Here is a 57,671-nt window from a genome sequence, read left to right on the forward strand (position 1 = left end):
CCGACGGCGAAGACGCGTTGGATCACGTGGTCGTGCAGGTCCCGCGCGATCCGATCGCGGTCGGCGAGCACATCGAGTTCGCGGGTCCTGCGCTGCGCGTCGGCGAGCTGCATGGCCAGCGCGGCCTGATCGGTGAACGCCGCGGTGAGCGCGACGAGTTCAGCGGAGTACGGCGCGGCCGCGGGAGCGCGCACGACGATGAGCACGCCGAGCACCACGCCCGCCGTCTGCAGCGGCAGGATCAGCGCGGGACCGGCCGCACCGAGCGTGGCGCCGAGGTCGATGTCACCCGCGTCGGCCAGGTTTACCGTCGCGCGCTCCGCGAAGGCCTTGCCCGCGGCGGTGCCGGTGAGCCGCACGGTGTGCCCGTCCACCGGTGCGGCCGCCCGCGACCAGTGCGCCACAGCGAGTTCGGTGGCCTCCTCGGGCGGGATACCAGGTTCGACCACCGCGAGGATCGCCTGCGCCGACTCGGTCAGCACCCGCGCGTTCTCGACCACCTGCGCGAGCACCCGATGCGGTTCGGTGCCGGCCAGGAACTCGGTGGCGATGTCCCTGGTCGCCTCGATCCACGCCTGCCGAGTCCGGGCCCATTCGTGCAGCCTGGCGTTCTCGACGGCGATGCGGGCGGCGAAGTCCACCACGATGCGCAACGTGTCGAGCACGGCGTGCGGGACGGCGGCCGGCATCCGGTTCAGCGCTCGCCGAGCTTGCTGGCCAGCACCGCGGCCTGGGTGCGCCGCTCCATACCGAGCTTGGCAAGCAACCTCGACACGTAGTTCTTCACCGTCTTCTCGGCCAGGAACATTCGGGCCGCTATCTGCCGATTGGTGAGTCCCTCGCCGAGCAGGGCGAGCAGTCTGCGTTCCTGTTCGGTGAGTCCGGCCAGCGGGCCGTCGTCGTCGGGAGTGCTGTCGCGCAGCCGCGCCCGCAACGCGGCGGCGGCCCGGTTGTCCAGGAGGGAGCGGCCCGCGCCGACCGCCTTGATCGCGGCGGCCAGCTCCATGCCCTTGATGTTTTTCACGACATAACCGCTGGCACCAGCCAGAATCGCGTCGAGCATCGCCTGCTCGTCGGTGTAGGAGGTGAGGATCAGGCAGCGCAGTCCGTCGACCTCGGCGAGCAGGTCGCGGCACAACTCGATGCCGTTGCCGTCGGGCAGCCGGACATCGAGCACCGCGACATCGGGACGCAGCACCGGAATCCGGGCCATCGCCTGCGCCACGTCACCGGCCTCGCCGATCACCGTCAGCTCGGGATCGCCCTCCAGCAAATCGATCAGACCGCGCCGGACGATTTCGTGGTCGTCGACGAGAAATACCTCGAGCACGGCCGCCTCCCTGTCTTCGTTTGTCCGGTCGAAAGTAGCTCCCGCGAATCCCACGAGTAGACAACGAGGTTCCGGGTAAGCTTGCAATGAAGTCAACCAGAGGGGGCCTGGGCATCGGAGCCATAAGGCTCACGTATGTGTGGGAACTCGAGCGATGACATATTCAGCGACATTAGATTTCAGCACGATCTTCGGACCGCCGCGTGCGTGTCCCGGATGCGGATCGAGCGCCGTCAGTACTTTCGAAGAACTTCCGGATGTCCTTTTGCGTTGCGCGGGCTGCGGAGCGCACTGGGGTTCCGCCGAGAAAGGGCGGGGCGTCGAAGAACGCAGGCTGCCATGAGAATCGGACAGATAGTTCCGCCATGGGTACCGGTCCCACCGCCGGCCTACGGGGGCACGGAAGCCGTTGTCGGCAATTTGGCGGTCGGTCTCGACATGCTCGGCCACGACGTGCATCTGTTCACGGTGGGTGAATCCACCTGCCCGGTGCGGCGATACTCCTTGTACGAGCATCCGACCGCGCAGATCGGGATCGGCGAGGCCGAGCTGATGCACGTGCTCGCCGCCTACGAGACGCTGGCCGACATGGACATCATCCACGACCACACCTCGCTCGGCCCGTTCGTCGGCGCCATCCAGGACGGGCCACCGGTGGTGGTCACCAACCACGGCCCTTTTTCGGCCATGCGCCAGGAACTGTTCCGTTCGATGGCGCGCCACGCACACATCGTCGCGATTTCCGAGGCGCAGCGGCGGATGGCGGGCAGCGTGCCGATCGCCGAGGTGATCCACCACGGAATCGACCTCAACGCTTACCGATACGGTCCGGGCGGTGGCGGATACGTGGTGTTCGTCGGCCGGATGAACGCCGAGAAGGGTGTGCACCGGGCCGTGCAGATAGCCCGGCTCGCCCGACGCAAGCTGCTCATGATCACCAAGATGCGCGAACCGGAGGAGCGGCGCTACTACACTGAGCGGGTGCGTCCACTGATGGGGCCCGACGATCCCGAACCGCGCGAGGAACCGATGTCGCGCCGGGTGGAACTGGTGCGCCACGCCGACGCGTTGATCAATCCGATCGAGTGGCCGGAACCCTTCGGACTCGTGATGGCGGAGTCGTTGGCCTGCGGCACACCGGTTCTCGCGTTCCCCAACGGTGCGGCCCCGGAAATCGTCGACCACGGCAAGACCGGATTCCTGTGCCGCGACGTCGAAGAGATGGTGGACGCCCTGGAAAAGGTGCACACCATCGATCGACGGGCCTGCCGCACGGCGGCCGAGCAGCGGTTCGGCCGGCTGCGCATGGCGCGCGATCACGAGCGGCTGTATCGCCGCATCCTGGCAGGCGAGCGGGCAACCCGGGCGATGGTGCCCGCGCCGGTGGCGTGACCCGGGCGACCGCGCGGGCGCGCTCGTGACCCATCCGTGGGGCGACGGACCCGATACGGGCACGCCGCGGGCGATCAGCGCCGGCGTCACCCTGGTGGAAGGCTCGACCTTCTGCATCGGTGAAACCGGCGGGCGGATCAGCTCGAATCGCGCGGAGGGCTTGTTCGTTCGCGATACGAGGGTGTTGTCGTACTGGCGGCTGACCGTCGACGGTCTGGAACCGCAGCCACTCACCGTGCGCTACGACGAACCGTATAGCGCGACGTTGCTGGCCCGCACCGCGCCGCGAGCGGGCACCGCCGACAGCACCGCGCTGGTAATGATCAGTCGCCATGTCGGCGACGGCATGCGCGAGGACCTGGTCGTGCGCAACCTGTCCGGTCAACCGCTGGACTGTGCGATCGTGCTGGAAGTGGACGCCGACTTCGCCGACCTGTTCGAGGTGAAGGAGGGCCGCACCGGGCGCGACGTGGTCACCGCGGCGCGCGCGATGAACGGCGCCGTCCAGATCAGCCGTCCCGAACTGGCCATGTCGGTGACCGTCATCGGTAGCGGAGCCGCCACCACCGACCGCGAATTGCGCTGGGAGGTAAGCCTTCCCGGGCGCGGCGAATGGTCCGCGTGCATCGAGTACCTGCCCGCGCTCGGCACCGACGCCGTGCCACCGCGCTATCCGTGCGGCACTCCGGTGAACCGCAGCGCCCCCGCGCAACGGCTGCGTGAGTGGTACGCGAACTCGCCGACCGTGCACACCGAGGACAAGACCCTCGCCTCGGTGCTGCAACGGACCCTCACCGATCTCGGTGCGCTGCGCATCTTCGACCCCAACCACCCGGAGCGCTCGGTGGTGGCCGCGGGCGCGCCGTGGTTCATGGCGCTGTTCGGCCGGGACTCGCTGCTCACCTCGTGGATGGTGCTGCCGCTGGACCGCAGGCTCGCCGTCGGCACGCTGCAGAGCCTCGCCGACCTCCAGGGCGCCGAGGTGCGGACGGCGACCGAAGAGCAGCCGGGCCGGATCCCGCACGAGGTGCGATTCGGGCGGGCGGCCACATTGCTGCTCGGCGGTGGTACCGCCTATTACGGAACCGCCGACGCCACTCCGCTTTTCGTGATGCTGCTCGGCGAACTGCACCGCTGGGGACTGGACACGCGGATCCGCGACGACCTGCTGCCGCACGCGGATCGTGCGCTGGAGTGGATCGAGCGCTACGGCGACGCCGATGGCGACGGTTTCGTCGAATACCAGTGCGCCGCCGAGCACGGCCTGGCCAACCAGGGCTGGAAGGACTCCTGGGACGGCGTGAACTTCGCCGACGGATCGTTGCCCGCGGCGCCGATCGCCCTGGCCGAGGTGCAGGGCTACGTCTACGCGGCGTATCTGGCCCGCGCCACACTTGCCGCCGGGGTCGGCGATCACCCGACCGCGGAGCGCTGGCGAGCCAAGGCCGCACAGTTGAAAACCGCGTTCAACCAGGCGTTCTGGCTACCGGACCTGGGCTGGTACGCGATCGGCCTGGACCGGGACAAGCGGCCGATCGACGCGCTCACCTCCAATATCGGCCACTGCCTGTGGACCGGGATCATCGACGACGACAAGGCCGCGCGGGTCGCCGACCACCTGCTCTCGCCGGAGATGTTCAGCGGCTGGGGGATTCGCACCCTGGCCACCTCGATGGGCGCCTACAACCCGGTCAGCTATCACAACGGTTCGGTCTGGCCGCACGACAACGCGATCTGTGCCGCGGGCCTGATGCGCTACGGCTTCACCGACCACGCCAATCGCGTCGTCGCGGCGGTGCTCGACGCCTCGACCCGATTCGGCTACCGGTTGCCCGAGCTCTACTGCGGCTTCGATCGCGACGAATTCGACATCCCGGTGCCCTACCCGACCTCCTGTTCCCCGCAGGCGTGGGCCGCTGCCGCGCCATTGCTGTTTCTGCGTACGCTGTTGAGACTGGAACCGAGCGTTCCGGAGGGGGTGCTGTCGGTCGCACCGGTGGTTCCCGCCCGCTATCTGCCGCTTCGAGTCGGTGGGCTGCGCGTGGGCTCGGATGTGCTGACGGTCACCGTCGACGCGGATGGCTGGCAGGTCCGCGGTCTATCCGGTGACCTGCGGAGAACGAACTACTGACCTCGGCAGGTGTCCGCTCGGAAAAACTTGTCGGTGGGCGCGCCTAGCATGGCGGCGGGATACGTCTGAACGTCGTCTCTCGGCTGACGACGCCGTCGTTTGCTGATGCTGTTGGTCGATGCCGAACACGATCGAGAAGGGACTCACCTGGTGGCGGAACGCCTCACTGTGCGCGGAGCTCGGGAGCACAACCTGAAGGGGGTCGACCTCGATCTTCCCCGCGACAGTCTCATCGTGTTCACCGGGCTTTCCGGCTCCGGCAAGTCGAGCCTGGCGTTCGACACCATCTTCGCCGAGGGGCAGCGCCGGTATGTGGAGTCGTTGTCGGCGTACGCCCGGCAATTCCTCGGGCAGATGGACAAGCCGGACGTCGATTTCATCGAGGGCCTCTCGCCCGCGGTCTCGATCGACCAGAAGTCGACCAATCGGAACCCGCGCTCGACCGTCGGCACGATCACCGAGGTCTACGACTACCTACGGCTGCTGTACGCGCGGGCCGGTACCCCGCACTGCCCGGTCTGTGGCGAGCTGATCGCCAAGCAGACGCCGCAGCAGATCGTCGACCAGGTGCTCGCCATGGAGGAGGGCATCAAGTTCCAGGTGCTCGCGCCGGTGGTGCGCACCCGCAAGGGCGAGTTCGTCGACCTGTTCGACCAGCTGAACACCCAGGGCTACTCCCGCGTGCGGGTCGACGGCGTGGTGTATCCGCTGACCGACCCGCCGAAGCTGAAGAAGCAGGAAAAGCACGACGTCGAGGTCGTGGTGGACCGCTTGGCCGTCAAGCCCGCTTCCAAACAGCGCCTCACCGATTCGATCGAGACCGCGCTGCGGCTGGCCGACGGCATCGTGGTGCTCGACTTCGTGGATCGCGACGAGCACGCGCACGACCGGGAGCGCCGTTTCTCCGAACGGCTGGCCTGCCCGAACGGGCATCCACTCGATATCGAGGACCTGGAACCGCGGTCGTTCTCGTTCAACTCGCCCTACGGCGCCTGCCCGGACTGCACCGGTCTCGGTATTCGCAAAGAGGTCGACCCGGAACTGGTGGTGCCCGATCCGGCGCTGAGTTTGAACGAAGGCGCCATCGCTCCCTGGTCGCGCGGGCAGACCGCGGAGTACTTCACCAGGCTGCTGTCCGGTCTCGCCTCGTCCGTCGGATTCTCGATGGACACGCCGTGGGAGGACCTGCCGCTCAAGGCGCGCAAGGCGGTGCTGGAGGGCAGCTCCGACCAGGTGCACGTCTCCTACACCAACCGTTACGGCCGGAAACGTTCGTACTACGCCGATTTCGAAGGCGTGATGCCGTTCCTGCAGCGGCGGATGGAGAGCACCGAATCCGAGCAGATGAAGGAGCACTACGACGGCTACATGCGCGACGTACCGTGCCCGGTCTGCAACGGCGCGCGGCTGCGTCCGGAGATCCTCGCGGTCACCATCAACGCGGGTGGGGACAACAAGTCGATCGCCGATGTCAGCGACCTGTCCATCGGCGACTGCTCGAAGTTCCTGAACTCGCTCACCCTGGGGGAGCGCGAGGCCGCGATCGCCGGGCAGGTGCTCAAAGAGGTGCAGGCGCGCCTCGGCTTCCTGCTCGATGTCGGCCTGGAGTACCTGTCGCTCTCACGGGCCGCGGCCACGCTGTCCGGCGGTGAGGCACAGCGCATCCGGCTCGCCACCCAGATCGGCTCCGGACTGGTCGGCGTGCTGTACGTGCTCGACGAACCGTCCATCGGCCTGCACCAGCGGGACAACCGGCGGCTCATCGAAACGCTCACGCGGCTGCGAAATCTCGGCAACACGCTGATCGTCGTCGAACACGACGAGGACACCATCCGCGCCTCGGACTGGGTGGTCGACATCGGCCCGCTGGCCGGTGAGCACGGCGGCCGCGTCGTGCACAGCGGCCCGTACCAGGAGCTGCTCACCGATCCCGAATCGCTCACCGGCGCTTACCTTTCCGGCCGTGAGCGGATCGAGGTGCCGATGGTGCGGCGGCCGATCAGCAAGAAGCGCCAGCTCACCGTGGTCGGCGCGACCGAGCACAACCTGCGCGGCATCGACGTCAGCTTCCCGCTCGGTGTGCTCACCGCGGTCACCGGCGTTTCCGGTTCCGGCAAATCCACCCTGGTCAACGACATCCTGGCGACCGTGCTCGCGAACAAGCTCAACGGCGCGCGGCAGGTGCCCGGCAGGCACACCAGGATCAACGGGCTGGACAACCTGGACAAGCTCGTCCAGGTGGACCAGTCGCCGATCGGCCGTACGCCGCGCTCCAACCCGGCCACCTACACCGGTGTGTTCGACAAGATCCGCACCCTGTTCGCATCGACCACCGAGGCGAAGGTGCGCGGTTACCAGCCGGGCCGTTTCTCCTTCAACGTCAAGGGCGGTCGCTGCGAGGCGTGCTCGGGTGACGGCACGCTGAAGATCGAGATGAACTTCCTGCCGGACGTGTACGTCCCGTGCGAGGTCTGCCACGGTGCCCGCTACAACCGGGAAACCCTCGAGGTGCACTACAAGGGCAAGACCATCGCCGAGGTCCTCGACATGTCCATCGAGGAGGGCGCGGAGTTCTTCGAGCCGATCAGCTCGATCCACCGTTACCTGAAAACCCTCGTCGACGTCGGCCTCGGCTACGTGCGCCTCGGCCAGAGCGCACCCACCCTCTCCGGCGGTGAGGCACAGCGCGTCAAACTGTCCGCCGAACTGCAGAAGCGCTCCACCGGCCGCACCGTCTACATCCTCGACGAACCCACCACCGGCCTGCACTTCGAAGACATCCGCAAGCTCCTCAAGGTGATCAACGGCCTGGTCGACAAGGGCAACACGGTCATCGTCATCGAACACAACCTGGACGTCATCAAGACCTCCGACTGGGTGATCGACATGGGCCCCGAAGGTGGCTCCGGCGGCGGCATGGTCGTCGCCGAGGGCACCCCGGAAGATGTTGCGGCCGTTGCGGAAAGCTACACCGGGCAGTTCCTCCGGGAGGCGCTGAACCAGCCACCCGCATCGAACCCCGCCAAGAAGACGGCGGGGAAGAAGGCGTCGGCAACGAAGGCGGCCGCCAAGAAGGCTCCGGCGAAGAAGGCCGCGAAGGCAGTCGATAAGCCGACAGACGCGCAAGCGGCGGCGAAGACCGCCACCAAGCGGCTTGCCCGCAAGGCTGCCGCTCTGCGCTGACCACCCGCGAGGGGAGTGGCAGGGCCGGGAGCGGGACCCCGGCTCGGTCAGGGGCGGTTGGCGACCGTGTGGATCAGGTCGGCGAGTTCGGTGGGCTTGGACCACATGGGCCAGTGGCCGGTGGGGAGGTCGATGTACTCGGCGTCGATGCGGGTCAGTTCGGCGAAGGCGGGGACTTCCCCTTCGTCCCGGAACTTTTTGGCCAGCTCCGAGGGGAGGCTGTTGCAGATGATGGTGGTCGGGATCGACAGGCGGGCGGGGGAGTCGCTGAGCTCGAGCGGGGTGGACGTGATGGTGGTCGGCTCGCCGACGGCGCGCTCGCGGAAGCGGGCCAGGGCGGCCTCGTCCAAGCCCTCGATGCTGTTGCCGGTGGCTTCCAATTCCGGCCAGTCCGGTAGCAGCCATTCGGGTCCGGCCGCCGCGAGGTCGGGGACGATGACGAAGCCGTCAGGTACCGGGGCGGCGTCGACGTAGATCGCGCGTTGGAACAGTTGCGGCGCACGGTCGGTGGCGAGATAGGCGGGGGACGCGCCGCCGGAATGCGTGACCAGCACGGCTGTTTCGCCCGCCGGGACGGCGTCGATGATCGCCTGTGCCTGGGTCTCCATGGTCGCCGAAAGGCGGTCGGGATCGGCGGGATCCAGTCCGGGCAGGGTCAGCGCTTGTACTTCGTTGCCGCGCTCCCGCAGGGCGGTCGCGACCTCATCCCAGGCCCATGCGCCGAGCCAGAATCCGGGAACCAAAACGATCTGTGTAGCCATGGCGCCTACTTTGCCCTATCGGGCCGACATCTTCATCCGCACCGGCAACGGTGCCCGATGGATACTTGATTACCTTAAACTTCCCTATTGTGCGGGACGATAGGGAAGTTTAGAGTAGTTCAGTGACTGATCGCCTCTACTCCGTGGAGCAGGTAGCCGAACGCCTCGGACTGCACGTCCGCACCATCCGCAACTACGTGCGGGACGGGCGGCTCACCGCGGTCCGCATCGGCAAGCAGTACCGGATCGCGCACGAGGATCTGGAGGCGTTCACCGGGCGTTCGGTGCCCGAGCCGGTTCGTGACACGGTTCGTCGGCAGCGGCACGCCGAGGTGTCGAGCATCGTGCAGGTCGACGCGGTCAACCGGGAGACGGCCGACCGTCTGAGCACGCTGCTGATGGCCGCCGCCAATACCCGGTCGGGCGACGCCGATCCGCTGCGGATCGAAACGGTCTACGACGCGGAGCGGGCGCGCATGAAAGTCATTGTCCTTGGCAGTCTTTCGGACACGGCACGGTTGTTCGACTACATGGAAGGAGTGCTCGCGTCATGAGTGAGCGATTCGTCGATCAACCGCCCTCGTGGGGTGAGCACCAGCGAGGCGGCGGCATGAGCACCATCTACAAATCGGAGAACGGCGCAAGCGCGATCCGGCAGCGCTACCAAGACCTACTGAGCAGTTGGCCGGTTCCCGCTGAACACGTGCGGGTGCCGACCCGAGAGGGCGAGACATTCGTCGTCATCTCCGGACCGCAGGACGCACCACCGGTGCTGCTGTTGCACGGCTCGGGCGCGAACACGACGATGTGGCGCGGCGACATCGCCTCCTGGGCAACGCGTTTCCGCACGTACTCGGTCGACATGATCGGCGAGCCCGGAGCGAGCGCGCCGTCGCGCCCGCCCTTGGATTCCGATCGACTCGCGTCGTGGCTCGACGATGTACTGGAAGGCCTCGGGCTCACCACCATTTCGATCGTCGCGGCCTCCCTCGGTGGCTGGGTGGCGCTGGACTACGCCATCCGCAGGCCAGGTCGGGTGACCCGGCTCGCCCTCCTGTGCCCCGGCGGTATCGGCGCGCAAAAGCTGGGCTGGCTCCCGAAAGCGCTGCTGCTCCGCCTCTTCGGACGACGCGGCCTGCGCCGCACCGCACGCATCGTGACCGGCCTAAACACCCCGATGACCGAGCAGGCCCTCGACGAGGTAGTACTGACCTTCACCCAATTCAAGCCACGCACCGAGCGCCTACCCGTCTTCCCGGACGACGCACTACGCGGACTGACCATGCCGATGCTGGTGATAGTCGGTGCCCGCGACGTCATGTTCGACTCCGCGGGCACCGCCGAGCGCGTGCGCCGGTGCGTTCCGAACGCGACGGTGCACGTGCTACCGGAAGTCGGACACGCAATCCTCGGGCAGACCGACACGATCTCGGAGTTCCTCCTCAACGAGCACGCGAACCAACCACCGTCCCGGTAGTCGACCGCACCCCACAGCCCGCGCACGAATTGCCGTGCCGCGCACGAATTTGCTGGCAAATCGGTGCGCGGCGAGGCAACTCGCGCGCGGCAAGACAACCCGCGCTCGGCAGAAAATCAGTGCGCGGCAGGGCAATTTGTGCGCGGCAGACCAATCAGTGCGTGGCGGGCCAATCGGTGTGCATCGAGACGACTGATCACTGACCCGGTAGCCATCGCGCCGCGCACATCCCGCGCACGAATTGTCCTGCCGCGCAAGAATTGTCGGCAACTCGGTGCGCGGTGAGACGACCGACCCCTGTCCTGGCAGCGGCCGCGCCGCGCCCAGCCGCGCACGAGTTCCCCTGCCGCGCAGGAGTTTGCTGGCCGATCGGTGCGGGGCGAGCCGATCGGTGCGGGGCGGGGTGATCGGTGGGCTGGTATGTAATCGATAAGTCAGGTCAGCGGTGAGCCGAACCAGCGGGTCAACGCTTCGTGTAGGGGGTTCGAGTCGGACTGTTCGGCACCGTTGGTCGCCCATGCTACGTACCCGTCCGGTCGAATCAGCAGTGCCGCGGCGGGTGCGTCGGCGGTGGTCGCGACGACGGTGTCGACTCGATCGCGCCAGTCTGCCGCAATGTCGGCGTAGGTCGGGGTGCCGGTGAGCGTGAGTAGTAGGGGTCGTGCCTTGCGTAGCAATTCGGCGACTCGCCTTGTGCCGTGCGGGGTTTCGACGACGAGGTCGGGCACCATCCGCCCGGCGAGCGGGTGCTCGTCGCCGGTCTCGTAGCGGGTGTCGGCTCCGGACATCAGGCGCGCGACGTACGCGGTGTTCTCCGGCTGTTGCAGCAGTTCGCTGAGGAGCGTACGTACCGCGGTAACCTCCGGGCCGGGCGCGAAGAGGGCGGTTTGAGCGAGCGAGCTCATCATGACGCGAGCGCCGACGGGGTGCCGTTCGGCATGGTAGGTGTCCAGCAATCCTGGTGGGGCCCAGCCGTTTATCGCTGCGGCCAGCTTCCAGCCGAGGTTGGCCGCATCCTGCAAACCGAGGTTGAGGCCCGGCCCGCCCACCCCGGAATGCACGTGTGCGGCATCGCCGACGAGGAACACGTTGCCTGCCCGGTAGCGCTCGGCCTGCCGAGTGTTCTGATTGTCTATGCGGCGCAACGCGTGTGGACCCGGTCCGCGTGGCGCTTCGATCGGCAGGTCGACGCCGAGTACCCGCCGCAGGCTGGCGCGCAGTTCCTCGACGGTCATCGGAGTCCCATCCGGAACCGGCGCGCCACCGAACTCGAGGCTGGCGACCATCGGCCGACCCGGTTCGAGCTCGGCGAAGACGAAACCGCCGCGCTCGAGTCGGTTGTGCCCGAAGGGAAGTCGACCGAACCCCGGAATCTCGACACCACCATCCGCGGTCCGCAGCTCGTCCGGCAACCACACGTGCCCCATCCGCCAGACGCCGTCCGTCGCCGTGTGCCCGGGAAACTCGATCCCGATCTGCTTGCGGACGCGGCTCTTACCGCCGTCCGCGCCGACCAGAAACGTGGTGTCGAGGCGATAGGTTCCGCCGGGTCCGGCTATCAGGAGCCCGACGCCACCGTCCTGCTGGGTCAGCTCGGTCAGGCGGTGTCCCCATCGGACGTCCACGCCCAGTCCACGTGCCCACTTCTCCAGCAGCCGAACAAGTTTCGGCTGCGGAATCGGTAGCGCGTACATCGGGTTGTCGGTCAGCTCGCCGAACGACAGCGGCAGCCCGCTGAACACGTAGCGCGGCAGCGGCTGTGGCGCACCGGGTGCGCCGCCGAACTCGTGATAGAGACCGCGCATGTCCAGCAGCCGAACCACTTGGCCGACAAGACCGTTCGCTTTCGGCTCGGTGCTCGGCGCGGGTAGTTCGTCCAGCACGATCGGCCGCACCCCGGCCAGCGCGAGTTCGCCCGCGAGCATGAGCCCGTTCGGGCCCGCGCCGGAAATGACTACGTCGACAGGTATTTCGGGCATGGCAAATACACCCTTCGTTCGATGTTGTGGTTTGTCCGATGTTGTGGCTCGGCGATGCGCTGGGGTCAGCGCGCAGGTTCGGGCAGGCCCGCGGCGACTTCGGTGAGGGCACGGCGGAGCAGGGTGGTGATGTGTACCGGTGGGTCGGCGTGGGCGTAGGCCACCATGGCCGCTTCGGCGACGGCGCCGATCATGCCGACCACCAGGCGTGGATAGGTGTCGCGCAGCGGGTCGGTCCCGGTGCGTGCCGCGATCGCCTCGAGCCAATCCTCGGACACCTCTTTGGATATCGCGAAGCGCAACTCGGGGACGGTGAACAGTTTCCGTATCTCGGCAAGTTGCGCGGGGCTCGGCGCGACGAGCTGGTCGCTGTCGGCCGCCAGCGGCTCGAGTAGTGCCTCGGTGATCGAGGTCCAAAGCGGTTCGTCCGTGGGGCGATCCCGGAAGGCCTTGACGCTGCGCCGAATTCGCTCGGATTGCCGGTAGGCGAGGGCGTCGTACTTGCCGGTGAAGTAGTTGTTGAAAGTACGCACCGACACCCCGGCGCGTGCCGCGATGTCGTCGCGGGTGACGTTGTCCAGTCCGCGCTCGAAGGCAAGGTGCAGGGCCGCGTCACTCAGCGCCATGCGGGTATCGAGTTTCTTGCGTTCGCGAAGCCCGAGCACTTCCTCATCCGGCATGCACCCAGCCTACCGGAAAAACTTGCCCAGTGGGCAAAATTGCCCACTGGGCAAGAACCTGCGCGCTAAGCCGCCGCGGTGAGGTCAGTCGGTATGGCCGGTTCAGTACACCGGGCCCGTGTACTTCTCGCCCGGCCCCTTACCCGGCTCGTCCGGATGCGCCGACGCCTCCCGGAATGCCCGCTGCAAGGACTGCAACCCCTCGCGGATCGGCCCCGCGTGCGGTCCGAGGTACTCCACCGAAGCCGTGACCAGCCCGGCGAGCGCCGTGATCACCCGGCGCGCCTCGTCCAGATCGCGCCGCGTGCTGGTTTCCGGATCCTCGTCCGCGAGCCCGAGCTTCTCCGCCGCCGAACTCATCAGCATCACCGCGGCCCGGCTGATCACCTCCACCGCTGGGATGTCGGCCAGTTCGCGCACGGAGTTGTCGAGCTCTTCTGTCATGGCTAAGAGGTTAGCGACGCGGTGCGGAGCAGCCGGAGTTGGCCGATCTCCGCGATGTTCTTCATCAGCTCCGAGTTCACCCAGCTCATCAGGTGCGCAACGGTCAGGCCCGCCTCGGCCGGCCATGGAAAGGCTGCGGGACGGTTCAATTCGTCCTCGGTCAGGTCATCGAGCACGCGCAACCAGGTGTCCCGTAGCTCGCGCAGCCACGCCACGGCCGTGGCGCCTTCGCCGGGCCACGGCACGTCCTCGGGGGCGGCCGCGGTCCGGCCCGCCAGCTGGTCGATGGCCGCGCTCCACCACCAGCCGATGTGCCAGCTGAGCCAGCCGATGGTCGGCACGGGTACGGGGTCGGGTTCGGTGTCGGCCCAGTCCGGCCGCCACGCACCGTCGGCGTCGGGGCGTACAGTCCAGTGCGGATCGGCGGCCGGCCAGAGGAAGTCCTCGGGCGTCAGCACTCCCAGGTGCAACTCGGCGAGCGCCCAGGTGAATTCGAATTGCCATCGCAGCAGGTCACAGCGTGAAGTCGACACCGAGGGAGCCTGGCAGGCCCGGTGGGGGCGGGCAAGCCATTTACCGCGATTCGGCGATAGCCGAACGGAATGTTAGACTGACCGCTGACGACCGCCCCTGGTTGTGTCTTCTTCCAAGATTTCGAGCCTGGGGCTGATAAGTGGAGCCCGACTCCCACCGTTACCGACGAGCGATCGTCAGGTCAAACGGTCCGGTCACCCGCCTTCTCGGAGGCGGGTTTCTTGTGCCGGGGTTCTCTCACGAGAACCGCGCGCACAAGGTCGAACGCGAATGCTCTTCGCGTGCGATGACCGGTCGACATCGGGCCCCGACGCGGAATACCGCTCCGGGGCTTTTGTGTTGAAAAGGGGTTGCAGTTATTGCGCGCGGTCGTCCTGACGACACCGCTTGACCTAGGAGGCCCCATCAGCACTGAGACCCGCATCAACGATCGCATCCGTGTTCCCGAGGTTCGACTGATCGGACCCAGCGGCGAGCAGGTTGGGATCGTGCGTGTTGAAGATGCACTACGCGTCGCCATGGAGGCAGATCTCGATCTCGTAGAGGTCGCTCCGGATGCACGTCCGCCGGTCTGCAAGATCATGGACTACGGCAAGTTCAAGTACGAGACGGCGCAGAAGGCGCGCGAGTCTCGGAAGAACCAGGTGCAGACCGTGATCAAGGAGCAGAAGCTCCGCCCGAAGATCGACGACCACGACTATGCGACCAAGAGGGGCCACGTGATGCGCTTCCTCGAGGCCGGGTCGAAGGTCAAGGTCACCATCATGTTCCGTGGACGCGAGCAGTCCCGGCCCGAACTGGGCTACCGGCTGCTGCAGCGGCTCGCCGCGGACGTGGCGGACCTGGGGTTCGTCGAGACCTCGGCCAAGCAGGACGGTCGCAACATGACTATGGTCCTCGCACCCCACAAGGGTGCGAAGACGCGAGTGAAGGCACAGCAGGAGTCCGCAGCTCCGCGGCCGCAGCAGCCCGCTGCGCAGCAGAGCCCCGCGCCCGCTGAGGCCGCGCCCGCAGACAACGCGCCCGCCGCGGCTCCGGCCGAGCAGGCCAACCCGCCGCAGTAATACCGATAAGAGCCGGCGGTCCGTGAGGACCGCCGGGACGAGACAGATATGAGGAATCCATGCCGAAGATGAAGAGCCACAGCGGTGCCTCGAAGCGATTCAAGGTGTCGGGCCGAGGCAAGCTGCTTCGCCAGCAGGCGAACCGCCGCCACCTGCTCGAGCACAAGTCCACCCGCCGGACTCGTCGTCTGGATGGCACGGAGGCCGTCGCGTCCGTCGACGTCCCGCGCGTGAAGAGGCTGCTCGGTCTCTGAGAGAGACCAGCCAGCAACCGCGTTCCGGATTCCGGACGCCGACCGAACTGACAATCGCCGGGTGCCCGCATGCGCCCCCTAGATCGACAAAGGACTGACCCATGGCACGCGTCAAAAGGGCCGTCAACGCTCAAAAGAAGCGTCGTTCCATCCTCGAGGCCTCCAAGGGCTACCGCGGCCAGCGCTCGCGGCTGTACCGCAAGGCCAAGGAACAGCAGCTGCACTCGCTCACCTACGCCTACCGGGACCGCCGGGCGCGCAAGGGTGACTTCCGCAAGCTCTGGATCACCCGCATCAACGCCGCGGCGCGGCTGAACGACATCACCTACAACCGTCTCATCCAGGGCCTGAAGGCCGCCGGTGTCGAGGTGGACCGCAAGAACCTCGCCGAGCTCGCCGTCTCCGACGCCGATGCCTTCGCCGGTCTCGTCGCGATCGCCAAGGCCGCGCTGCCCCAGGACGTCAACGCCCCGGCCGCTTGAGCCAGGGTTACGTGACGAACGGACACCCCTCGGAACGACCCGTGGACGCGCTCTCCGAGCGCAATCCACGGGTCGTTTCCGCTGTCAAGCTGCATCGCGGCGCCCAGCGCCGCAAGACCGGACTCTTCCTCGCCGAAGGCGCCAATTCCGTTGCGGCCGCCCTGGATACCGGACGGGTGCGGGAGTTGTTCTATTCCGCCGGTGCCGCGGCCCGCGAACACGAACTGGTCGCCGGGGCCGCCGGGATGGGCGTGCGCAGCACGCTGGTCAGCGACCGCGCCGCCGCACAACTCGGCGAAACCGTCACCGCGCCAGGGCTTGTCGCGGTCTGCGAACTGATCGATGTGCCGCTGGCCGACGTGCTCGCGACCCACCCGCGCATGCTGGCCGTGCCGGTCGAGATCGCCGAACCCGGCAACGCGGGCACGCTCATTCGGGTGGCCGACGCCGTCGGAGCCGATGGTGTGGTGCTGGCGGGGGACACCGTCGACCCGCACAACGGCAAATGCGTGCGCGCCAGCGCGGGCAGCCTGTTCCACGTCCCCATCGCCCGTCACCGCGATGTCACCGGCACGTTGGATTCCCTTGCCGCAGCGGGCATCACGATCCTGGCCACCGCCGCGAACGGCGAGGTCGACCTGGACGAGGCCGACGAATTGTTCACCGGGCCGATCGCCTGGCTGTTCGGCAACGAGGCGCACGGTCTCGACCCGGCCGTCGCCGCCCGCGCCGACCATCGCATTCGCATCCCCATCCACGGCCGGGCCGAGAGCCTGAATCTCGCCGCCGCCGCCTCGATCTGCCTCTACGCGAGCTCCCGCGTCCAGCACGCCAAAGCGGCTCGCGCGCAATAGCATCCCTGCGCAGGCGCAAGGGTGCCGGTCAAGCCTCGGTGGCCGGTAGATCAGCCAGGATCTCGGCCGCCCACGGCGCCGGAACCGCATCGGGACCCGCCACCTGCATCGCGCTCATCACGGTGAGCAGCATCCCGGTGGCCATGAAACGGCGAATCTCCGACGTCGGCGCGCCGGTCAGCTCGCGCACCAAATCGAAGACCATGCCGAAGCGGTCGCGTACGTCATTGCCGATCGCCGGGTCCGCGCTCGCGGCGAAGCCGTGCAGGAAGACTTGCAGCAATTCCCGTTCGGCCAAGAAGATCTCGTAACCGCGACCGAGGGCGAGTAGCGCCCGCTCCGGCGTCGCATCAGCGTCTGCGGCCTGCCGCGCCGACCGGAAGATCTCCTCGATCCGATCGCACACGCGATGCATCGCGGCGATGAACAACTGCTGCTTGGTGCCGAAGAGCCGAATCACATATGGCTGGGAAACACCTGCGCGCCTGGCGATTTCGTCGGTCCGGGTGCCCGCGTAGCCGGATTCGGCGAAGGCCGACACGGCCGCTTGGAGCACCTGCTCGCCGCGTTCGGCTGCGGTCATCCGGACTCTGGACGAACTCGACATGATGCTGCACTCCGTTCACTCGAACCCCGCCCCGCGTTGACATGTTATCAGTCGATGCATACTCTACGAGACGTTAGTTATCAGTCAATTACAACAAAGGCCGGATATGACCGAAACCCTCGAACCCGCCGCCTCGCCGGCCACTGCCGCACCGGGGAAACCCGTCGGTGGACGCATGGTCGCTGCCGTGCTGGCCGCGGTCGGCATCCCGATGTTCATGGTCACGCTGGACAACCTCGTGGTGACCTTCGCGCTACCGGTAATTCGCACCGAGCTCGGCGCCTCGCTGACCGATCTGCAGTGGTTCGTCAACGCCTACACGCTGTCCTTCGCCTCGCTGCTGCTCACCGTCTCGGCGATCGGTGACCGGCTCGGCCGCCGCCGGATCTTCCTGGCGGGGATCGCGCTGTTCACGGTGGCTTCGGCGGCCTGTGCGCTGAGCACGGAGCCGTGGATGTTGATCGCCGCCAGGGTCGTGCAGGGTTTCGGCGCTGCCGCGGTGCTGCCGCTGTCCCTGACGCTGCTGTCGGCGGCGGTGCCCGAGCGCATGCGAAATATGGCCATTGGGATCTGGGGTGGCATCGCCGGACTCGGCGTCGCGGTCGGGCCGCTCATCGGCGGTGTCGTGGTGGACGGGTTGAGCTGGCAGTGGATCTTCTGGCTGAACGTGCCCATCGGCGTCGCGGTGTTGCCGTTCGCGGCCCGAGTGCTGCGCGAGTCGTCCGGCGGCGGCAGGCGGCTCGACCTGGTTGGCCTGGTCTTGTCGGCGAGCGGGGTGCTCGCGGTGGTGTGGGGGGTGATCCATGGCGCCGATGACGGCTGGACCTCGGCCACCGTGCTGTCCGGACTGATCGGTGGCGCGGTGCTGCTGGCCGCTCTGGTGGCGTGGGAGCTGACGACACCGGATCCGATGTTGCCGCTGCGGCTGTTCCGGTCGCGTGCCTTCGGGATCGGCAATGCCACCAGCTTCATGTTCTCGGCCGGTGTCTTCGGCTCGATCTTCCTGCTGGCCCAGTACTTCCAGGTGGTGCAGGGCTACAGCGCGCTGGAATCCGGGCTCCGCACCATGCCGTGGACCATGGCTCCGATGGTGGTCGCCCCGATCGCGGGACTGCTCGTCGACCGGGTCGGCGCGCGGGCGCTGCTGGTGACCGGTCAGCTGATGCTGGCGATCGCGCTGGGGTGGATGGCGGCGATCACCACCGTCGACGTCGACTATGGCCCCTTCATCGGACCGTTCCTGCTCGCCGGGGTCGGCATGGGACTGATCCTCACGCCGAGCGCCACGGTGGTGATGGCCAGTGCCGCGCCGGACGACCGGGCCATGGCTTCGGGCACCAACAGCACACTGCGCGAAGTGGGTATCGCGATGGGCGTCGCCGTGCTCGCGTCGATATTCGCCTCGCGCGGTTCGTTTCTCAGCCCGCAGGCCTACGTAGATGGCCTTGTTCCGGCGATTTGGGCAGGCGCCGCCATCGTCGCGGTCGGCGCCGTGATCTCACTCCTGGTGCCTGGACGGATCACGTCCGCCTAGCCCGACCTGTGCCAGCCGCACACGCCAAGGGGTGCGGCTGGCATCAGGGGTGCGACAGGTTCAGCCGTAGAAGACGCCAGAAAATGATGTCCTGTCGTCAACCGGTCAGGTGTTGTCCCGCGCTCAGGGAAACGCCCCGTGGCGCTGTGACAATCCTCGCAATTGGGGCGCTGTGATGCGGCGGAATGGGGTTGCCGGGGCGTGGCGGGGAATCCGCGTGAATCGGATATGGCGCATCCAATAGGATTCCACCAGCAGCAATGTGGGTAGGGAACGAGCCGTACCCGCGAACCGATCCCCAGGGGAGAGTCGAACCATCGTGGCCGACGACAACGACGCAGTCGAGCAGAACGCGACGCTGACCGAGGAGGCACTGGCCGCTGCGGCGGCGGCCGCCGAGAAGGCGTTTGCCGCTGCGGCCGACCTGGATGCGCTCGCGGTCGCGAAAACCGAGCATCTCGGCGGCAAGGCCCCGCTCGCGCTGGCCCAGCGCGCATTGGGCAGCCTTCCCAAGGCCGAGAAGGCCGACGCGGGCAAGCGCGTCAATATCGCCCGGGCCCGGGTGTCCGAGGCGTTCGAGGCCCGCCGTGCGGTGCTGCTCGCCGAGCGGGACGCGGCGGTGCTGGTGGCCGAGGCGATCGACGTGACATTGCCCGCCCGTCGCCAGCCGGTCGGCGCGCGCCACCCGATCACCGTCATCTCCGAGCAGATCGCCGACGTGTTCGTCGCGATGGGCTGGGAGGTCGCCGAGGGCCCGGAGGTGGAGACCGAGCACTTCAATTTCGACGCGCTCAACTTCCTGCCCGACCATCCTGCCCGCACCATGCAGGACACCTTCCACATCGCGCCGGAAGGCTCGCGGCAGGTGCTGCGCACGCACACCTCCCCGGTGCAGGTGCGCTCGCTGCTGGAACGCGAGCTGCCGATCTACGTGGTGTGCCCCGGCCGCACCTTCCGCACCGACGAGCTCGACGCCACGCACACCCCGGTGTTCTCCCAGGTGGAGGGGCTGGCCGTGGACAAGGGCCTGACCATGGCGCACCTGCGCGGCACGCTGGACGCGTTCGCGCGGGCGCTGTTCGGGCCGGACACGCGAACCAGGATGCGCCCCAACTACTTTCCGTTCACCGAGCCCTCCGCCGAGGTCGACGTCTGGTTCCCGGACAAGAAGGGCGGCGCGGGCTGGGTCGAGTGGGGCGGCTGCGGCATGGTGAACCCGAAGGTGCTGATCGCCAGCGGGATCGATCCCGAGGTGTACAGCGGGTTCGCGTTCGGCATGGGCCTGGAGCGGACCCTGCAGTTCCGCAACGGCATCCCGGACATGCGCGACATCGTCGAGGGCGACGTGCGTTTCACGCTGCCGTTCGGCGTCCGGTCCTGAGCTGGGTCCCCTCAAGAACTCCCTTCGATCGAGAGAGCGAAACGTCAAGTGCGAGTAGCGCAGTCCTGGCTGACCGATATCATCCAGCGCACCAACCCCGACTGGTCGGTGACGCCGGAAGAGCTCGACGCGGGCTTCGTCCGGGTGGGGCTCGAGGTCGAAGAGGTGGACAAGCTTCAGCCGGTCTCCGGTGATATCGACAAGCCGCTGGTCGTCGGCCGGGTCGCCGAGATCACCGAGCTGACCGAGTTCAAGAAGCCGATCCGGTTCTGCAAGGTGGATGTCGGCAATCCTGACCTGCAGGAGATCGTCTGCGGCGCAACCAACTTCGCCGTCGGCGATCTGGTCGTCGTGGTGCTGCCCGGTGGGGTGCTGCCCGGCGGCTTCGCCATCTCCTCGCGCAAGACCTATGGGCACGTCTCCAACGGCATGATCTGCTCGGTCGCCGAACTCGGCATCGGCAAGGACCATTCCGGCATCCTGGTGCTCGAGCCGGGCACCGCCGAGCCGGGCGCGGACGCGAACGAGCTGCTCGGCCTGGACGATACGGTCATCGAGCTCAACATCACCCCGGACCGCGGCTACTGCTTCTCGGTGCGCGGCCTGGCCCGCGAACTCGCCTGCGGTTTCGACCTCGACTACGCCGACCCCGCCGTGCGCACCCTGCCGGACGACGAGCGCGACGCCTGGCCGGTCCGGCTCGAACCCGAATCCAAGTGCACCCGCTTCGCCGTGCGCCGGGTCACCGGCATCGACCCGAACGCGGTGAGCCCCTGGTGGTTACAGCGCAGGCTGCTGCTGTCCGGCGTGCGGCCCATCTCCGCGGCCGTCGACGTCGCCAACTACGTCATGCTCGAACTGGGCCAGCCGCTGCACACCTTCGATGGCGGCAAGCTGAACGGCGGCTTGGTGGTGCGTACCGCGAACAAGGGCGAGACGCTGCGCACCCTCGATGAGGTCGAGCGCGTGCTCGACGCCGAGGACGTGGTGATCGCCGACGATTCCGGCGTTATCTCGCTGGCAGGCATCATGGGCGGCGCGACCACCGAAATCGGCACCGAGACGACCGATGTCGTGCTGGAAGCGGCCACCTGGAACCCGCTGCTCGTCTACCGCACCGCGCGCAGGCACAAGCTGGTGTCCGAGGCGGGCAAGCGGTACGAGCGGGTGGTCGACCCGGAGATCAATGTGGCCGCGCTCGACCGAGCCGCCCACCTGCTGGCCGAAATCGCCGGTGGCACTGTCGAACCCGCGCTCACCGACGTCCGCGTCCCGGTGCCGCCCGCGCCGCCGATCCGGATGGACATCGACCTGGCCGACCGGGTCGCCGGTGTCACCTACCCGACCGGTACCTCCGCGCGCCGCCTGGCTCAGATCGGCTGCCTCGTCGAGGTCGCCGTCGACGAGAGCACCGGACACGGCCAGCTGGAAGTCACTCCGCCGAGCTGGCGACCGGACCTGGCCCAGCCCGCCGACCTGGTCGAAGAGGTGCTCCGGCTGGAGGGCCTCGAGCAGATCCCGTCCGTGCTGCCCACCGCGCCCGCCGGGCGCGGGCTGACCGCGACCCAGCGTCGTCGCCGCGCGGTCAGCCGGGCGCTGGCCTTCGCCGGTGCCGTCGAGGTGCCCGCGCCGGTATTCCTGGCCGCCGGTGTCTTCGACACCTGGGGTCTGGACGCCGACGACCCGCGCCGGGCGACCACCCGGGTGCTGAACCCGCTCGATGTCGAGCGCTCCGAGCTGGCCACCACGCTGCTGCCCGGACTGCTGGAAGTGGCCGCCCGCAACATCTCTCGTGGCGCGCGTGACCTCACCATCTACGGCATCGCGCAGGTGGTGCTGCCCGGCGAGAACGTGCATCCGGTCGAGGCGCTGCCGGTCGATCGTCGCCCCACCGACGAGCAGATCACCGAACTGCTCGACTCGCTGCCCGCGCAGCCCGTGCACGTCGCGGCCGTCCTCACCGGCCGTCGCGAACCGCGTGGACCGTGGGGCCAGGGCCGTCCGGCCGAGGCCGCCGACGCGTTCGCCTTGGCCGACATCGTCGCCGACGCGGCGGGCGTCACGCTCGAGCGCCGCCCCGCCGCCCAGCTGCCCTGGCATCCCGGCCGCTGCGCCGAACTGCTCGTCGACGGTGCGGTCGTCGGCTACGCGGGCGAACTGCACCCCGCCGTGCTGGAACGTTCCGGCCTGCCGCAGCGCACCTGCGCCGTCGAACTCGACCTCGATGCTCTGCCGTTGCTCGAATCCCGCCCGGCCCCAACAATTTCCCCGTTCCCCGCCGTGCTCCAGGACGTCTCGATCAGCGTCGAGAAAGCCACGCCCGCCGCCTCGGTCGAGTCGGCCCTGCGCACCGGCGGCGGCGACCTCCTCGAAGACATCGCCCTGTTCGACGTCTACGAGGGCGCCCAAGCAGGCGAGGGCCGCAAATCCCTCACCTACGCCCTCCGCTTCCGCGCCACCGACCGCACCCTCACCGAAGACGAGGCAAGCGCCGCCCGCGACGCCGCGGTAGCCGCGGCGGCCGAGGCCGTAGGCGCGGTCCTCCGCGCCTGACCCCGAGCCGCACACCCTCCGTGTCGGCCGCACGCCCGCTACACAGGGTGTGCGGCCGCACAAACGGTGCGCGGCTCACCCAGCGGAGCTGGCGGTTTCGGGGGTCATGCGAGCCGAGTGACGCGCATCGGCGGGAGGAGGGGTAAGAACTTAGGCATGCGACACCCGGCCAGTTCGATACTGAACGCGTTGACCTATTTGCCGGATCGGCAGATCGTGCAGACGCCTGCCATTCTGGGGATGGAGTATGCCGATCTGTCCATCGGTACGGCGGATGGAGAGACTCTGCACGGGTGGTGGTTGCCCGCGCCGAAGTCGGTCGGGCACATCCTGTTCGCGCACGGCAACGCGGGCAATATCGGTGATCGGGTGCCGCTGTTCGCGCTGCTCGTCGAGGCCGGGTTCGATGTGCTCGCGTTCGACTACCGGGGTTATGGGCGCAGCACCGGCCGACCCACCGAGCGTGGCACCTACCTCGATGCGCGTGCCGCGCGGCAGGTGCTGCTCGAACAACCCGGTGTCGATCCGAACCGCGTTGTCTACCTGGGTAAATCACTCGGCGGCGGCGTCATGCTCGAACTCGCCCAGGCGCACCCGCCAGCCGGTCTGATGTTGATGTCGACGTTCTCCGGCCTCCGCGACGCCGCCAGATCGGTCTACCCGTTCCTGCCGCGTCCCTTCGTCCCGGACGCCTACCCCAACGAACGTCGCATCCGCACGCTGCGCACCCCGGTCCTGATCATGCACGGTGATCAAGACGAACTCCTGCCACTGCGGCACGCCGAACGCCTCTACGCCGCCGCCCGGGAACCGAAACGCCTGGAGATCTTCCCCGGCGCGGGGCACAACGACCTGATCATGGTCGGCGGCGCCGCCTGGTTCGCATTGGTACGCGACTGGGCCGGTGCCGTCGTCCGGCAATAAGCCGTCGCCGTGCTGGCTGCGTAGCCTGGGCGTATGACTGAAAACAGCGAGATCGCGGCCCGTTTAGCCGCACTGTCCGACCAGGAATTGGTCGGAGTATTGCTGGTCGCCACCGCGGAACGGCCCGGCTTCCAGGTCGTGCACGCGGCACTGCTCGGGCTGCTCGAAACCGGTGATGCAACGTCGGGTGGTGGTGTGACTCCTACCACGATGCCCACATCCGTGCATGACGCACCGCCGCTGCACGACGTATCCGGGCAGGTCGGAGGCACTTCCGCGGTACCGCCGGTACCGGTACCGCCGACCGGTACCTCAGCACCGACTGAGACGGGTGAATATTCGCCTTCCGGCGTCCCTACTTGGGGGTCAGTTCGCGATAAGGTCGAGCAGCGCTTCGGCACCGCGCAGGGGATGAGCGAGCTCGACCAGCAGACCCCGGCGGGCCGCAGCGCGGACGAGCAATGGGACGCGCGCGAGAAAGCCGCGCGTGAGCGCCTGGACCAGATTCGGAAGTCGTTGCACGGCAACGACACCGAAACATCGGGACCGTAACCTGGCCGAGCGCACCGTACTTCGACTGTGATGGGTGGAACCGCGATGACAGAGCCGCGTGAGATTGCCGAACGGCTACTCGATGCCCAGGTGGAGTTCGTGCTGGCCGAGGTGACCGGCGACCGGTTCGCGGAAGTCGTTGCCCGCGATGTCGAGTCGGTGCTCGGTGTCGCGGACACGTTGATCTTCCGCGATGTCGTCGAGGTCGATCAGGCCAAGCAGACCGTCTCGACGATCATCGATCTGATCGGCGGCAGTCCCGTGATCGCCGATATGGTCGGGGTTTTCGCGGATTCGATCTACGACCACATCGCGAACAACAACGATTACACCCTCGGTCAGGTAGTCGACCGTGAACCGGTCGAGGCGCTGCTGGAGAAGATCTTCGGCATGCACCAGGCACAGGAACGCATTCTGGACCGGCTCACCGAGAGCCCGCTGGTCGCCACCGTCGCGTCGAAGTTCGTCGACAAGTTGATCTCCGACTTCATGGAGGCCAACAAGCAGATGGCCGGGAAAATCCCCGGTGTTTCCTCGCTGATCTCGATGGGCCAGTCGGCCGCCAAGACCGCGCGGAAGGCGACCGAGAGCACCTTCATCGGCGACATGGCGGGCAAGGGCGCGGTTTTCGCGCTCAAGCGCACCAACAACGCGATCCGCGAAATGCTGCGCGACGCACCGGTGCACGACGCCGCCATGGAATTCTGGGATCTGCATGCCGACGAGCCGGTCAGCGGCCTGCGCGATTATCTGTCACAGCGCGACCTGAACGAGCTGGTACTGATCTGCTACGAAATCGCGATCACCACTCGGGAGAAGGAATACTTCGGCCTGCTCGTCGATGAATGTGTCGACGTATTCTTCACCAAGTACGGCGATTACACGCTCGCGGCCATGCTGCCCGAGCTCGGCCTGACCGGTGCCGACATCACCACCGAGATCCTGCGCTACGGCCCCGCGGTCATCGATGGCGCGAAGCGGAACGGCGTGCTGGCCAAGCTGATTCGGGAGCGGCTCGAGCCGTTCTACCTGTCCGAGAAGGTACTCGCGATTCTTGGCGACGCGTAGCCACCGCCTGTCACGTGCTGAGTGGTAGCTGCTGTGCTCGGCAACCTGCGCGCACACCGGCGTGTGACGGTCTCGGTGATCGTCGCGCGAGAGGCGCCCAGGGCAACGAATCGGCTAACGCCGGACGCCTTTTCGGCCCCGTGCTCGTTGATCGACTGTTCGCCGGAAAGGCCCGCCTGAAGTGGCGGGATATTACCCCGGCCGCACCATTTCTGCTCCCAAACTGGACAGTTGGTAGCAACGGGTTGAAGCCTGGGTTGAAAAGTATGAACAAAGTTACGGATCCACGGCCCCCGAGTTGACGCAGGACCGGGCATATGGGATTTTGCTCGGAGACTTTCCGTGCGCTCGTCGTGGAGCTGTCACGGCCGGCTTTTCGGAGGAGTAGCAGGTTGGTGCGTTCACGTCTACGGCAACCAAAGCCCGGGGACACACCGGATCTCAAATCTGCGGACGCCCTCGGGTTGCCCAGCGGCAAAATGGCGGGAATCGTACGGCCGCGCACCATCGGCGGCCAGCTGACCCGAATTCTGGCTCTCGCCTTGATTTTGGTGCTCGCGCTGCTCGGTGTCACTGTGTTCCGCGAGGTTTCGGACTACCGCGAGTCCAACGACACGGTGAAGGCTGTGTCGCTGGCGCTGAGCGTCCAGGACCTGACCAACCAGATCCAGCGCGAGCTCGGTCTGAGCAACGGCCTGCTCGGCGGCGACAACCGCCTGCAACAGCCGCTGCTCGACCAGCGCGGCAAGCTCGACTCCGCGCTCGGCGTGCTCACCGCCGCCGCGGCCGCGGACGCACCGGGCGCCGACCAGGTGCGTGCGGCGCTCGGCCAGCTGAACCTGCTGGCGAACACCCGCACCCAGATCGACTCGCGCCGCGTCAGCAGGCAGGTCGTCTTCCAGTTCTACACCGATGCCGTGAGCGCGCTGAACCGCCTCGCGCTCGGCCTGGACCAGGCACGCGACCCGCAGATCCAGCGCGGGCTGCAGGCCCTGTACGCGCTCGGCGCGGCCAAGGAGGAGGTCGACAAGGAACGAGGCTTCCTCAACGGCGTCTTCACCGCCGGTCGGTTCAACGGCGGTGAGTACCAGCAGTTCATGGAGATTCGCTCCACGAAACTGGCCGGTCTCGCGGCGTTCTCCCGCTACGCGACCAAGAGTCAGCAAGCCAAACTGGACGCCGCGATGCTCAGCGACAACGCCACCAGGGCAGAGCAATCGGAGAACATCGCGATCGCCTCCAGCGACGGACCGCTGGTCCGCGAGGTGGACCCGATGACCTGGTGGACGCAGATGTCCAGCGTCCTCGATGAACAGCGCACAGTGCAGCAGGCGGTAGGCGAAGACGTGCAGGCGCGCGCCGAAGACCTGCGCAACTCCGCTGCGACCAAGCTGATCGGCTTCATCGTCGCCGCCGTGATCGCCATTGCCGCCATGATCACGCTGGTGATCACCTCGGTGCGCGCCATCGTGCGCCCGCTCGCCGCCCTGGCGGGCGAGGCCGACGACGTAGCATCGCGGCGGCTGCCCGAGGTCATCGAGGCGTGGTCGCGGGCCGACGACAGTCGGCCGGAAGCGCCCGCGCCCGTGCAGGCGCCGCCCGGGGCAAGTACCGAAATCGCCGCCGTGGCAGGCGCGCTGGATCGCGTGCAGACCACCGCCTTCGAACTCGCCTCGCAGCAGGCGCTGGTGCGCCGCAACACCACCGAGTCGATGGCCAACCTGGCCCGCCGCAACCAGAACCTGGTGCGCCGCCAGCTGGGCCTGATCAGTGAATTCGAGCGCGAGGAACTCGATCCCAAGGGTCTGTCGAACCTGTTCGAGCTCGACCACCTCGCCACCCGCATGCGCCGCAACGCCGAAAGCCTGCTGGTGCTCGTCGGTGAGGCGAGCCCGCGCCGGTGGGCGCAGCCGATCGCGTTGAGCGACGTGATCCGGGCCGGTCTTTCCGAGGTCGACGACTACCGCCGGGTCGTGCTGCGCCGGGTGGACGATGTGCTCATCACCGGCGCGGTGGTCAGCGAACTCGCGCACATGCTGGCCGAGCTGATCGAGAACGGACTCGCCTTCTCCCCACCGGATCTGGAAGTCGAGATCTACGGGCGCCGGGTGCCGCAGGGGTATCTACTGGCCGTCGTCGACCACGGTGTCGGCATGCCACACGACCAGCTGGCTCAGTCGAACGCCAGGCTGCGCGGCGAACAGGACTTCATCGTCGCGCCCACTCGCTACCTCGGGCACTACGTGGTCGGTCGGCTCGCCGAGCGGCTCGGCATCGCCGTCGAACTGAACGTTTCCCCCGTCAGCGGCATCGTCGCGCGGATGTCGCTGCCGTTGGAATTGCTTGTCCAGGAACAGGACAAGCGGCCCGCCGCCGTGCAGGCCAAGATCTCCGGCACCGGGCTGGAGCGGTCGTGGGGCGCCGATTCGGAGACCAACAGCGTCGCCGCCCTGGAAACCGGCTCGAACAGCAACGGCTCCTCGGTGTCCACCGCCGAGATCCTCGGCAGCACCGCACCCGATCCCATCGCGCCCAGCATGCGCGGTCCCGCGCACGCCGCGCCGACGGTTTCGGCGAGCGAGCGCAATGGCGCGAGCCACGGCGCGGTCACCGATGGCCCGCGGACCGGGCCGCAGCGGACGGTACCGCGCGGTGAGTCGCCACGGCACGACGCCACCGGTCCGGCGCACAGCACACCCGATTCCGGGCCGCCGACCTCCGCGTACTCCCAATTCGTTTCCACCCCACCGGTTTACGAGGACCGGCTGGTGACCGATACCGGGACCATGTGGCGGCTGCCCGAATCCCATGGTGCGCAAGGCGACATCAACGGCGCGGCCTCCGCCCCGTCCGGGCCGCGCACCACGCGGAACGGACTTGTCAAGCGCAACAAGAAGTCTCGCACCGCGGGCACGGCGCCGGGCACCGAGTCGCGGCGCGACACCACCGGCAGCACCGAGCGTCCGGATCGTGCGCCGATTCCGGAACGCTCGCCGGAGGAAACCCGTAGCATGCTTTCGTCGTTCCGGGCCGGACACGAGCGTGGCGCCCCGCCCGCGCCGTCGTCCACCCGGCCGTATGTCGGTGCCCGCGACCACGACACCCGCGCCGACGACACGGCGCCGAACCAGACCATCGCAGAGGAGAACCGGTGACCACCCACTTGCCGAGCGCTGACCCGCACACCTTCAACTGGATGCTCGCGAACTTCGTCCGGGAAACCGACGGCGTGCGTGACACCGTGGCGGTCTCCTCGGACGGACTGCTCATCGCCATGTCCGACGGTCTGGACCGGACCTCCGCCGACCGGCTCGCCGCTATGGTGTCCGGTCTGGCCAGCCTCGCCAAGAGCGCGTCACGCAGTTACTCGTTCGACGGGCTCAAACTGATCATGATCGAGATGAAGCGGGGCTTCCTGCTCGTCTCGGCCATGGGTGACGGCAGCTGCCTCGGTGTAATCGCCGACGGCAGTTGCGATGTCGGTCTGGTCGGCTACGAAATGGCCGTACTTGCCGAGCGCGCCGGGTCGCTCCTTGACCCGACGTTGATTTCCGAGTTGCGAGAGACGTTGCGAAGATGAGAGATCCTGACCGGCCGCGGCTGCCGGACCCGCGGATGATCCCGATGAACCAGATGTTCGGGTGGTTCGATCCGGACCGTCCAGGCCAAGAAGCTCCGGCCGAAGAACTTGTCGACAGTGATGAACAGTTTGTGCGTCCCTTTGTCGTCACCGCGGGGCGCACTACGCCGTTGATGGACGGTTTGCGCATCGAAACCCTGGTGCAGGCGCCGCCTTCGGCGCTCTCGGCACCGCTGCAATTCGAACAGCGCACCGTGGTGCAGCTGTGCCAGCAGCCGCATTCCATCGCCGAAATCGGTACCGCGCTGCGCGTTCCCGTCGGTGTCGCGAAGGTCGTCGTCAGCGACCTCGTCGCCGGGGGCTACGCGACCGTGCGCGAAGCCGACAAACTGTCTACCGCTGCCATCGAGAGGATCAGGGACCTTGTACGGGCACTCTGACATCAGCAACCCGCCGCCCGCTCCGACTATGCCGTCGTCGGTGAAGATCGTGATCAGCGGTGGTTTCGGCGTCGGCAAAACAACATTCATCGGCGCGATCTCCGAAATCGAGCCGCTGGTCACCGAGGCCGCGATGACCGAGGTCGCGATCGGCATCGACGATCCGGGTCGGCGCGCGGAGAAGACGCAGACCACCGTCGCGCTCGACTTCGGCCGAATCACGTTGGACCGCTCGCTGATTCTCTACCTGTTCGGCACGCCTGGCCAGGACCGATTCGTGTTCCTGTGGGACGACCTGGTCGACGGCGCGCTCGGCGCGGTGATCGTGGTCGACACCGGCCGGGTCGACGACTGCTATCCGGTGCTGGATTACTTCGAGGAAAAGCAGACGCCATTCGTGGTGGTGGTCAACCGCTTCGACAACGGCACGCATTTCGACCTTGCCGAGGTCCGTGAGGCGCTGGAACTGGAGGACTGGATCCCGGTCCTGGAATGCGATGCCCGCGACCGTGATTCGGTCAAGGAAGTCCTCGTCGCCCTACTGGAACAGGTCCTGTTCCACCGACTATCGGTGCAGGGCCTCCCCGCGTAAGAATTCTCGCCGAACGGGACACAGCCGCGGCAGCCGTCGAAAGCTGCCGCTGGCGTGTCCCGTTCGCTCGCTAGGGTGGCGGGGTGGGTGAGATGAAGGAGCGGATGCTCCGCGGGGAGTTGTACCGAGACAATGATCCGGAGCTGGAGGCGGAGCGGCTGCGGGCGCAGCGGTTGTGCGATGAGGTCAATCGGAGCGGAGCCGAAGAGCGCGAGCGGCGCGACGCCGTGTTGCGGGAATTACTCGGAAAGTTCGGCGAGGGGTCGTGGATCAGGCCGCGATTCCAGTGTGACTACGGTTATCTGATCGAGATCGGCACCAACAGTTTCCTGAATTTCGATGCGATCCTGCTCGATTGCGCGCCGATCAGCATCGGCAACGACGTGTCGATCGGGCCACGATGCCAATTGCTCACCGCCCTGCACCCGATGGAAGACCACGAATTACGCAGGCAGCGGTGGGAAACGGCCGCGCCGATCCGGATCGGCGACAACGTCTGGTTCGGCGGCGGCGTAATCGTATGCCCCGGAGTCACCGTCGGGAACGACACCGTGGTCGGCGCGGGCAGCGTCGTCACCCGCGACCTACCACCCGGCGTATTCGCGGCAGGCAACCCGGCGCGAGTGATCCGACAGTTGTAGCGGACCAGCGCCCGCCCCGCCACTGGCGGACCGCAGCGGTCCGGTGGTGCGACCACGCGACGGTGGCGGGTGGGCAAATTGCTAGCCGACCTCGAGGCACTCCTCGATAGCGGTGGTTGGTACAGCTGCTTATTCGATGCTGCGGAGCGGCCGGATGGGCTCGTGGTGAGACCAGTGCTGGATCGCGCTGGGGCCGAAGGGCGGCGATACTTTTGAGCTGTGACTACCGACACTGCACGCGCCGATGAATCCCGCTCGGCTCTGCCGTCAGTAGTGTTGTCCCGCTTAACGAAGGAGAAATGCAATGAGCAACGGCAAGGATCTTGCGCTTACCCATGTCGCGGTGCTGGTCGGTGACCAGGAAAGGGCGCTGGAGTTCTATCGGGATGTGATCGGGCTCGAGGTGCGGCAGGATCTGCCGTTCGGCGGGGTTCGCTGGCTGACGGTCGGGCCCGCCGCGCAGCCGGGGCTGGAGTTCCTGCTCGAGGTGCCCGAGATGGTGCCGGACGAGCAGGCGCGCGAGGCGGCGCGGGCCCGGCTGGCGAGCGGTGCGCAGGGCACGCTGATCTTCACCACCGATGCCGTCGACGAGACGTTCGCCCGGTTGCGCGACGCGGGCGTCGAGGTCACCCAGGAGCCGGTCACGCAGCCCTACGGCATGCGCGACTGCGGTTTGCGCGACCCGTGGGGCAATCACCTCAGGTTCTCCCAGGTGCTCGGCTGACCCGAATCGGTAGATCTTCAGGGCTTCCTCGCTAGCGACGCGGTGCCGTCCGAAGCACGGTACCGCCGCCCGGGCGACACGGGTGTGGGCTCCGTCGCATACCAACGCCGGGTCGACCGCAATACTGTCTGATCATGGGCGAATCGACGAGCGAGACGCAAGCGAGCGCTTGCGAGCCGCGAATGCGGGAGGCCGCACAGGACGCCATCCGGCCGCTGCGCGACGACATCCGATTTCTGGGTGGCGTACTCGGCGACACCATCCGTGACCACGAGGGCCCCGAGGTATTCGACCTCATCGAGCGGGTGCGCATCGAGGCGTTCCGGGTCCGGCGCGCGGAGGTCGAGCGCAGCGCGGTCGCGGAGATGCTCGACGGGGTCGACATCGCGGTCGCGCTGCCGCTGATCCGCGCGTTCAGCTATTTCGTGCTGCTGGCCAACCTGGCCGAGGACATCCAGCGCGACCGCCGCCGCAAGGCGCACGAGGCGGCCGGTGAGCCGCCGCAGGATTCCTCGCTGGCCGCCACCTATCGCAAGCTGGACGCGGCCGCGCTGGACGGCGCCGAGGTGGTCGACCTGCTGGCCGACGCGCTGGTGTCGCCGGTGATCACCGCGCACCCGACCGAGACCCGCCGCCGCACCGTCTTCGATGTGCAGACCCGGATCACCGAGCTGATGCGGCTGCGCCAGCGCTACACCGACACCGAGCGGGAGCGCACCGAATTCGAGCAGCAGATCCGTCGGCAGGTGCTCAGCCTGTGGCGCACCGCGCTGATCCGGTTGGCGCGGTTGCGGATTCAGGACGAGATCTCGGTGGGCCTGCGCTACTACGAGCTCACCTTGCTCGACGTGATCCCCGCCATCAACGCGGAGGTGCGTGCGGCGCTGCGCTCCCGCTGGCCGGGCGCGGAACTGCTGTCGCGCCCGATCCTGCGGCCCGGCTCGTGGATCGGCGGCGACCGCGACGGAAACCCCTATGTCACAGCGGATGTGGTTCGGCAGGCCGGGCATCAAGCGGCGACGGTCGCCTTCACCCGGTATCTGCGGGACCTGGTGGAGCTGGAGAAGGCGCTGGCGCTGTCGGCTCGGCTGGTTCCGGTGACACCCGAGGTGGCCGCGCTGGCCGAGGCCGGATACCCCGATCCGGCCACCCATGCCGACGAACCGTATCGCCGTGCGCTGCACACCATCCGGGGTCGGCTGACGGCGACCGCCCGGCGCGCGCTCGGCGAGGTGCCGCGCAACGGGTTGGATATCGGCGCGCCGCCGTACCCGACGCCGCAGGCGGTGCTGGACGATCTCGACGCCGTGGACGCCTCGCTGCGCGCCAGCGGCGACGGCCTGCTCGCCGACGACCGCCTCGCCGCACTGCGGCACGCGATCGAAACCTTCGGCTTCCACCTGCAGGGCCTGGATATGCGGCAGAACTCCGAGGTCCACGAGCAGGTGGTCGCCGAGCTATTGGCCTGGGCCGGTGTGCATCCGGATTACCCGGGCCTGCCCGAGCACCAGCGCGTCGAGCTGCTCGCGGCCGAGCTGCGCACTCGCCGCCCGCTGCTCGGTCCGTATGCCCGGCTGAGCGAGCTGGCCCGCAAGGAAGTCGACATCGTCTGTGCCGCACGCGATGTGGTGGACACCTTCGGCGCCGAGGCGGTGCCCAACTACATCATCAGCATGTGTACCTCGGTCAGCGACATGCTGGAGGCGGCGCTGCTGCTGAAGGAGGGCGGGCTGCTCGATCCCGGCGAGCCGGACGGGCCGCCGCGCTGTTCGGTGGGCATCGTTCCGCTGTTCGAGACGATCGAGGACCTCGATGCCGGCGCGGCGACGCTGGCCGCGGCACTGGATATCCCGGTGTATCGGGACCTGGTCGCCGCGCGCGGGATGCGACAGGAGGTGATGCTCGGGTACTCGGATTCGAACAAGGACGGCGGGTACCTGGCCGCGAACTGGGCGCTGTACCGGGCCGAACTCGATCTGGTGGAGGTGGCGCGCAAAACCGGAATTCGGTTGCGGCTGTTCCACGGTCGCGGCGGCACCGTCGGCCGCGGCGGCGGCCGCAGCTACGACGCCATCCTCGCCCAGCCCGCGGGCGCCGTGCGCGGTTCGCTGCGGCTGACCGAGCAGGGGGAGGTGATCGCCGCCAAGTACGCCGAACCCGGTGCGGCGCATCGGAACCTGGAGTCGCTCATCGCGGGCACGCTGGAGTCCACGCTGCTCGACGTGGAAGGACTCGGTCCGGACGCCGAGCCGTCCTACGAGCTGATGGACGACCTGGCCGCTCGCGCCCGTGCGGCGTATTCGCGGCTGGTGCACGAAACACCGGGATTCGTCGAGTATTTCCGGCAGTCAACCCCGGTGGCCGAGGTCGGCGACCTGAACATCGGCAGCAGGCCCGCCTCCCGCAAACCGACGAACTCGGTGTCGGATCTGCGCGCCATCCCGTGGGTGATGTCCTGGAGCCAGGCCAGGGTGATGCTGCCCGGTTGGTATGGCACCGGAACCGCGTTGGCGGAGTGGATCGGCGGCGATCCCGACCGGCTGGCGACCCTGACCGATCTGTACCGCCGCTGGCCGTTCTTCCGCACCGTGCTGTCGAATCTGGCCCAGGTGATGGCCAAGAGCGACCTCGACATCGCCGCCCGCTACGCCGAGCTGGTCGAGGACGCGACGCTGCGCGAGCAGATCTTCGGGATGATCCGCGACGAGCACGCCAGGACCATCCGCATGCACGCGGCGATCACCGGCAACGATCACCTGCTCGCCGACAACCCGTCACTGGCCGAATCGATCCACAACCGCTTCCCGTACCTGGAGCCGTTGAACCAGATGCAGGTGGAGCTGTTGCGCAGGCTTCGCGCGGGTGACGACTCGGAGCTGGTGAAGCGCGGCATCCTGCTGACCATGAACGGCCTCGCCACGGCATTGCGCAACTCGGGCTAGCGAAACCTTCGTCCCGACGGGGCGCGGTCAGCCGACGTCGCCGGTCAGGCGGTGGCTGACCGCGCCCGTTCGGCGGCGCTGAGCGTGGTATCGACGAACGCCTGCGCCGCCGCGGTGAGCGGCCCGCTGCGGTGCACCAGCCACTGCGGCAGCTTCTCCGGCGGGTCGAATCGATAGACCGCGGCGCCCGCGCGGCAGGCCAGGTCGTGCCAGCCGTCGGGCATCAGGCCCGCGCCGATGCCGCGCAGCACCATCGGCAGTACGACGCTGCGGTCGCCGACCTCGGCGGCGATATGCAGCTCGCCCACGGTGGCGGCCAGCCGGTCGAAGCGGGCCCGGACGGCGGTGGCGGGCTGGGTGATCACAAAACTCATGCCGCGCAGGTCTTCTGGCGTCACCGTGCCGTTGCTGCCGATCTCGGTGCCCGGCGGCGCGACGAGCAGAAACTGTTCGTCGCGCAGGTGATGGGCCACCAATCCCCGGCCCGCGGGTCGCTCCGCGCTGCCGCACACGCCCGCCTCACAGCGCCCGCGCAACACCATGGCGACCACCTCCGCCGCCGACAGCGCCGACCAGGTGCCGACGGTCAGACCGGGGTGGTGCTCGCGCAGTTCGGCGATGGTGCTGATCACCGGCTCCAGCGTCGAGGACGAGGTCGCCGCGACATCGACCCGGCCGACGACACCCGCGCCGACCGCCTGCGCGGCGGCCCGCAGCGCGTCCAGATCGCGCAGCACCTGCCGCGCCCGGTCGGCCATGAATTCGCCGGCATTGCTGAGGACGGCATTGCGGCCGACCCGGTGGAACAGCGCCACCCCGAGCTCGCGCTCGAGCTTGCCGATCGCTCGCGACAGCGACGGCTGAGCTACCCGTAAAGCGCGCGCAGCGTGGGTGAATCCGCCGTGTTCCACGATCGCGACGAAGTACTCCAACTGCCTACGTTCCATAACCAAAGACTATCGGTTTGGTGCCATAGATGTCTTGGACGTACGTACCGTTGTAGGGAGATACTCGGCTGGTGTTCACCACGCGTCCTACCTTGCAGGGCACCTTCGGGATGGTGTCGTCCACCCACTGGCTCGCCTCGGCCGCCGCGATGGCGGTACTCGAGGACGACGGCAACGCGTTCGACGCGGCGGTCGCCGCGGGGTTCGTGTTACACGTGGTCGAGCCGCACCTGAACGGTCCCGCCGGGGAGGTGCCGATCATCCTCGCACCCGCGGGCCTGCCGCCGCGAGTGCTGTGCGGTCAGGGCCCGGCGCCGGCCGGTGCGTCGATCGCCCGCTACAACGCCCTCGGCCTGGACCTGGTGCCCGGCACCGGTCCGCTGGCCGCCGCGGTGCCCGGTGCGTTCGACGCCTGGATGGTGCTGCTGCGCGATCACGGCACCAAGCGGCTCGCCGAGGTGCTGTCGTATGCCATCGGCAATGCCGAGCGCGGACATCCGGCGGTCGAACGGATCGGCGAGACCGTGCAGACGGTTCAGGAGCTGTTCGAGAACGAGTGGACGAGTTCCGCGGAGGTCTACCTGCGCGACGGCAAGGCGCCCGCCGCCGGTGCGCTGCTGCGGAATCCGGCGCTGGCCGCGACCTGGCGGCGACTGATCGCCGAAGCCGAGGCAGCGAGCGCGGATCGAGACGCCCAGATCGAAGCCGCCCGGCGCATCTGGCGGGAGGGGTTCATCGCCGAAGCCCTGGTCAAGATGGCCGCGTATCCGACCATGGATACCTCAGGTGAGCGGCACGTGGGCGCGTTGTCCGGCGACGACCTCGCGAATTTCGCTGCCTCATACGAGAATCCGGTCACCTACACCTGGAACGGCTGGACCGTCGCGAAGCCGGGCCTGTGGAGTCAGGGACCGGTCATGCTGCAGCAACTGGCGCTGCTGCCCGAACGGCTGGAATACGGCACGCCGGAGTACTACCACACCCTGATCGAGGGCTCGAAGCTCGCGATGGCCGACCGAGAGGCGTGGTACGGCGACAGCACGCAGGTGTCGCTCGCGACGCTGTTGTCGCCGTGGTACAACGCCCAGCGCAGCGCGCTGATCGGACCGCAGGCGTCCTACGAGTTGCGGCCCGGCAGCCCGGACGGCCAGCGGCCCCGACTGAGTGCCTACACCCAGACCAATTCCATTGGCGCCACGGAGGTTCCGCTCGGCGCGGGGGAGCCGACGGTGGCCACCTCCGGCGCGACTCGCGGCGACACCTGCCAACTCGATATCGTCGACCGCTGGGGCAATATGATCGCCGCGACCCCGAGTGGTGGCTGGCTGCAATCCAATCCGGTGGTGCCGGAACTCGGTTTCCCACTCGGCACCCGACTACAGATGGCATGGCTGGAACCGGGCCTACCCAATTCGCTACAGCCGGGCCGTCGTCCGCGCACCACCCTCAGCCCGTCGCTGGCATTGCGCGACGGCGAGGCCGTCATGGCGTTCGGTACGCCGGGCGGCGATCAACAGGATCAATGGAGCCTGCATTTCTTTCTCGCCGTCGCCATGCGCGAAAAGGTGCGTGGCGGGCTCGATCTGCAGGGCGCCATCGACGCGCCGAACTGGCACCAGGAAAGCTTTCCCGGTTCGTTCTACCCGCGCGCGATGAGTCCGGGGTCGGTGTTCGTCGAGTCGCGGATCGGCACCGAGGTCATCGCCGACCTGGAACGACGCGGCCACCGTGTCACGGTGGGCGATCCGTGGTCGGAAGGCCGGTTGTGCGCGGTGGCTCGCGACCGGGAAAACGGTGTACTTTCAGCGGGGGCCAATCCTCGCGGCATGCAGGGCTACGCCGCGGGACGATAACTTCACAGCGAAAGGAATAGCGGTCCGGAGAATGCCGGATCGCTATTTTTCGTACCCTTTTTCTGCTCGCGCCGTTTCGTATGATGTCGAAAAAGAGAACAATCTACGAAAATGTTTACCCGGCGAGAAAAGTGCGAAACCTTGAAGTATCTTGTAGCGCATGCTCGCTCGCTTCACGCGGATGCTGGTGCTCGGCGTCACCGCCGTCGCGCTCGCCTCCTGCGCACCGGTACAGCACCCCGCTGGAACCGCAACGCACACAGATCATTACGGCACGCCCGTGGGTACGCAGCCTGTACGTGAGGGCGGCGAACTGGTGATGGGCCTGTCCGCCGAACCCGACAAGCTCGACCCGACCACCTCGAGCTCGCTCTACACGCGTTACGTCATGAACTCGATCTGCGAGAAGCTCTACGACAACGACGCCGCCGGAAACCTGGTGCCGCAGTTGGCCACCGCGCTGCCGGCCATCTCCGAGGACGGACTGACCGTGACCATTCCGGTGCGCACCGGAATCAAGTTCGCCGACGGCACACCGTTCGACGCCGCCGCGGTGCAGGCCAGCCTGAACCGGCACCTCACCATGAAGACTTCGCAGCGGACCAGTGAGATGGGCCCGATCGCCGGTATCGAGACGATCGACCCGTCACACGTGGTGATCCGATACAAGAAGCCGTTCGCGCCGATCACCGCCGCGCTCGCCGACCGGGCCGGAATGATCATGTCGCCGGTCGAACTCGCGAAGGACGAGGGTAAAAACTTCGGTGATCGCCCGGTCTGTGTCGGGCCGTTCAAATTCGTCAAGCGCATCCCGCAGACCTCGATCATCGTCGAGCGCGACCCGCTGTATTACGACGCGAAGAACGTGCACCTGGACAAGGTCACCTACCGGATCATGATCGATGCCAATATTCGCGCGGCGAACCTGCGTTCCGGTGACATCCAGGTCGCCGACACCATCTCTCCCCAGGATGTCGACGCGCTGGCCAAGGACCCCGATCTCCGGCTGCTGCAAACGGGATCGCTCGGCTACCAAGGTATTTACCTCAATATCGGCAACGTGGACGGTGTCGGCAAACCCGCCAAGCCGATCGACACCCCGCTCGCCAAGGATGCGCGTGTCCGGCAGGCGTTCTCGCTGAGCATCGATCGGCAGGCACTGGTCGATACCGTGTTCAACAACTGGTTCGAGCCCGCCTGCTCGGCGATCGTGCCGAAGAGCACCTTCGCCACGCCCGCCGGAACCGCCTGCCCCACTTATGATCCGCAGCGGTCGCGGCAATTGCTCGCCGAGGCCGGTGTGCAGCTGCCGTATCCGATCACGCTGCAGGTCAGCAACACCCAGGATGAACTCCGGTACGCCCAGGCGCTGCAGGCCAACGTCGCGGAGGGCGGCTTCGACCTGAAAATCGTGCCCACCGAATACTCGACGCTGCTGGATGTGCAGAAGCGCGGCACCTACGAGGCCTTGCTGCTCGGCTGGTCGGGCCGACTCGACCCGGACGCCAATATCACCCGGTTCCTGACCACCGGCTCGGGCGGCAACTATGGCGGGTTCAGCTCACCCGCACTCGACGATGTGCTGGCCCGGGCCGCACGGACCAGCGATATCGCGCAGCGCGCCGAACTGTACGGCCAGGCCACCCAGATCATTCAGCAGGAGAACCCGTACCTCTACACCTACCGGAAACGGTTGCTGACCGTGCACAGCACGCAGGTGACCGGCATCGAGGGCTACGCCGACGGTGTCGTGCGACTCGGTAAGGCCGCCTTCACAGATCCGAAGAACTGAAAAAGCGCGCCGCGCAACGGCAGCTGCACACCGAACAGGAATAGCGGTCCGGAATCGCCGGACCGCTATTTCCCGTACCCTTTTCAGGTCGCCATCATTTCCGGTAGTGGCGCTAAAGAGAACAATGCACGAAAATGAATGGTGGATGCGAAAAATACAGCATGTTGAAGTATGTTGTAGCGCATGCTCGTTCGCTCCACTCGGATGGCGGTCCTCGGTGTCGTCGCCGCCGTCCTCGCTGCCTGCGCACCGACGCAACATCCGACCCCGCCCGCGACGCACGTCGACGATTACGGCACGCCCGTTGGTACGCAGCCGGTGCGTGAGGGCGGTGATCTGGTGATGGGCCTGTCGAACGATCCCGACAAGCTCGACCCGACCACGTCCAGCTCGCTCTACATGCGCTACGTGATGAGCACCGTCTGCGAGAAGCTCTACGACAACGACTCGTCCGGAAACCTGGTGCCGCAGTTGGCCACCGCGCTGCCGGATATCTCGCCCGACGGGCTGACGGTGACCATTCCGGTCCGCACCGGTATCCAATTCGCCGACGGCACACCGTTCAACGCGGCGGCGGTCGAGACCAGCTTGCAGCGGCACTGGAAGATGGAAGGCTCCCAGCGCACCGGTGAGATGGGTGCGATCGAGGATATCGAGGCCGCCGACGCGTCCCACGTGGTGATCAAATACTCGCAGCCGTTCGCGCCGATCACCGCCGCGCTCGCCGACCGCGCCGGAATGATCATGTCGCCCGCCGCGCTGAAGGAGCGGGACAAGAACTTCGGCGATCACCCGGTGTGCGTCGGGCCGTTCAAATTCGTCAAGCGGGTACCGCAGACCTCCATCTCGGTGGCGCGCGACCCGCTGTACTACGACGCGAAGAACGTGCACTTCGACACCATCACCTATCGGATCATGGCCGATCCCAAGATGCGCGCGTCCAATCTGCGCTCCGGTGACATTCAGGTCGCCGACACCATCTCGCCGCAGGACGTGGACGCGCTGGCCAATTATCCGCAGTTGCGCGTGTTGCAGTCGGGATCGTTCGGCTTCCAGGGCCTGTATATCAATATCGGCAATGTCGATGGCGCGGGTAAACCGATCAAGCCGATCAATACCGCGATCGCGAAGGATCCACGGGTCCGGCTGGCGTTCTCGCTGAGCACCAACCGCCCGGCACTGGTCGAGAAGGTCTTCAACAACTGGTACGAGCCCGCCTGCGGGCCCATCGCGCCGCGCACCTCGTACGCCACCCGCGCCAGTACCGCCTGCCCCCTGTTCGATCCGCAGCGGTCCAGGGAGTTGCTCACCGAGGCGGGCGTGCAGATCCCGTATCCGGTCACCATCCAAGTGATGAACGTCCAGGATCAGCTCCAGTACGCACAGGCGTTGCGGGACAGCGTCGCCGAGGGCGGCTTCGATCTGAAGATTGTGCCCGCCGAGTACTCGACCATGCTGGACGCGCAGAAGAAGGGCACCTACGAGGCCTTGCTGCTCGGCTGGTCGGGCCGGATCGACCCGGACGGCAACACCTCTCGGTTCCTCACCACCGGTTCGAACGGTAATTACAGCGGATTCAACTCGCCCACCCTGGACGACCTCCTTGGCTGGGCCGCGCACAGTACGAGCGCCGCGCAGCGCGGCGCCCTGTACGAGCAGGCGGTGCGATTCATTCAGCGGGAGAACCCGTATATCTACACCTACCGTCTGCGTAACTTGACCGTGCACTCGACGTGGGTCACGGGCATCGAGGTGTACGCCGACGGCGCAGTGCGGCTCGGCAAGGCCGCGTTCGTCGCGGATCGGAAGGGCTGAAAATCCATGTTGCAGTATGTGTTCCATCGGCTATGGCAGTCCGCGGTGACGCTGGTGCTCGCCTCGATCGTGGTCTTCCTCGGGGTGCGGGCGCTGCCCGGCGATCCGGCGACGACGCTCGCGGGCGAGGACGCCAATCCGGAGGCCATCGCCGCCGTCCGCGCCGAACTCGGCCTGGACCAGTCGGTGTTCGTGCAGTATCTGGAGTTCGTCAAGAACTCGCTGAGCGGTGATTTCGGCCGGTCGATCCGCACCGGGACGCCCGTCATCGACATGATCGGCACGACACTGCCGGTGACCGTGCAACTCGCGGTGTACGCCATGCTCATCGCGGTGCTGGCCGGGGTGATCGGCGGCGTGCTCGCCGCGGTGTATCGCGGCCGCTGGCCGGAGTGGGCCGCCAACGGGTTCTCGCTGGTCGCGTTGTCCGTGCCCACCTTCTGGGTCGGCATCCTCGCCGTGCTGTATCTATCGGTGAAGCTCAACTGGTTCCCGGCGTCGGGGTATGTGTCGCCGTTCGAGCATCCGCTGCGCGGCCTCTACTTCTTGACCTTGCCCGCGATCATTCTCGGCCTCGCGCACGCGGCGGTGGTGCAGCGGCAGACGCGGTCGTCGATGGTGGAGACGCTGACCGCCGACTTCGTGCGCACGGCGCGGGCCAAGGGGCTCAGCCGCGGCGCGGTCATCTTCCGATTCGGCTTGCGCAACAGCCTGATCGTGGTCACCACGATCGTCGGTCTGCAGCTCGGCGGGCTCATCGCGGGCGCGGTGGTCACCGAACGCATCTTCAGCCTGCCCGGCATGGGCAAGCTCACCCTCGACTCGGTGTTCACCCGCGACTACCCGGTGATCCAGGCGGTCGTCATGGTGATCGCCGCGTCCTACATCGTGATCAACCTGCTGGTCGATGTGCTGTACACGGTGATCGACCCCCGCGTGCGAGTGTCCGGGAGGGCGCAATGACAGTCACCGATACTCCGGTCGCCGAAACCAGTCCCGGCGTCGAAACCGCGGTCCAAACCCCGCCATTGGCCGCGGTGCGCGGGCGGGTGCTGCGCCAGCTGTGGCACAACCCGCTCGGCATGGTCGGCGCGGTACTGCTGCTGATCGTGATCTTCGTCGGGGTGTTCGCGCCATGGCTGGCGCCCTATTCACCCTCCGAGGTGCACTTCCCGACGCCGTTCCAGCAGCCCGGTACCGTCGGATTCCTGTTGGGCACAGACGATCTGGGACGCGACATCTTCTCCCGGGTGCTGTACGGCACCCGTGCCTCGCTCGAGGTCGGCGCGCTGTCGGTGCTCTGCGCGGTTGTCATCGGGGTGCCGCTCGGCCTGCTGGCCGGGTACTGGCGGATGCTGGACGCGGTGCTGTCGCGGCTGTCCGATGTGTTGCTCGCGTTCCCGTTCCTGATCATCGCGGTCGGCCTGACCGCGATCAACGGCGGCGGACTCACCGAGGCGGCGATCGCGATCGGCATCTCGCAGGTGCCGATCATGATGCGGGTCGTGCGCGCGGAAACATTGCGGCTCAAGGAAACCGACTTCGTGCTCGCCGCGAACACCATGGACGTGCCGTCCTGGCGCATCCTCGGTGAGCACATCCTGCCCAACTCGCTGGCGCCGATCATCGTGCAGGCCACGGTGATCATGCCGACGGCGGTGCTGGGCGAGGCGATCCTGTCCTTCCTCGGGCTCGGCATCAAACCGCCCGCGCCCAGCCTGGGCATCATGCTGTCCGACGCACAGCAGTATCTGCTCCGCACCCCGTGGCCGGGCATCTTCCCCGGTGTGGCGCTGGCGATCATCTGCTTGGGATTCAACCTTTTCGGCGACGCCCTGCGGGACGCGCTCGACCCGAAGACACGGCGCTGAAGGAGCTTTTGCAATGACCGACACACTCTTGGAGATCAGCGATCTGCGGGTGTCCTTCGGCGACGTGACCGCCGTGCGGAGCGCGGACCTGGTCATCCAGCCGGGGGAGCGGGTCGCCGTGGTCGGTGCCTCCGGATCCGGGAAATCGACACTGGCGCACGCGATCATGGGCCTGCTGCCCGGCTCCGGTCTGGTCACCGGCGGCAGCATCCGGTGGCGCGGGGAGGACATCACCCACGCCGACGAGAAGCGGCTGCGCCAGTTGCGCGGCAAAGATATCGGGCTGGTGCCGCAGGACCCGATGTCGAACCTGAACCCGGTCTCCCGGGTGGGCCGACAAGTCTCGGAAACCCTGGTGGCGCACCGGATTTGCACGCGCCGCGCGGCGAAGGAGCGGGCCATCGAACTGCTCGGTCAAGCCGGGCTGCCGGAGCCGGCCCGGCGGGCGCGGCAGTACCCGCACGAGTTCTCCGGCGGTATGCGGCAGCGCGCGCTGATCGCCATCGGCCTGGCCTGCCGCCCGGATCTGCTGATCGCCGACGAACCGACCTCGGCGCTGGATGTGACCGTGCAGCGGCAGATCCTGGACCACTTGGAGAAGCTGACCCAAGAGCTCGGCACCGCGCTGCTGCTGGTGACCCACGACCTGGGACTCGCGGCGGAGCGGGCGGACCGGGTGGTGGTGATGTCGGACGGCCGGATCGTCGAGTCCGGCCCGGCGCGCCAGGTGCTGACCGATCCGCAGGAGGACTACACGCGGCGGCTGGTCGCGGCGGCACCCGCGCTCATCGGACCGCGACGCGGCGACACCGCTGACGCCGAGGGCAAGGTTGCGCTGGACAAGGGCGTCGACGGCAAAGTCGCGGTGACCGAGGTGGTCGAGAGCGCCGATAAAGCGGCTCCGATACTCGAGGTCTCCGGTATCAGCAAGGAGTACCGGATCCGCGGTCGCGGTGGGGTGCTGCGCGCGGTCGACGACGTGTCGTTCACCATCGGCCGCGGTCGCACGACGGCGATCGTCGGTGAGTCCGGATCGGGAAAGACCACCACCGCGCGGATGGTGCTCGGCCTGGTGCCCGCCACCTCCGGCACCATCCGGTTGGACGGTGTCGAGATGGTCGGGCAGCAGGGTGCGCAGCTGCGCGCGGCCCGGCTGGCGATGCAGCCGGTGTTCCAAGACCCTTATGCGTCACTGGATCCGATGTGGACGGTCGAGCGATTGATCACCGAGCCGCTGCGCGCCTTCCGCATCGGCGACCGGGAGTCCCGTCGTAAGCGGGTCGCCGAATTGCTGGACCAGGTGGCGCTGCCCGCCGCGCTCGCACAGCGCTACCCGAACGAGCTGTCCGGCGGTCAGCGGCAGCGGGTCGCGATCGCCCGCGCCCTGGCCATCGAGCCTCGACTGGTCGTCTGCGACGAAGCGGTGTCGGCACTGGATGTCCTTGTGCAGGACCAGATCTTGACGCTGCTGTCTTCGCTGCAAGACCGGCTCGGTGTGAGCTACCTGTTCATTTCGCACGACCTAGCCGTCGTCCGGGCGCTGGCCCACGATGTCGTCGTGATGCGGGACGGTCGGGTGGTGGAACAAGGTCCGGTCGAGCAGGTGCTTACCGCGCCCACCGATGCGTACACTCGCCAACTGCTCGACGCGATCCCAGGCGCGGGCGTTGTCGGTGGAGTCTCGACGGACGTTTTGGGCGGAGCCGCTGCTGAGGACTCGAAGGACGCCGTCGCCGCGGCGGAGTCGGAAGTAGCTGTTGCTGTGGCGGTTTCGACGAAACCGGTCGCCGTGGTGGAGCCCGAGGAAAAGTCTTCCGCGGACGACGAAGCCGTTGTCGTGGTTGCCGAGCAGGAAGCCGTTCCGGTAGCGGCGTCGTTGGATGTTGCTTCGGTCGCTGAGCCGGAAACCGCTGCCGCTGGCACTGATTCGGAAGAAGCTGTCGCTGCGGACGAGCCTGCGGAAGTAGCTGTGGTCCATGAGGCGACGGAAGATGTCGCCGTTGTTGCTCCGGCGGACGCCGTCCCCGCAGCTGCGTCGTTGGACGTCGCTCCAGTGGCTGAGCCGGAAGCAGCTGTCGCCGTTTCTGATTCCACGGAAGCGGTCGCTGCGGACGCGCCTGAGAAAGCAGCTTCGACGGACGATGAGACCGTCGGCTTGGCCGACGCGGCGGAAACCGCCCCCGCAGCCGAGCCGCTGGAGGTTCCTCCGGCGGTTGAGCCGGAAACCGCTACAGCTGTCGCCGATGCCGAGGAAGCGGTTGCTGTGGCAGAGCCCGTGGAGTCCGTCGCGGCGGACAAGTCCGAGTCGGAAACGGCGATGGTCGAAGCTGCTTCCGAGGCAGGCACCGTCGCGAGCGAGCCGGAGAAAGCTCCCGTCACGGATGCCTCCGAAGAGGTTGTCAGCGCGAGCGCGGTGACGGACGGCGTCGCGGCCAGCGAGCCCGAGGAATCGACTGTGGGTGCGGCCGCGGTCCCTGCGGACGAGCCCAAGAAGGCTGCCGCCGTGCGCAAGCCGAGGAAAGCCGCGCCCAAGAAGGCGGCCGCCGGGGGCGAGCCCACGAAGGCTGCGGCCGCGCGTAAGCCGAGGAAGACAGCAGCCGCGGGTCAGGCCGAGCAGGCGGCCTCGGCGGAACAGCCCAAGAAGGCCGGGGCTGCGGCCAAGAAGGCGACGGGCACCGCGGCTGCGGCGAAGAAGACGGTCGCGGCCAAGAAGGCGACAGGCACTGCGGCTGCGGCGAAGAAGACGGTCGCGGCCAAGAAGGCGACAGGCACCGCGGCTGCGGCGAAGAAGACGGTCGCGGCCAAGAAGACAACCGCGGCAAAGACAACCGCGGCGAAGAAGACAACCGCAGCCAAGAAGACAACCGCGGCCAAGAAGGTCGCCTCTGCGGGGACGCCCACGAAGGATGCTGCCACGGATAGTGGACCGACCACGGAGGGCTGAGGGCGCGAATAGCCGACTGCAAAGCCCGTGGGCCGCAGTCGGCCCGAGATCCCGCGTCGCGGCTGACTACGCGACGCGGCTGCGGTCGCCCCGCCCACATCTGGGGCGGGGCGACCGCTTCGTCTTATTCCGTGACGATCGCGATCGCGTCGATCTCGACGAGCATTTCCTCGCGCGGCAGTCCCGTGAACACGGTTGTGCGGCTGGGCAATACGTCACCGGTGGTATTGGCGTTGACGAACTCGCCGTAGGCCTCGTTCATCGCGCCGAAGTCATCGCGGGTGGTCAGGTAGACGCGCAGCATCACCACATCGTCGAACGTCGCCCCGCTCGCGTCGACGATCGCCTTCACATTCTGCAACGTCCGGATGGTCTGTGCCGCAACGTCGCCCGGGTACAGGTACTCGTTTGTTATCGGGTCCACCGGACCCTGTCCAGAGACCTGCACGAACGGTCCCTTGCGCACGCCTTGGGAGAAGGTGTGTGCGGGTGCGGGCGCGTCGGTGGTGCGGATGGCGATCTTGTCACTCATGGGTCAGCCTTTCGTGGCGGTGGTTCGGCCGGGAATCCAGCCGAGTTCGGCGGAGATGGCGTCGGCGGCGGCGCGAACCCGCGGCAGTTCGGCCAGTACCTGGTCGTGGTCGAGCAGCATGTCCGGCACCGACATGGAGACCGCGGCGACCACTGCGCCGGTGCCGTTACGCACCGGAACACCGATGCAGTTGACGAAGCTTTCGTGTTCCTCGTGGTCTTCCGCATAGCCGAGGGCGGCAACCTTTTCCAGCTCGGCCAGGTAGCGCTCGGGGGTGCGGATGGTTCGTTCGGTGAACGGGTGGTAGTCGATCTTCTCGGCGATGCCCCGCCATTCCGAGCGGGGCAGCGACGAGATGAGCACCTTGCCGACGGCGGTGCAGTGCAGCGGCGCCGGGCGGCCCACCCGGGAGTACATGCGCACGCTCTGGGTGGCGTCGAGCTTATCGATGTAGATGACATCGCCGGACTCGTAGGTGGCCAGATGGATTGTCTGCTTGGTGTCGGCGTTCAAGGCGCTCAGGTGCGGCCGCGCGAGGGTGCGCACGTCGCGCTGCTCCAGGGTGCGGTTGGCCAGTTCGAACAGTCGCGACCCGAGCACGTATCGATGCTGACTGTCGTGGGTGACGAAGCGCTGCGCTTCCATTGTCTGCAGCAGTCGCAGCACCGTCGATTTGTGCACGCCGAGCTGGGTGGCCAGCTGATCCAACGATCGCGAATCCTCGCCCAGCGCAACGAGAATGGTCAACGCGCGGGACAAACTCTGACTCATGACTGCGTCTCGCTGACTTCAAGGTGACTCATGAGGCCACATTCTGGATGACGGTGTTGTTGTAATGCAGCTCGGCCCAAGCATTTTCGTCCACGGCGGCCAATTGCTCCAGGATCGCGGGGGCGGGCAGCTCGGCGCCGTCCCCGGTGCCGGTCAGCGCGGCGGCGGCGCACAGGTGCCCGAACCGCAGCCGCTGTGCCAATGGCCTGCCGTGCAGCAGCGCGGCGAGATAGCCGCCGGCGAACGCGTCGCCCGCGCCGATCCGTTCGGTGACCTCCAGCCCGAGCGCGGGCACCTCGACGCGCTGATCACCGGCGAACCCGGTGACCGTGTGCGCATCGTTCTTGACGATGAGCTGGTTCGGTTCCGGGAACAGCGCACGCAATGCGTCGGCGTCGTCGGTGCCGAATACCGCGCCGGCCTCGTCGGCGCCGAGGAAGACCACGTCACACCCGCGCACGTGGCGCGCGAGCACCTCGGCGGCCGCCTCGATGCGCCCGGCCCACAGTGCGGGCCGGAAGTTCAGGTCGAAACTCACCAGCCTGCCGTGACGGGGGAGGGCCAGCAGCGCCTCGGTGAGTTCGGTCGCCGACTCCGACAGCGCGGTGGTGATGCCGGTGAAGTGGACCAGGTCGCACTGCGCGAGCAGCCGGGCCGCCGCGGTCGCGGCCAAGTCGGCCGGCGAGAGCGCGCTGGCGGCGGAACCCGTGCGGTAGTACAGCATTCGGCTCGCCCGCTCGGCCAGGTCGGTCGCCTTGCCCGAGCCGCTGCCGCGCTCCTTGACGTACACCGCGGTCGGCCGGGTGGGGTCGGTGACGACCGCCGACACGTCGACCCCGCGTTCGGCGAGGTGGGTCACCAGGTATCGGCCGAACCCGTCATCGCCGACTCTCGACAGCCACGCGGTCTCGACTCCCAACTGCGGCAGCACGGTGGCCACATTCGCCTCCGCGCCGCCCGCGGTCCGCTCGAAGGTCGCCGACTCCTCCAGCGGGCCCGGCTGTGCCACCAGCACGGCAAGTCCCTCGCCGACGGTTACCGCCCGTGGGCGGGTCGACGTAGGCCACGTCACACCGATCTCCCTCCTGTGCTTGCGGCCACCGGCCATCACGTGCAGAATAGCCACACGAAACACGATGCGCAACAAGCATTGCAAAATATGCAATAGCAAGACGCTATGCCTGAACTGTGAATTCGCGGGAAGGAACGCCGTGGCGATCGACGACGACGTCGTAGCAGGACTCGGAGACCGGATGCTCGGTCCGGAGCACAAAGGGCTGCCGCCTGCCGCCTGGGGTCGTACCGCGCGTGAATTCCTCGCCACCGCACCGCGTCTCGATCAGTTCGAGACGCCGCTGCTGACCATCGACCGGTCGGCCGTGGACGCGAACGTCGCCGTCATGGCCGACTGGGCGAGCGCCGCGGGCGTGCGACTCGCGCCGCACGGCAAGACGACGATGGCGCCGCAACTGTGGGCGCAACAGCTGGCGGCGGGCAGTTGGGGGATCACCCTGGCCACCATCTGGCAGGTGCAGGTCGCGCGTTCGTTCGGCGTCGGTCGCGTGCTGTTGGCCAACGCGCTCGTCGATCCCGTCGGATTGCAGTGGGTCGCAGCGGAATTGGCGAAGGATCCGGCCTTCGAGTTCGTCTGCTGGGCGGACAGCGTCGAGACGGTCGCGCTGATGGATGAGCACTTGCGCTCGGCCCCCGGAACGGCACGGGTGCGCGTCCTGGTCGAACTCGGTGGGCCCCACGGCCGTACCGGAGCCCGTACCGTCGAACAGGCGCACGCCGTCGCGGCCGCGGTGACCGACGCCGCCCGGCTGACGCTTGCCGGAGTCGGTGGTTATGAGGGCGCGCTCGCGCACGACCGCACACCGGCGGCCACCGCCACGGTGCGCCACTACCTCGATGAACTCGCTCGCCTGCACCGCGAACTCGCCGTCGCCGGACGATATTCGGACAGCGCGATCGTGACCGCGGGCGGCAGCGCCTACCCGGATCTGGTCGTCGAACGCCTGGCCGCCCTCGCCGATGAAGAAGGCGCACATGGGGTTCCGACCTCGGTCGTGCTGCGATCCGGGGCGTACATCATTCACGACGACGGTTTCTACGCGGGCATATCCCCGTTCACCGCGGCGCACAGTGCCAAGCCACTCCGTTCGGCCATGCACGGCTGGGCGCGCGCATTGTCGCGCCCGGAGCCGGAATTGGCGCTGCTGGACGCGGGCAGGCGTGATCTGCCCTTCGATGAGGGGCTTCCGGTCCCGCAACGCGTTGCGGGACCGGAAGGTTCGCCGCTCGACTCGGCCGCGACCGTATCCGCCCTCAATGACCAGCACACGTTCCTACGCCTGCCCGCGGACGCCCGGCTGCCGGTCGGCGCGGTGGTGCGGCTCGGCCTGTCGCACCCATGCACCGCCTTCGACAAATGGCGGCTCATCCCGGTGATCGATGACGCCGACGCACCGTCGCCGCGGGTCGTCGACTTCCTGCACACGTTCTTCTGAGCCGATGACCATGACCGACTTACTTTTTCGCGATATCGACATCGTCGACGGCACCGGTGCGCCACGGGTGCGCGGTGATGTGCTGGTCGAGCAGGGGCGGATCACCCGAATCGCCGACCCGGGCAGCATTTCCGACGCCGACCGGATCATCGATGCCGGTCCGGGCGCGGTGCTGTGCCCGGGTTTCATCGACATGCACGCTCATTCGGATCTGCATCTGCTCACCGAGCCGGGGCACTTCCCGAAGATCAGCCAGGGCATCACCACCGAAGTCATCGGGCAGGACGGACTGTCCTACGCTCCGATCGATGACGCCACCCTCGCGGTGGTGCGGCGGCAAATCGCCGGGTGGAACGGCAATCCCACCGACCTCGACTTCGCTTGGCGCACCGTGGCCGAGTACCTGGATCGGCTCGACCGGGGAATCACGCCCAATGCCGCCTACCTCGTGCCGCAGGGGACGCTGCGGCTGCTCGTGGTCGGCGCGGATCAGCGCCCGGCGACCGAGGACGAGATCCAGCGCATGCGGGAACTGCTCAGGCAGGGACTCCGCGAGGGCGCGGTCGGCATGTCCAGTGGGCTCACCTATACGCCCGGAATGTACGCCGACACCGGAGAATTGGCCGCACTGTGCGAGGTGGTCGCCGAATTCGGCGGGTTCTACGCGCCGCACACCCGCTCCTACGGTGCGGGCGCGCTCGAGGCATACGCGGAGATGATCGGGCTGGCCCGGACCACCGGATGCGCGCTGCACCTGACCCACGCCACCATGAACTTCCACGTGAATCGCGGTCGCGCACCGGAATTCCTGGCCTTGATCGACGCGGCCCGCGCCGACGGCTGCGACATCACCCTGGACACCTACCCGTATCTGCCCGGTGCGACGACATTGTCGGCGCTGCTGCCGAGCTGGGCCATGTCCGGCGGACCGGACGCGGCACTCGCCCGCCTCGACGACCCCGCGGCGCGTGCGCGAATTGCTGTGGATGTGAACGTGAACGGGTCCGACGGCTGTCATGGCGTCACCGTCGAATGGGAGACCATCCAGATCAGCGGCGTCGGCAACGCGGAACTGGACGAGTACGTCGGCAAGCGGGTGGACGAGATCGCCGCCGAGCGCGGGATGGCCCCGGTCGAGGTGTTCTTCGACCTGCTGCGCCGCGACCAGCTCGCCACCAGCATCCTGCAGCACGTCGGGCACGAGGAGAACGTACGCGCCATCATGGTGCACCCCGGGCACATGGGCGGTAGCGATGCTCTGCTCGCGCCGGCCCGGCCGCACCCGCGCGCCTGGGGCACTTTCCCGCGCTATCTCGGCCACTATGTCCGCGATCTCGGCGTCCTCGAACTCGAGGACTGCGTGCACCATCTGACCGGCCGACCCGCCGATCGACTACGGCTGCGCGACCGCGGCCGGGTACGCACCGGGTACGCCGCCGATCTCGTCGTGTTCGACCCGGCCACTATCGCGGACACCGCGACCTTCGACCATCCGAAACAGCAGGCGCGCGGTATCCGGCACGTCCTGGTCAACGGCGAGTTCGCCATCGAGAACGGCACGCCCACCGGCACGCTCGCCGGTCGCGCGTTGCGGATGGACGCCTCGCGGAAGGAGACATATTGATCACCCCACCGCCGACCGGCTCGGCCATGGCGGTCATCCGGTCCGATCGCGTGCTCAGCGTGGTTCGCGCGCCGGAGATCCCGGACCCGGTCGCGCTCGCTGAAGCGCTTGCCGCGTCCGGTATTCGGGCGCTCGAGCTCACCTTCACCACACCTGGTGTCCTCGGCTATCTGGCCGCGGCCACCGCCGCCGAAGGCGCCGTGCTCGGCGTCGGCACGGTGCTCACCGGGGAGCAAGCCAAGGCCGCCATCGATAGCGGCGCGCAATTCCTGGTGACCCCGGGCCTCCGGGTCGATGTCGCCGCCGTGGCCGCACAGCACGACACCCCTGTCGTGATGGGTGCTTTCACGCCGAGCGAGGTGCTCACCGCACTCGATCTCGGCGCGGCCGCGGTGAAGATCTTCCCGGCTCGGACCCTCGGTCCCGGTTACCTGAAGGACCTGCGTGGTCCTTTCCCCGATGTGGCGCTCATCCCTTCCGGTGGCGTCAATGCGGGCAATGCCGCCGAATTCCTTGCCGCGGGCGCTGTCGCCGTCACGGCGGGCACCGACGTTGTCGCCCCTTCCGATGTCGCCGCGGGCCGCTGGTCCGAAATCGCCACCCGCGCGGCATCGTTCGTTCGATCCATGAATTGAGAGGTCCACCCATGGGTGCAACCGTCGACTGGCTGCGCACCACCACCCCGGGGCTGCTTGTGCTCTGCGGGCTCGCGATCGCCGTGCTGCTGTTCGCCATCATCAAGGTCAAGCTGGAGCCGTTCATCGCGCTACTGCTCACCGGGCTCGCGCTGGCGCTGGCCGCCGGGCTACCGGTGTCGAAGATCGTCGGCACCGCGATCAAGGCCGGTGATTCACTGCTGGAGACCGGGTTCGGTGGCATCCTCGGGCACATCGCCGTCATCATCGGCCTCGGCACGGTGCTCGGCGCGATCCTCGAACGCTCCGGCGGCGCCGATGTATTGACCGGCAAGCTGCTGAACCTGTTCGGCGAGAAGGGCACCCCGGTCGCGATGGGCCTGCTCGGGCTCATCTTCGGCATCCCGGTGTTCTTCGACATCGGCATCTTCGTGCTCGCGCCGCTGATCTACGTGGCCGCCAAGCGTGGCGGACGTTCACTGGTCCTCTACGCGATGCCGATGCTGGCCGGTCTGTCGATGACGCACGCGTTCCTGCCGCCGCACCCGGGCCCGGTGGCGCTGGGTGGTCTGCTCGGGGTGAGTCTCGGCTGGTTGATCCTCATGGGATTCGTCTGCGGCCTGCCCGGTTTCGTCGCCGCGGGCATTGTGTGGGGCAGTTACATCGGCAAGCGGATCCACGTCGAGGTGCCGGACGAATTCCTCGTTCGCAAGGAGGACGAGACGGAACCCGCTCCCGATGAGGGGGAGCGGGACGCCGACGGATCGGGTGGCGTCGCCACGAAGACCGTCACCTCCGCACCGCCGTCTGTCGGGCTGATCGGCGCGATCATCGCCGTCCCGCTGGTGCTGATCCTCGGCGCCACCTTCGGTACCCAGATGTTGGACAAGGACTCTCGGCTGTTGCAGGTGCTGACGTTCTTCGGCACGCCCGCGGTAGCGCTGCTCATCGCCGTGCTCATCGCCTTCTATTTGCTCGGCGTGCGGCGCGGATCCAGCGTGCAGGAGCTCAGCCAGCTCACCGCGGAATCGCTGCGGCCGGTCGGGATGCTGCTGCTGGTGGTCGGCGCGGGCGCCTTCTTCGGAAAGGTCATCTCCGCCACCGGAATCGGCACCGCCTTGGCCGACACCATGTCGGCGGCCGGGCTGCCGGTGATCGTGCTCGCGTACATCATCAGCTGTGGGCTGCGCATCGCGCAGGGCTCGGCGACCGTCGCGATCGTCACCACCGGTGGCATCGTCGCGCCGCTGGTGGCGAGCCACAACTATTCGCAGATGTCGATCGCGTTGATCGCCATGGCCATTGCCGCGGGTTCGATCATCCTCAGCCACGTCAACGACGGCGGCTTCTGGATCATCGCGAAGTTCTTCAACCTGACCGTGAAGCAGACTTTGCAAACCTGGACCGTGCTGGAAACGATCCTGTCGGTGGTGAGTTTCGCGGTAGCGGCGATCCTGTTCGCGATCGTCAGCTGAGCGTCGCGGGCATCGGGCGCATCGGATCGTCCCGGCACGGCTTACGCTCGTGACGATCCGAGAGGGAGGAGTTGCCCGATGTCCAAGGCGATCATCGTCGGCGGCGGTATCGGCGGTCTGGCCACCGCCGTCGCATTGACCCGGCACGGCTGGGCGGTGGAGGTGCTGGAGCGGGCGCCCAGCATCACCGAGGTCGGTGCGGGACTTTCCCTGTGGCCGAACGCGCTTCGCGCCCTCGACGCGCTCGGCCTCGGCGACGAGGTGCGGGCGCGGGCGGTCGAGGAGGGCTCGGCCGGGATCCGGGACAGCAAGGGACGGTGGCTCTCCCGTGTCGACGCGGACACCGTCCGCGCGCGATTCGGCAGCCCGATCATGATGCACCGGGCCGACCTGCTGGACGTCCTGAGCAGCGCACTCCCGCAAGCGGCACTGCGTCCCGGCATCTCGGTGACCGAGGCGCGCACCGACGGCACCGTGGTGCACTCGGCCGGAAGCTGCACCGGCGACTTGGTTGTCGGCGCAGACGGCATCAACAGCGTCGTGCGCCGCGCGGTCTGTGGCGACATCGTCCCTCGCTACAGCGGCTACACCGCGTGGCGACTGGTGGTCACGCCCGCCAAGCCGATCACCGGCATCGGCGAAAGCTGGGGCCGCGGCGAACGTTTCGGCTTCGGGGCGCTCTCGGACGGGCGCGTCTACTGCTTCGCCACCGCCAACATGCCAGCGGGCACTCCCGGCGGCGGCCTGGCCGAGTTGCGCCGCCGGTTCGGCACCTGGCACGACCCGATTCCGACCCTGCTCGCGTCCGCCGAAGAATCCGCTGTTCTCAAACACGACCTCTATGACATCCCCGCTTTGAAAACCTATGTCGCCGACCGCATCGCGCTGCTCGGCGACGCCGCCCACGCCATGACCCCGAATCTCGGCCAGGGCGCCTGCCAGGCGCTCGAAGACGCCGTCATCCTCGCCCGGGTGGCCACCGAAGATCTCGATCTGTCCCGCTACGACAAACAACGCCGCCCTCGCACCCAGATGATCGCCGCCCGCTCCCGCCGGATCGGCACCATCGCCCAGCTGTCCTGGGCGCCCGCGGTGGCCCTGCGTAATACCGTCGTACGCCTGATCCCTGCCTCGGCTCAGGCCAAATCCCTTGCCCCCGTGCTTGATTGGAGCTGTTGACGAAGGGGTGTTCGCTACTGGGGAAAGTTGCGCAACGCGCGGCTACAGCGAGTGGCTTGGACTCGTAAGGCGTCGACCAGTTCTGCAGGACCGGTCAGCAGGGTGAAGTCGATGTCGACCGCGGTGATCATCCAGACCAGGGCTTCGGGGGCATCGGCGCCCAGGTGGAGCTGGCAGGTGTCGGCGTCGACCGGTTCCAGGGCGCCCATGCCGGGCCAGATGTTGTCGGCGGCGTCTTCGGCGGATTTGTGCAGCAGGACGGTGGCCCGGTGCGGCCAGGCTCCGGTGGAGAGTTGCTTCGAAAGGTAGGCCGCGACATCGCCTTCCGGCGGTTCCCGGGGAGTGAAACGGGGGCCGGTGGGCATGCGCGGGCTGAGGCGGTCGGCGCGGAAGGTGCGCCAGTCGGCGCGGTCGACGTCCCAGGCGACCAGGTACCAGCGGCGGCTGAAGTTGACCAGGGTATGCGGTTCCACCTCGCGGCGGCTGGTTGCGCCGCCGTGGGCGCGGTAGTCGAAACGAAGGCGTTCGTGGCGCTGGCAGGCTTCTGCGACGGCCATCAGGGTGTCCGGCTCGACCGCGTCGCCAGGGGTGCCGACCCGAACGGTGGCGCCGCGCAATGTGCGGACCCGGTGGCGTAGGCGTGGCGGGAGAACCTGCTCCAGTTTGGTCAGTGCGCGCAGCGACGACTCCTCGATCCCGGCCACCGTCCCATCGGACGCGCTGCGCAGACCGACCGCCACCGCGACCGCCTCGTCGTCATCGAGCAGCAGCGGGGGCAGCGCCGCGCCCGCGCCCAGCCGGTAGCCCCCGGTGCCCTGGGTGGCGTGCACGGGATAGCCGAGCTCGCGCAGCCGGTCCACGTCGCGGCGCACCGTGCGGCCGGTGACGCCGAGCCGTTCGGCCAGTTCGGCGCCGGTCCAGTCGCGATGCGTCTGCAGCAGGGCGAGGAGTTTGAGCAGCCGCGCCGAGGTCTCCAACATGTGGTCCAGCATGGCAGACCGTTAGGAACGGAGCTGTCCTAAGAAGTGGTGGCGTTGTAGCGCGCGTGCATCCGAGCCGCCGTTTCCGCGAGCCGCGCCCGTAGTTCGGGTGGTTCGAGCACTTCGGCGTACTCGCCGAGGGGCAGCAGGCCGGAGGCGAGCACCTCGTACGACTCCGAGGGCACGGTCAACTCGACCCACCCCTCGGCATCGGGCTCTGTCGCCGAGGCCAGCGCCGCCGCGAACGCGGCCGGATCGTTCACCAACCGCAGCAGCCGCACATGTGAGGCGGCGACTCGGCACCGGGCGCGCACGCGCAGCATCGATTGCGCGAAATCGTCCGCCGCCGTTGACCAATGCGCCGACAAATCGAAATCCGCGGGGCGGTCGAAGGATTCACCCGTCGGCTCGGCGGAGATGATTCTGCTGACCCGGTAGGAGCGGACCGCCGCGCCGTCCCGTGCGACCAGATACCAGGTGCCCGCCTTCATCACCAGGCCGAGCGGATCCAGTTGGCGGTCGACGATTTTGTCCTTGCGCCCGTACCGCACCCGCAGCCTGCGGTCGTGCCAGAGCGCGTCGGCGACGGTGTTCAGCGTGGGCGTCTCGTCGTGGCGGTGGAACCAGCCCGGTGCGTCGATGTGCACCCGTTCGGCGATTCGGGTTGCCCGGCCGCGCAATTCGGGCGGTAGCGCGGCGAGCACCTTGAGTTGCGCTGTCGCCAGCACCGTGCCGAGACCGAGATCGGCTGCCGCGCCGGGTAATCCAGCGAGCAGCACCGCGTCGGCTTCGTCGGTGGTCAAGCCGGTCAATCGGGTGCGGTAGCCATCCACCAGCTGCACGCCACCCGCCCGGCCAGGCTCGCTGTACACCGGCACGCCCGCCGCCGACAGCGCCTCGACGTCGCGGTATACGGTGCGCACCGACACCTCGAGCTCCTTCGCGAGTTCGCCCGCCGTGGATCGCCCGCGTGTTTGCAGGATCAGCAGCAGCTGCACCAATCGACTCGCTCGCATGGTTCGAGATTAGCCAGAAAACTTGACAGAAGGTGGCAGGGTTGAGTCGTACGGTCGACGGCATGACCACCTGGCGCCAGTTCACCGCAGAAGCCCCGCGTATCTCCGAGATCTTCGTGCGCAGGCATACCGCCACCGCCAACCTCTGCATGCTCGGCACGCTCCGCTCGGACGGATTCCCGCGGATCAGCCCGGTGGAACCGCGGATCTTCGAGGACATGCTGGTGATCGTCGGCATGCCGGGCACCACCAAGTTTCGCGATTTGGCTCGCGACCCACGGTTCTGCCTGCATACCGCCACCGTCGACACGATGGTCCGCGACGGTGACGCCAAACTGTTCGGCACCGTCGTGGACCTGCCTGACAAGGAGGTCCATGTCCGGTTCGCGCAACAACTTTTCGACGAGACCGGGTTCGATATCCGTGGCAAGGATTTCGACCACTTCTACACAGCCGACCTGAGCAGCGCCTCCACCGTCGAAGCGTTCGACGACCATCTGAAGATCACCATCTGGAAGCCGGGCCAGGGGGAACGAGTGGTGCGGAAGCACTAAGGGGCGGCTCGGCCGTAGTGGCCGGCCGGTCAGTCGTGCCGTGGCAGACGGGCGAGTACTTCGGCGGTGAGCTGCTGCGGATCGACGCCCAGCGCGCGTAGCGCGGGATGCACTATCTCGTCGTCCACCGTGAGGATGCCGAGCAGGACATGCCCGGCATCGATGCTGGAACTACCGGATTCGCGGGCTTCGACGTCGGCGCGGGCCAGTGCCGTGGTGGCCTGCGGCGAGTAGGGCAGTGCTTCGGGGACTTCGTCCCTGGACTCGGTGACCGTGCGTAAGGCTTTGCGCAGGTCGTCGTGCGAGAAGCCGAGCGTGGCGCGGGCAGCACCGACCGGCGTATCGGGATCGTCGGCGGCGACGCTGGTCAAGGCGAGTAGCAGGTGCGACGGTTCGATGTGCGCGTGGTTGAGCGCCTGCGCTTCCCGCAAGCTGTTCTCCAACACCTTCTTGGCCTGCTGGGTGAAGGGGATGTTCCCGGTCGCGCTGGGTTCCGAGGGTCCGTGGGTCAGCGCGATCTGGGCCCGCGCCGCCGCCGGATCGATGCCCAGCTGCGCCAAGGCGCGCGCCGTGGTGGCGGCGGAGCCGATGTCGCAGGCGCGGAGGATGGCGAGCAGCATGTGCTCGGCCCCGATGAAGTCGTGGCCGTGCTCGCGCGCTTCCTCCTGCGTCAGCACGATGACCCGGCGGGCCTGATCGGAGAATCGTTCGAACATGGCGAACCCCTTTCGGCCATCAGCCGCTGGTATTGATGGTAGTCAACAAAGGGGAGCTGCTGGCCGATATGCGGTGTCGAGAAGGCCGGGCCGCCCGAAACGGCGGGGGACGGTCGCCGGGTAGCGGCACTCAGCCGCGGTTGCCCACCGATGCGCGGCGGCGGGTGAGGAACGCTTGCTCGGCGGCGTTCTGGGTACGGGCGATCGCCGCCTCGAAAGCGAGCGCGGCTTCCGTTGTGCGGCCGAGGCGTTCGAGGAGATCGGCTCGAATCGCGTGGTACAGGTAGTACTTGTCGAGACCGAGATCATCGAGCAGCGCCAGCGCCGCCTCGGGTCCGTCGACCTCGGCGACCG

At 67.7% G+C, this 57,671-nt stretch carries 49 protein-coding genes and 1 pseudogene (2 of these 50 running past the window's edge); 34 read left to right on the top strand and 16 right to left on the bottom strand.

Going from position 1 to position 57,671, the window contains the following annotated elements:
• Positions 1-689, bottom strand: partial view of a sensor histidine kinase gene (locus ACFK0J_RS12755; RefSeq protein ID WP_378739675.1) — the 5' portion only. 511 nt of this gene lie to the left of the window's left edge; only the first 689 of its 1,200 coding nucleotides appear in the window; it begins with the start codon at positions 687-689; its stop codon lies off the left edge, out of view.
• 5 nt (positions 690-694) lie between these two features.
• Positions 695-1,330, bottom strand: a complete 636-nt coding sequence (locus ACFK0J_RS12760; protein WP_218476121.1) for a response regulator transcription factor — start codon at positions 1,328-1,330, stop codon at positions 695-697.
• A gap of 339 nt (positions 1,331-1,669) precedes the next feature.
• Here ACFK0J_RS12760 and ACFK0J_RS12765 point away from each other — a divergent pair, with 339 nt between their 5' ends.
• The 3 genes from ACFK0J_RS12765 to uvrA all read left to right on the top strand — a co-directional run bounded on the left by ACFK0J_RS12765 (position 1,670) and on the right by uvrA (position 8,036).
• Positions 1,670-2,722 (top strand): glycosyltransferase, encoded by a 1,053-nt coding sequence (locus tag ACFK0J_RS12765; protein ID WP_378739680.1) that lies wholly within the window; start codon positions 1,670-1,672, stop codon positions 2,720-2,722.
• A gap of 25 nt (positions 2,723-2,747) precedes the next feature.
• The gene (locus ACFK0J_RS12770) at positions 2,748-4,853 is read left to right on the top strand and encodes a glycogen debranching N-terminal domain-containing protein (RefSeq protein ID WP_378739682.1); all 2,106 of its coding nucleotides are present in this window, start codon (positions 2,748-2,750) and stop codon (positions 4,851-4,853) included.
• A gap of 150 nt (positions 4,854-5,003) precedes the next feature.
• On the top strand, positions 5,004-8,036 hold the full coding sequence (gene uvrA, locus ACFK0J_RS12775; protein ID WP_378742803.1) for an excinuclease ABC subunit UvrA: 3,033 nt from the start codon (positions 5,004-5,006) through the stop codon (positions 8,034-8,036).
• 47 nt (positions 8,037-8,083) lie between these two features.
• Here the strand turns inward: uvrA and ACFK0J_RS12780 are convergent, their stop codons facing one another.
• Complete coding sequence (locus ACFK0J_RS12780) at positions 8,084-8,797, bottom strand: alpha/beta fold hydrolase (RefSeq protein ID WP_378739684.1); 714 nt, start codon at positions 8,795-8,797, stop codon at positions 8,084-8,086.
• A gap of 122 nt (positions 8,798-8,919) precedes the next feature.
• Between ACFK0J_RS12780 and ACFK0J_RS12785 the strand changes: the two genes are divergently transcribed.
• The gene (locus ACFK0J_RS12785; protein WP_378739686.1) at positions 8,920-9,351 is read left to right on the top strand and encodes a helix-turn-helix domain-containing protein; all 432 of its coding nucleotides are present in this window, start codon (positions 8,920-8,922) and stop codon (positions 9,349-9,351) included.
• Positions 9,348-10,274 carry an alpha/beta fold hydrolase gene (locus ACFK0J_RS12790; RefSeq protein ID WP_378739688.1) on the top strand — a complete coding sequence of 309 codons (927 nt, stop codon included), beginning with the start codon at positions 9,348-9,350 and terminating at the stop codon, positions 10,272-10,274. The genes ACFK0J_RS12785 and ACFK0J_RS12790 overlap by 4 nt, the downstream gene beginning before the upstream one ends.
• 434 nt (positions 10,275-10,708) lie before the next feature.
• Here ACFK0J_RS12790 and ACFK0J_RS12795 read toward each other — a convergent pair whose 3' ends face one another.
• The 4 genes from ACFK0J_RS12795 to ACFK0J_RS12810 form a co-directional block, all read right to left on the bottom strand.
• Positions 10,709-12,253 carry an FAD-dependent monooxygenase gene (locus ACFK0J_RS12795; protein ID WP_378739690.1) on the bottom strand — a complete coding sequence of 515 codons (1,545 nt, stop codon included), beginning with the start codon at positions 12,251-12,253 and terminating at the stop codon, positions 10,709-10,711.
• A 65-nt stretch (positions 12,254-12,318) separates the two neighbouring features.
• Positions 12,319-12,933: a TetR/AcrR family transcriptional regulator gene (locus ACFK0J_RS12800; protein WP_378739693.1), complete on the bottom strand. Its 615-nt coding sequence runs from the start codon at positions 12,931-12,933 to the stop codon at positions 12,319-12,321.
• A 102-nt stretch (positions 12,934-13,035) separates the two neighbouring features.
• A complete protein-coding gene (locus ACFK0J_RS12805) occupies positions 13,036-13,377 on the bottom strand; it encodes a DUF1844 domain-containing protein (protein ID WP_107655315.1) in 342 nt (113 codons plus the stop codon).
• Positions 13,378-13,379: 2 nt separating this feature from the next.
• Complete coding sequence (locus tag ACFK0J_RS12810) at positions 13,380-13,910, bottom strand: DinB family protein (protein WP_378739695.1); 531 nt, start codon at positions 13,908-13,910, stop codon at positions 13,380-13,382.
• A gap of 351 nt (positions 13,911-14,261) precedes the next feature.
• On the opposite strand from ACFK0J_RS12810, the gene infC reads away from it, so the two are divergent.
• The 4 genes from infC to ACFK0J_RS12830 all read left to right on the top strand — a co-directional run bounded on the left by infC (position 14,262) and on the right by ACFK0J_RS12830 (position 16,565).
• Positions 14,262-14,975 (top strand): translation initiation factor IF-3, encoded by a 714-nt coding sequence (infC, locus tag ACFK0J_RS12815; RefSeq protein ID WP_378739697.1) that lies wholly within the window; start codon positions 14,262-14,264, stop codon positions 14,973-14,975.
• 59 nt (positions 14,976-15,034) lie between these two features.
• The gene (gene rpmI, locus ACFK0J_RS12820; RefSeq protein ID WP_040689021.1) at positions 15,035-15,229 is read left to right on the top strand and encodes a 50S ribosomal protein L35; all 195 of its coding nucleotides are present in this window, start codon (positions 15,035-15,037) and stop codon (positions 15,227-15,229) included.
• 101 nt (positions 15,230-15,330) lie between these two features.
• A complete protein-coding gene (gene rplT, locus ACFK0J_RS12825; RefSeq protein ID WP_218476138.1) occupies positions 15,331-15,711 on the top strand; it encodes a 50S ribosomal protein L20 in 381 nt (126 codons plus the stop codon).
• A 41-nt stretch (positions 15,712-15,752) separates the two neighbouring features.
• Complete coding sequence (locus ACFK0J_RS12830) at positions 15,753-16,565, top strand: TrmH family RNA methyltransferase (protein ID WP_378739700.1); 813 nt, start codon at positions 15,753-15,755, stop codon at positions 16,563-16,565.
• Positions 16,566-16,593: 28 nt separating this feature from the next.
• Here ACFK0J_RS12830 and ACFK0J_RS12835 read toward each other — a convergent pair whose 3' ends face one another.
• Positions 16,594-17,172 (bottom strand): TetR/AcrR family transcriptional regulator, encoded by a 579-nt coding sequence (locus tag ACFK0J_RS12835; RefSeq protein ID WP_378739702.1) that lies wholly within the window; start codon positions 17,170-17,172, stop codon positions 16,594-16,596.
• 106 nt (positions 17,173-17,278) lie between these two features.
• Here ACFK0J_RS12835 and ACFK0J_RS12840 point away from each other — a divergent pair, with 106 nt between their 5' ends.
• The 13 genes from ACFK0J_RS12840 (at position 17,279) to ppc (ending at position 34,103) form a co-directional block, all read left to right on the top strand.
• On the top strand, positions 17,279-18,706 hold the full coding sequence (locus tag ACFK0J_RS12840; protein ID WP_378739704.1) for a DHA2 family efflux MFS transporter permease subunit: 1,428 nt from the start codon (positions 17,279-17,281) through the stop codon (positions 18,704-18,706).
• 319 nt (positions 18,707-19,025) lie between these two features.
• A complete protein-coding gene (gene pheS / locus ACFK0J_RS12845) occupies positions 19,026-20,087 on the top strand; it encodes a phenylalanine--tRNA ligase subunit alpha (RefSeq protein ID WP_378739705.1) in 1,062 nt (353 codons plus the stop codon).
• 48 nt (positions 20,088-20,135) lie between these two features.
• The gene (pheT, locus tag ACFK0J_RS12850) at positions 20,136-22,640 is read left to right on the top strand and encodes a phenylalanine--tRNA ligase subunit beta (RefSeq protein ID WP_378739707.1); all 2,505 of its coding nucleotides are present in this window, start codon (positions 20,136-20,138) and stop codon (positions 22,638-22,640) included.
• 156 nt (positions 22,641-22,796) lie between these two features.
• A complete protein-coding gene (locus ACFK0J_RS12855) occupies positions 22,797-23,564 on the top strand; it encodes an alpha/beta hydrolase (RefSeq protein WP_378739710.1) in 768 nt (255 codons plus the stop codon).
• 33 nt (positions 23,565-23,597) lie between these two features.
• A complete protein-coding gene (locus ACFK0J_RS12860; RefSeq protein ID WP_378739712.1) occupies positions 23,598-24,116 on the top strand; it encodes a hypothetical protein in 519 nt (172 codons plus the stop codon).
• A gap of 45 nt (positions 24,117-24,161) precedes the next feature.
• Entirely contained in the window at positions 24,162-25,184 is a 1,023-nt protein-coding gene (locus ACFK0J_RS12865) for a hypothetical protein (RefSeq protein ID WP_378739714.1), read from the top strand.
• A gap of 479 nt (positions 25,185-25,663) precedes the next feature.
• Positions 25,664-28,339: a nitrate- and nitrite sensing domain-containing protein gene (locus ACFK0J_RS12870; protein ID WP_378739717.1), complete on the top strand. Its 2,676-nt coding sequence runs from the start codon at positions 25,664-25,666 to the stop codon at positions 28,337-28,339.
• A 41-nt stretch (positions 28,340-28,380) separates the two neighbouring features.
• Positions 28,381-28,764 (top strand): roadblock/LC7 domain-containing protein, encoded by a 384-nt coding sequence (locus ACFK0J_RS12875; RefSeq protein ID WP_218478406.1) that lies wholly within the window; start codon positions 28,381-28,383, stop codon positions 28,762-28,764.
• On the top strand, positions 28,761-29,204 hold the full coding sequence (locus ACFK0J_RS12880; RefSeq protein ID WP_246634498.1) for a DUF742 domain-containing protein: 444 nt from the start codon (positions 28,761-28,763) through the stop codon (positions 29,202-29,204). Before ACFK0J_RS12875 ends, ACFK0J_RS12880 begins: the two co-directional genes overlap by 4 nt.
• A 49-nt stretch (positions 29,205-29,253) precedes the next feature.
• Positions 29,254-29,796, top strand: coding sequence for an ATP/GTP-binding protein (locus ACFK0J_RS12885; RefSeq protein ID WP_378742805.1), 543 nt, complete (start codon positions 29,254-29,256; stop codon positions 29,794-29,796).
• Between the two features lie 104 nt (positions 29,797-29,900).
• A complete protein-coding gene (locus ACFK0J_RS12890) occupies positions 29,901-30,437 on the top strand; it encodes a sugar O-acetyltransferase (protein WP_378742807.1) in 537 nt (178 codons plus the stop codon).
• A 304-nt stretch (positions 30,438-30,741) separates the two neighbouring features.
• Positions 30,742-31,161, top strand: a complete 420-nt coding sequence (locus ACFK0J_RS12895; protein ID WP_378739721.1) for a VOC family protein — start codon at positions 30,742-30,744, stop codon at positions 31,159-31,161.
• Positions 31,162-31,295: 134 nt separating this feature from the next.
• Positions 31,296-34,103, top strand: coding sequence for a phosphoenolpyruvate carboxylase (ppc, locus tag ACFK0J_RS12900; protein WP_378739723.1), 2,808 nt, complete (start codon positions 31,296-31,298; stop codon positions 34,101-34,103).
• Between the two features lie 44 nt (positions 34,104-34,147).
• Here the strand turns inward: ppc and ACFK0J_RS12905 are convergent, their stop codons facing one another.
• Entirely contained in the window at positions 34,148-35,050 is a 903-nt protein-coding gene (locus ACFK0J_RS12905) for a LysR family transcriptional regulator (protein WP_218476166.1), read from the bottom strand.
• 71 nt (positions 35,051-35,121) lie between these two features.
• Between ACFK0J_RS12905 and ACFK0J_RS12910 the strand changes: the two genes are divergently transcribed.
• The 6 genes and pseudogenes from ACFK0J_RS12910 to ACFK0J_RS12935 all read left to right on the top strand — a co-directional run.
• Positions 35,122-36,903 (top strand): gamma-glutamyltransferase family protein, encoded by a 1,782-nt coding sequence (locus ACFK0J_RS12910; protein ID WP_378739725.1) that lies wholly within the window; start codon positions 35,122-35,124, stop codon positions 36,901-36,903.
• Between the two features lie 160 nt (positions 36,904-37,063).
• Positions 37,064-38,695, top strand: coding sequence for an ABC transporter substrate-binding protein (locus tag ACFK0J_RS12915; protein ID WP_378739727.1), 1,632 nt, complete (start codon positions 37,064-37,066; stop codon positions 38,693-38,695).
• A gap of 183 nt (positions 38,696-38,878) precedes the next feature.
• On the top strand, positions 38,879-40,510 hold the full coding sequence (locus ACFK0J_RS12920) for an ABC transporter substrate-binding protein (protein ID WP_378739729.1): 1,632 nt from the start codon (positions 38,879-38,881) through the stop codon (positions 40,508-40,510).
• A gap of 6 nt (positions 40,511-40,516) precedes the next feature.
• Positions 40,517-41,473 (top strand): ABC transporter permease, encoded by a 957-nt coding sequence (locus ACFK0J_RS12925; protein ID WP_378739731.1) that lies wholly within the window; start codon positions 40,517-40,519, stop codon positions 41,471-41,473.
• Positions 41,470-42,381, top strand: coding sequence for an ABC transporter permease (locus tag ACFK0J_RS12930; RefSeq protein ID WP_378739733.1), 912 nt, complete (start codon positions 41,470-41,472; stop codon positions 42,379-42,381). The genes ACFK0J_RS12925 and ACFK0J_RS12930 overlap by 4 nt, the downstream gene beginning before the upstream one ends.
• A 13-nt stretch (positions 42,382-42,394) precedes the next feature.
• A pseudogene (locus tag ACFK0J_RS12935) lies at positions 42,395-44,050 on the top strand (ABC transporter ATP-binding protein); the annotation flags it as partial.
• 1,399 nt (positions 44,051-45,449) lie between these two features.
• Here ACFK0J_RS12935 and ACFK0J_RS12940 read toward each other — a convergent pair.
• The 3 genes from ACFK0J_RS12940 to ACFK0J_RS12950 are packed head-to-tail and all read right to left on the bottom strand — an operon-like array spanning position 45,450 to position 47,700.
• On the bottom strand, positions 45,450-45,857 hold the full coding sequence (locus ACFK0J_RS12940) for a RidA family protein (RefSeq protein WP_218476178.1): 408 nt from the start codon (positions 45,855-45,857) through the stop codon (positions 45,450-45,452).
• A 3-nt stretch (positions 45,858-45,860) separates the two neighbouring features.
• Positions 45,861-46,628: an IclR family transcriptional regulator gene (locus ACFK0J_RS12945; protein ID WP_378739735.1), complete on the bottom strand. Its 768-nt coding sequence runs from the start codon at positions 46,626-46,628 to the stop codon at positions 45,861-45,863.
• A gap of 28 nt (positions 46,629-46,656) precedes the next feature.
• Positions 46,657-47,700 carry a sugar kinase gene (locus ACFK0J_RS12950; RefSeq protein ID WP_378739737.1) on the bottom strand — a complete coding sequence of 348 codons (1,044 nt, stop codon included), beginning with the start codon at positions 47,698-47,700 and terminating at the stop codon, positions 46,657-46,659.
• Between the two features lie 181 nt (positions 47,701-47,881).
• Between ACFK0J_RS12950 and ACFK0J_RS12955 the strand changes: the two genes are divergently transcribed.
• The 5 genes from ACFK0J_RS12955 to ACFK0J_RS12975 all read left to right on the top strand — a co-directional run bounded on the left by ACFK0J_RS12955 (position 47,882) and on the right by ACFK0J_RS12975 (position 54,051).
• A complete protein-coding gene (locus tag ACFK0J_RS12955) occupies positions 47,882-49,138 on the top strand; it encodes an amino acid deaminase (protein WP_378742809.1) in 1,257 nt (418 codons plus the stop codon).
• A gap of 10 nt (positions 49,139-49,148) precedes the next feature.
• Positions 49,149-50,762, top strand: coding sequence for an amidohydrolase family protein (locus ACFK0J_RS12960; protein ID WP_378742811.1), 1,614 nt, complete (start codon positions 49,149-49,151; stop codon positions 50,760-50,762).
• 26 nt (positions 50,763-50,788) lie between these two features.
• Positions 50,789-51,397, top strand: a complete 609-nt coding sequence (locus ACFK0J_RS12965) for a bifunctional 4-hydroxy-2-oxoglutarate aldolase/2-dehydro-3-deoxy-phosphogluconate aldolase (RefSeq protein ID WP_378742813.1) — start codon at positions 50,789-50,791, stop codon at positions 51,395-51,397.
• Between the two features lie 11 nt (positions 51,398-51,408).
• Positions 51,409-52,872: a GntP family permease gene (locus tag ACFK0J_RS12970; RefSeq protein WP_378739740.1), complete on the top strand. Its 1,464-nt coding sequence runs from the start codon at positions 51,409-51,411 to the stop codon at positions 52,870-52,872.
• Between the two features lie 78 nt (positions 52,873-52,950).
• Entirely contained in the window at positions 52,951-54,051 is a 1,101-nt protein-coding gene (locus ACFK0J_RS12975; RefSeq protein ID WP_378739743.1) for an FAD-dependent monooxygenase, read from the top strand.
• A 14-nt stretch (positions 54,052-54,065) separates the two neighbouring features.
• On the opposite strand, the gene ACFK0J_RS12980 is transcribed toward ACFK0J_RS12975, so the two are convergent.
• Entirely contained in the window at positions 54,066-55,031 is a 966-nt protein-coding gene (locus tag ACFK0J_RS12980) for a helix-turn-helix transcriptional regulator (RefSeq protein ID WP_378739745.1), read from the bottom strand.
• A 38-nt stretch (positions 55,032-55,069) separates the two neighbouring features.
• On the bottom strand, positions 55,070-56,047 hold the full coding sequence (locus ACFK0J_RS12985) for a helix-turn-helix transcriptional regulator (protein WP_378739747.1): 978 nt from the start codon (positions 56,045-56,047) through the stop codon (positions 55,070-55,072).
• Positions 56,048-56,109: 62 nt separating this feature from the next.
• Here ACFK0J_RS12985 and ACFK0J_RS12990 point away from each other — a divergent pair, with 62 nt between their 5' ends.
• Positions 56,110-56,601: a pyridoxamine 5'-phosphate oxidase family protein gene (locus tag ACFK0J_RS12990; protein WP_378742815.1), complete on the top strand. Its 492-nt coding sequence runs from the start codon at positions 56,110-56,112 to the stop codon at positions 56,599-56,601.
• Positions 56,602-56,630: 29 nt separating this feature from the next.
• On the opposite strand, the gene ACFK0J_RS12995 is transcribed toward ACFK0J_RS12990, so the two are convergent.
• Together ACFK0J_RS12995 and ACFK0J_RS13000 are read right to left on the bottom strand one after the other, a co-directional pair.
• The gene (locus ACFK0J_RS12995; protein ID WP_378739749.1) at positions 56,631-57,317 is read right to left on the bottom strand and encodes a Clp protease N-terminal domain-containing protein; all 687 of its coding nucleotides are present in this window, start codon (positions 57,315-57,317) and stop codon (positions 56,631-56,633) included.
• Positions 57,318-57,447: 130 nt separating this feature from the next.
• Positions 57,448-57,671, bottom strand: the 3' portion of a protein-coding gene (locus ACFK0J_RS13000; protein ID WP_378739751.1) for an RNA polymerase sigma factor. It continues 1,006 nt past the right edge of the window; the window shows 224 of its 1,230 coding nt (coding positions 1,007-1,230); the start codon falls outside the window, past its right edge — the gene reads right to left on this strand; the stop codon is at positions 57,448-57,450.

It is taken from the genome of Nocardia brasiliensis, assembly GCF_042691675.1.
Classification (GTDB): Bacteria; Actinomycetota; Actinomycetes; order Mycobacteriales; family Mycobacteriaceae; genus Nocardia; species Nocardia brasiliensis_D.

Coding starts and splice junctions, on each gene's coding strand:
- ACFK0J_RS12765 (WP_378739680.1), top strand. CDS start 1,670: ATGAGAATCGGACAGATAGTTCCGCCATGGGTACCGGTCCCACCGCCG.
- ACFK0J_RS12780 (WP_378739684.1), bottom strand. CDS start 8,797: ATGGCTACACAGATCGTTTTGGTTCCCGGATTCTGGCTCGGCGCATGG.
- ACFK0J_RS12790 (WP_378739688.1), top strand. CDS start 9,348: ATGAGTGAGCGATTCGTCGATCAACCGCCCTCGTGGGGTGAGCACCAG.
- ACFK0J_RS12795 (WP_378739690.1), bottom strand. CDS start 12,253: ATGCCCGAAATACCTGTCGACGTAGTCATTTCCGGCGCGGGCCCGAAC.
- ACFK0J_RS12800 (WP_378739693.1), bottom strand. CDS start 12,933: ATGCCGGATGAGGAAGTGCTCGGGCTTCGCGAACGCAAGAAACTCGAT.
- ACFK0J_RS12805 (WP_107655315.1), bottom strand. CDS start 13,377: ATGACAGAAGAGCTCGACAACTCCGTGCGCGAACTGGCCGACATCCCA.
- rpmI (WP_040689021.1), top strand. CDS start 15,035: ATGCCGAAGATGAAGAGCCACAGCGGTGCCTCGAAGCGATTCAAGGTG.
- rplT (WP_218476138.1), top strand. CDS start 15,331: ATGGCACGCGTCAAAAGGGCCGTCAACGCTCAAAAGAAGCGTCGTTCC.
- ACFK0J_RS12835 (WP_378739702.1), bottom strand. CDS start 17,172: ATGTCGAGTTCGTCCAGAGTCCGGATGACCGCAGCCGAACGCGGCGAG.
- ACFK0J_RS12840 (WP_378739704.1), top strand. CDS start 17,279: ATGACCGAAACCCTCGAACCCGCCGCCTCGCCGGCCACTGCCGCACCG.
- ACFK0J_RS12855 (WP_378739710.1), top strand. CDS start 22,797: ATGCGACACCCGGCCAGTTCGATACTGAACGCGTTGACCTATTTGCCG.
- ACFK0J_RS12860 (WP_378739712.1), top strand. CDS start 23,598: ATGACTGAAAACAGCGAGATCGCGGCCCGTTTAGCCGCACTGTCCGAC.
- ACFK0J_RS12865 (WP_378739714.1), top strand. CDS start 24,162: ATGACAGAGCCGCGTGAGATTGCCGAACGGCTACTCGATGCCCAGGTG.
- ACFK0J_RS12870 (WP_378739717.1), top strand. CDS start 25,664: ATGGCGGGAATCGTACGGCCGCGCACCATCGGCGGCCAGCTGACCCGA.
- ACFK0J_RS12875 (WP_218478406.1), top strand. CDS start 28,381: ATGCTCGCGAACTTCGTCCGGGAAACCGACGGCGTGCGTGACACCGTG.
- ACFK0J_RS12880 (WP_246634498.1), top strand. CDS start 28,761: ATGAGAGATCCTGACCGGCCGCGGCTGCCGGACCCGCGGATGATCCCG.
- ACFK0J_RS12890 (WP_378742807.1), top strand. CDS start 29,901: ATGCTCCGCGGGGAGTTGTACCGAGACAATGATCCGGAGCTGGAGGCG.
- ACFK0J_RS12895 (WP_378739721.1), top strand. CDS start 30,742: ATGAGCAACGGCAAGGATCTTGCGCTTACCCATGTCGCGGTGCTGGTC.
- ppc (WP_378739723.1), top strand. CDS start 31,296: ATGGGCGAATCGACGAGCGAGACGCAAGCGAGCGCTTGCGAGCCGCGA.
- ACFK0J_RS12905 (WP_218476166.1), bottom strand. CDS start 35,050: ATGGAACGTAGGCAGTTGGAGTACTTCGTCGCGATCGTGGAACACGGC.
- ACFK0J_RS12915 (WP_378739727.1), top strand. CDS start 37,064: ATGCTCGCTCGCTTCACGCGGATGCTGGTGCTCGGCGTCACCGCCGTC.
- ACFK0J_RS12920 (WP_378739729.1), top strand. CDS start 38,879: ATGCTCGTTCGCTCCACTCGGATGGCGGTCCTCGGTGTCGTCGCCGCC.
- ACFK0J_RS12925 (WP_378739731.1), top strand. CDS start 40,517: ATGTTGCAGTATGTGTTCCATCGGCTATGGCAGTCCGCGGTGACGCTG.
- ACFK0J_RS12930 (WP_378739733.1), top strand. CDS start 41,470: ATGACAGTCACCGATACTCCGGTCGCCGAAACCAGTCCCGGCGTCGAA.
- ACFK0J_RS12940 (WP_218476178.1), bottom strand. CDS start 45,857: ATGAGTGACAAGATCGCCATCCGCACCACCGACGCGCCCGCACCCGCA.
- ACFK0J_RS12945 (WP_378739735.1), bottom strand. CDS start 46,628: ATGAGTCAGAGTTTGTCCCGCGCGTTGACCATTCTCGTTGCGCTGGGC.
- ACFK0J_RS12955 (WP_378742809.1), top strand. CDS start 47,882: ATGCTCGGTCCGGAGCACAAAGGGCTGCCGCCTGCCGCCTGGGGTCGT.
- ACFK0J_RS12960 (WP_378742811.1), top strand. CDS start 49,149: ATGACCGACTTACTTTTTCGCGATATCGACATCGTCGACGGCACCGGT.
- ACFK0J_RS12965 (WP_378742813.1), top strand. CDS start 50,789: ATGGCGGTCATCCGGTCCGATCGCGTGCTCAGCGTGGTTCGCGCGCCG.
- ACFK0J_RS12970 (WP_378739740.1), top strand. CDS start 51,409: ATGGGTGCAACCGTCGACTGGCTGCGCACCACCACCCCGGGGCTGCTT.
- ACFK0J_RS12975 (WP_378739743.1), top strand. CDS start 52,951: ATGTCCAAGGCGATCATCGTCGGCGGCGGTATCGGCGGTCTGGCCACC.
- ACFK0J_RS12980 (WP_378739745.1), bottom strand. CDS start 55,031: ATGTTGGAGACCTCGGCGCGGCTGCTCAAACTCCTCGCCCTGCTGCAG.
- ACFK0J_RS12985 (WP_378739747.1), bottom strand. CDS start 56,047: ATGCGAGCGAGTCGATTGGTGCAGCTGCTGCTGATCCTGCAAACACGC.
- ACFK0J_RS12990 (WP_378742815.1), top strand. CDS start 56,110: ATGACCACCTGGCGCCAGTTCACCGCAGAAGCCCCGCGTATCTCCGAG.
- ACFK0J_RS12995 (WP_378739749.1), bottom strand. CDS start 57,317: ATGTTCGAACGATTCTCCGATCAGGCCCGCCGGGTCATCGTGCTGACG.